General features: G+C 69.2%; 52 protein-coding genes (2 of these 52 only partly in view). 5 read left to right on the top strand and 47 right to left on the bottom strand.

Going from position 1 to position 57,523, the window contains the following annotated elements; genetic code table 11:
• The 27 genes from gltB to pyrR all read right to left on the bottom strand — a co-directional run.
• Nucleotides 1-4,412: the 5' portion of a glutamate synthase large subunit gene (gltB, locus tag E3T54_RS06975; RefSeq protein ID WP_134475105.1), read on the bottom strand. 166 nt of this gene lie to the left of the window's left edge; only the first 4,412 of its 4,578 coding nucleotides appear in the window; it begins with the start codon at nt 4,410-4,412; its stop codon lies off the left edge, out of view.
• Nucleotides 4,413-4,523: 111 nt separating this feature from the next.
• Entirely contained in the window at nt 4,524-5,498 is a 975-nt protein-coding gene (lgt, locus tag E3T54_RS06980; RefSeq protein WP_134475106.1) for a prolipoprotein diacylglyceryl transferase, read from the bottom strand.
• A 73-nt stretch (nt 5,499-5,571) separates the two neighbouring features.
• A complete protein-coding gene (gene trpA, locus E3T54_RS06985; RefSeq protein ID WP_134475107.1) occupies nt 5,572-6,435 on the bottom strand; it encodes a tryptophan synthase subunit alpha in 864 nt (287 codons plus the stop codon).
• Nucleotides 6,432-7,643, bottom strand: a complete 1,212-nt coding sequence (trpB, locus tag E3T54_RS06990; RefSeq protein WP_092322017.1) for a tryptophan synthase subunit beta — start codon at nt 7,641-7,643, stop codon at nt 6,432-6,434. Before trpB ends, trpA begins: the two co-directional genes overlap by 4 nt.
• Before the next feature lie 3 nt (nt 7,644-7,646).
• Entirely contained in the window at nt 7,647-8,417 is a 771-nt protein-coding gene (trpC, locus tag E3T54_RS06995; RefSeq protein WP_134475108.1) for an indole-3-glycerol phosphate synthase TrpC, read from the bottom strand.
• A gap of 4 nt (nt 8,418-8,421) precedes the next feature.
• On the bottom strand, nt 8,422-8,649 hold the full coding sequence (locus E3T54_RS07000) for a DUF6704 family protein (RefSeq protein ID WP_092322020.1): 228 nt from the start codon (nt 8,647-8,649) through the stop codon (nt 8,422-8,424).
• A gap of 89 nt (nt 8,650-8,738) precedes the next feature.
• Nucleotides 8,739-9,371 (bottom strand): Trp biosynthesis-associated membrane protein, encoded by a 633-nt coding sequence (locus E3T54_RS07005; RefSeq protein ID WP_134475109.1) that lies wholly within the window; start codon nt 9,369-9,371, stop codon nt 8,739-8,741.
• Nucleotides 9,371-10,897, bottom strand: coding sequence for an anthranilate synthase component I (locus E3T54_RS07010; RefSeq protein ID WP_092322023.1), 1,527 nt, complete (start codon nt 10,895-10,897; stop codon nt 9,371-9,373). Before E3T54_RS07010 ends, E3T54_RS07005 begins: the two co-directional genes overlap by 1 nt.
• Nucleotides 10,894-11,292: a phosphoribosyl-AMP cyclohydrolase gene (gene hisI / locus E3T54_RS07015; RefSeq protein ID WP_134475110.1), complete on the bottom strand. Its 399-nt coding sequence runs from the start codon at nt 11,290-11,292 to the stop codon at nt 10,894-10,896. The genes E3T54_RS07010 and hisI overlap by 4 nt, the downstream gene beginning before the upstream one ends.
• 11 nt (nt 11,293-11,303) lie before the next feature.
• Nucleotides 11,304-12,065, bottom strand: coding sequence for an imidazole glycerol phosphate synthase subunit HisF (hisF, locus tag E3T54_RS07020; protein ID WP_134475111.1), 762 nt, complete (start codon nt 12,063-12,065; stop codon nt 11,304-11,306).
• Between the two features lie 40 nt (nt 12,066-12,105).
• On the bottom strand, nt 12,106-12,945 hold the full coding sequence (hisG, locus tag E3T54_RS07025; protein WP_134475112.1) for an ATP phosphoribosyltransferase: 840 nt from the start codon (nt 12,943-12,945) through the stop codon (nt 12,106-12,108).
• A 253-nt stretch (nt 12,946-13,198) separates the two neighbouring features.
• Entirely contained in the window at nt 13,199-13,462 is a 264-nt protein-coding gene (locus E3T54_RS07030; RefSeq protein WP_092322027.1) for a phosphoribosyl-ATP diphosphatase, read from the bottom strand.
• 9 nt (nt 13,463-13,471) lie between these two features.
• A complete protein-coding gene (gene rpe, locus E3T54_RS07035) occupies nt 13,472-14,143 on the bottom strand; it encodes a ribulose-phosphate 3-epimerase (RefSeq protein WP_134475113.1) in 672 nt (223 codons plus the stop codon).
• Between the two features lie 132 nt (nt 14,144-14,275).
• Entirely contained in the window at nt 14,276-15,688 is a 1,413-nt protein-coding gene (locus E3T54_RS07040) for an RsmB/NOP family class I SAM-dependent RNA methyltransferase (protein ID WP_134475114.1), read from the bottom strand.
• Nucleotides 15,685-16,602, bottom strand: coding sequence for a methionyl-tRNA formyltransferase (fmt, locus tag E3T54_RS07045; RefSeq protein ID WP_134475115.1), 918 nt, complete (start codon nt 16,600-16,602; stop codon nt 15,685-15,687). Before fmt ends, E3T54_RS07040 begins: the two co-directional genes overlap by 4 nt.
• A complete protein-coding gene (locus E3T54_RS07050) occupies nt 16,603-18,717 on the bottom strand; it encodes a primosomal protein N' (RefSeq protein WP_134475116.1) in 2,115 nt (704 codons plus the stop codon). It lies immediately after the preceding gene.
• A 41-nt stretch (nt 18,718-18,758) separates the two neighbouring features.
• Nucleotides 18,759-19,952, bottom strand: coding sequence for a methionine adenosyltransferase (metK, locus tag E3T54_RS07055; protein ID WP_092322034.1), 1,194 nt, complete (start codon nt 19,950-19,952; stop codon nt 18,759-18,761).
• A gap of 36 nt (nt 19,953-19,988) precedes the next feature.
• Nucleotides 19,989-21,212: a bifunctional phosphopantothenoylcysteine decarboxylase/phosphopantothenate--cysteine ligase CoaBC gene (coaBC, locus tag E3T54_RS07060; RefSeq protein WP_134475117.1), complete on the bottom strand. Its 1,224-nt coding sequence runs from the start codon at nt 21,210-21,212 to the stop codon at nt 19,989-19,991.
• A 27-nt stretch (nt 21,213-21,239) separates the two neighbouring features.
• Complete coding sequence (gene rpoZ, locus E3T54_RS07065) at nt 21,240-21,497, bottom strand: DNA-directed RNA polymerase subunit omega (protein WP_092322037.1); 258 nt, start codon at nt 21,495-21,497, stop codon at nt 21,240-21,242.
• An 87-nt stretch (nt 21,498-21,584) separates the two neighbouring features.
• The gene (gene gmk / locus E3T54_RS07070; protein ID WP_092322038.1) at nt 21,585-22,505 is read right to left on the bottom strand and encodes a guanylate kinase; all 921 of its coding nucleotides are present in this window, start codon (nt 22,503-22,505) and stop codon (nt 21,585-21,587) included.
• Nucleotides 22,498-23,400 carry an orotidine-5'-phosphate decarboxylase gene (gene pyrF / locus E3T54_RS07075; RefSeq protein ID WP_241977100.1) on the bottom strand — a complete coding sequence of 301 codons (903 nt, stop codon included), beginning with the start codon at nt 23,398-23,400 and terminating at the stop codon, nt 22,498-22,500. Before pyrF ends, gmk begins: the two co-directional genes overlap by 8 nt.
• Nucleotides 23,397-26,696: a carbamoyl-phosphate synthase large subunit gene (carB, locus tag E3T54_RS07080; protein ID WP_092322039.1), complete on the bottom strand. Its 3,300-nt coding sequence runs from the start codon at nt 26,694-26,696 to the stop codon at nt 23,397-23,399. Before carB ends, pyrF begins: the two co-directional genes overlap by 4 nt.
• On the bottom strand, nt 26,696-27,832 hold the full coding sequence (gene carA / locus E3T54_RS07085) for a glutamine-hydrolyzing carbamoyl-phosphate synthase small subunit (protein ID WP_092322130.1): 1,137 nt from the start codon (nt 27,830-27,832) through the stop codon (nt 26,696-26,698). The genes carB and carA overlap by 1 nt, the downstream gene beginning before the upstream one ends.
• A 55-nt stretch (nt 27,833-27,887) precedes the next feature.
• Nucleotides 27,888-28,448: a hypothetical protein gene (locus E3T54_RS07090; RefSeq protein ID WP_092322040.1), complete on the bottom strand. Its 561-nt coding sequence runs from the start codon at nt 28,446-28,448 to the stop codon at nt 27,888-27,890.
• A complete protein-coding gene (locus E3T54_RS07095; RefSeq protein WP_134475118.1) occupies nt 28,441-29,808 on the bottom strand; it encodes a dihydroorotase in 1,368 nt (455 codons plus the stop codon). Before E3T54_RS07095 ends, E3T54_RS07090 begins: the two co-directional genes overlap by 8 nt.
• On the bottom strand, nt 29,809-30,759 hold the full coding sequence (locus E3T54_RS07100) for an aspartate carbamoyltransferase catalytic subunit (RefSeq protein ID WP_134475119.1): 951 nt from the start codon (nt 30,757-30,759) through the stop codon (nt 29,809-29,811).
• Nucleotides 30,756-31,301, bottom strand: a complete 546-nt coding sequence (gene pyrR / locus E3T54_RS07105) for a bifunctional pyr operon transcriptional regulator/uracil phosphoribosyltransferase PyrR (protein ID WP_092322044.1) — start codon at nt 31,299-31,301, stop codon at nt 30,756-30,758. The genes E3T54_RS07100 and pyrR overlap by 4 nt, the downstream gene beginning before the upstream one ends.
• A gap of 167 nt (nt 31,302-31,468) precedes the next feature.
• Here pyrR and E3T54_RS07110 point away from each other — a divergent pair, with 167 nt between their 5' ends.
• Nucleotides 31,469-32,365, top strand: coding sequence for a hypothetical protein (locus tag E3T54_RS07110; protein ID WP_134475120.1), 897 nt, complete (start codon nt 31,469-31,471; stop codon nt 32,363-32,365).
• A gap of 46 nt (nt 32,366-32,411) precedes the next feature.
• Here the strand turns inward: E3T54_RS07110 and nusB are convergent, their stop codons facing one another.
• From nusB to E3T54_RS07125, 3 genes are all read right to left on the bottom strand, one after another.
• Nucleotides 32,412-32,831 (bottom strand): transcription antitermination factor NusB, encoded by a 420-nt coding sequence (gene nusB / locus E3T54_RS07115; RefSeq protein ID WP_092322046.1) that lies wholly within the window; start codon nt 32,829-32,831, stop codon nt 32,412-32,414.
• Nucleotides 32,831-33,391 carry an elongation factor P gene (efp, locus tag E3T54_RS07120; protein ID WP_092322047.1) on the bottom strand — a complete coding sequence of 187 codons (561 nt, stop codon included), beginning with the start codon at nt 33,389-33,391 and terminating at the stop codon, nt 32,831-32,833. Before efp ends, nusB begins: the two co-directional genes overlap by 1 nt.
• A 190-nt stretch (nt 33,392-33,581) precedes the next feature.
• The gene (locus tag E3T54_RS07125) at nt 33,582-34,019 is read right to left on the bottom strand and encodes a type II 3-dehydroquinate dehydratase (RefSeq protein ID WP_092322049.1); all 438 of its coding nucleotides are present in this window, start codon (nt 34,017-34,019) and stop codon (nt 33,582-33,584) included.
• Nucleotides 34,020-34,120: 101 nt separating this feature from the next.
• Here E3T54_RS07125 and E3T54_RS07130 point away from each other — a divergent pair, with 101 nt between their 5' ends.
• The gene (locus E3T54_RS07130; protein ID WP_092322050.1) at nt 34,121-34,531 is read left to right on the top strand and encodes an Hsp20/alpha crystallin family protein; all 411 of its coding nucleotides are present in this window, start codon (nt 34,121-34,123) and stop codon (nt 34,529-34,531) included.
• Nucleotides 34,532-34,546: 15 nt separating this feature from the next.
• On the opposite strand, the gene E3T54_RS07135 is transcribed toward E3T54_RS07130, so the two are convergent.
• The 14 genes from E3T54_RS07135 to E3T54_RS07200 all read right to left on the bottom strand — a co-directional run bounded on the left by E3T54_RS07135 (nt 34,547) and on the right by E3T54_RS07200 (nt 49,596).
• Nucleotides 34,547-34,957, bottom strand: coding sequence for a DUF779 domain-containing protein (locus tag E3T54_RS07135; RefSeq protein ID WP_092322052.1), 411 nt, complete (start codon nt 34,955-34,957; stop codon nt 34,547-34,549).
• 80 nt (nt 34,958-35,037) lie between these two features.
• The gene (locus E3T54_RS07140; RefSeq protein WP_134475121.1) at nt 35,038-36,561 is read right to left on the bottom strand and encodes an aldehyde dehydrogenase family protein; all 1,524 of its coding nucleotides are present in this window, start codon (nt 36,559-36,561) and stop codon (nt 35,038-35,040) included.
• A 145-nt stretch (nt 36,562-36,706) separates the two neighbouring features.
• Nucleotides 36,707-38,035: a GAF domain-containing protein gene (locus tag E3T54_RS07145; protein ID WP_134475122.1), complete on the bottom strand. Its 1,329-nt coding sequence runs from the start codon at nt 38,033-38,035 to the stop codon at nt 36,707-36,709.
• 184 nt (nt 38,036-38,219) lie between these two features.
• Nucleotides 38,220-39,338, bottom strand: coding sequence for a 3-dehydroquinate synthase (gene aroB / locus E3T54_RS07150; RefSeq protein WP_134475123.1), 1,119 nt, complete (start codon nt 39,336-39,338; stop codon nt 38,220-38,222).
• Nucleotides 39,335-39,850, bottom strand: coding sequence for a shikimate kinase (locus E3T54_RS07155; protein ID WP_134475124.1), 516 nt, complete (start codon nt 39,848-39,850; stop codon nt 39,335-39,337). Before E3T54_RS07155 ends, aroB begins: the two co-directional genes overlap by 4 nt.
• A 2-nt stretch (nt 39,851-39,852) precedes the next feature.
• Nucleotides 39,853-41,061, bottom strand: coding sequence for a chorismate synthase (gene aroC / locus E3T54_RS07160; RefSeq protein ID WP_092322058.1), 1,209 nt, complete (start codon nt 41,059-41,061; stop codon nt 39,853-39,855).
• 5 nt (nt 41,062-41,066) lie between these two features.
• The gene (locus E3T54_RS07165; protein ID WP_134475125.1) at nt 41,067-41,948 is read right to left on the bottom strand and encodes a shikimate dehydrogenase; all 882 of its coding nucleotides are present in this window, start codon (nt 41,946-41,948) and stop codon (nt 41,067-41,069) included.
• Nucleotides 41,941-42,981: an endolytic transglycosylase MltG gene (gene mltG / locus E3T54_RS07170; protein ID WP_241977102.1), complete on the bottom strand. Its 1,041-nt coding sequence runs from the start codon at nt 42,979-42,981 to the stop codon at nt 41,941-41,943. The genes E3T54_RS07165 and mltG overlap by 8 nt, the downstream gene beginning before the upstream one ends.
• A 332-nt stretch (nt 42,982-43,313) precedes the next feature.
• Entirely contained in the window at nt 43,314-43,808 is a 495-nt protein-coding gene (gene ruvX, locus E3T54_RS07175; protein ID WP_174844399.1) for a Holliday junction resolvase RuvX, read from the bottom strand.
• Nucleotides 43,809-43,811: 3 nt separating this feature from the next.
• Nucleotides 43,812-46,466, bottom strand: coding sequence for an alanine--tRNA ligase (gene alaS / locus E3T54_RS07180; RefSeq protein ID WP_134475127.1), 2,655 nt, complete (start codon nt 46,464-46,466; stop codon nt 43,812-43,814).
• 48 nt (nt 46,467-46,514) lie between these two features.
• The gene (locus E3T54_RS07185) at nt 46,515-46,748 is read right to left on the bottom strand and encodes a hypothetical protein (RefSeq protein ID WP_092322064.1); all 234 of its coding nucleotides are present in this window, start codon (nt 46,746-46,748) and stop codon (nt 46,515-46,517) included.
• Between the two features lie 79 nt (nt 46,749-46,827).
• Complete coding sequence (locus tag E3T54_RS07190) at nt 46,828-47,202, bottom strand: DUF948 domain-containing protein (protein WP_134475128.1); 375 nt, start codon at nt 47,200-47,202, stop codon at nt 46,828-46,830.
• Between the two features lie 127 nt (nt 47,203-47,329).
• Complete coding sequence (rpsD, locus tag E3T54_RS07195) at nt 47,330-47,959, bottom strand: 30S ribosomal protein S4 (RefSeq protein WP_092322067.1); 630 nt, start codon at nt 47,957-47,959, stop codon at nt 47,330-47,332.
• Between the two features lie 191 nt (nt 47,960-48,150).
• The gene (locus E3T54_RS07200; protein ID WP_134475129.1) at nt 48,151-49,596 is read right to left on the bottom strand and encodes a replication-associated recombination protein A; all 1,446 of its coding nucleotides are present in this window, start codon (nt 49,594-49,596) and stop codon (nt 48,151-48,153) included.
• A 149-nt stretch (nt 49,597-49,745) separates the two neighbouring features.
• Here E3T54_RS07200 and E3T54_RS07205 point away from each other — a divergent pair, with 149 nt between their 5' ends.
• From E3T54_RS07205 to E3T54_RS07215, 3 genes are all read left to right on the top strand, one after another.
• Nucleotides 49,746-50,540, top strand: a complete 795-nt coding sequence (locus E3T54_RS07205; RefSeq protein WP_134475130.1) for a peptidylprolyl isomerase — start codon at nt 49,746-49,748, stop codon at nt 50,538-50,540.
• A 104-nt stretch (nt 50,541-50,644) separates the two neighbouring features.
• Nucleotides 50,645-51,877, top strand: coding sequence for a DUF349 domain-containing protein (locus E3T54_RS07210; protein WP_134475131.1), 1,233 nt, complete (start codon nt 50,645-50,647; stop codon nt 51,875-51,877).
• A gap of 84 nt (nt 51,878-51,961) precedes the next feature.
• Nucleotides 51,962-52,621 (top strand): hypothetical protein, encoded by a 660-nt coding sequence (locus E3T54_RS07215; protein WP_134475132.1) that lies wholly within the window; start codon nt 51,962-51,964, stop codon nt 52,619-52,621.
• Between the two features lie 94 nt (nt 52,622-52,715).
• On the opposite strand, the gene E3T54_RS07220 is transcribed toward E3T54_RS07215, so the two are convergent.
• From E3T54_RS07220 to secD, 3 genes are all read right to left on the bottom strand, one after another.
• Complete coding sequence (locus tag E3T54_RS07220; RefSeq protein ID WP_092322074.1) at nt 52,716-54,968, bottom strand: bifunctional (p)ppGpp synthetase/guanosine-3',5'-bis(diphosphate) 3'-pyrophosphohydrolase; 2,253 nt, start codon at nt 54,966-54,968, stop codon at nt 52,716-52,718.
• Between the two features lie 154 nt (nt 54,969-55,122).
• Nucleotides 55,123-56,139: a protein translocase subunit SecF gene (gene secF / locus E3T54_RS07225; RefSeq protein ID WP_134475133.1), complete on the bottom strand. Its 1,017-nt coding sequence runs from the start codon at nt 56,137-56,139 to the stop codon at nt 55,123-55,125.
• On the bottom strand, nt 56,139-57,523 hold the 3' portion of the coding sequence (gene secD / locus E3T54_RS07230; RefSeq protein WP_134475134.1) for a protein translocase subunit SecD. The gene runs 343 nt beyond the window's last position; 1,385 of the gene's 1,728 nt are visible here — the last part of the coding sequence; its start codon lies beyond the right edge, outside the window; it ends in the stop codon at nt 56,139-56,141. Before secD ends, secF begins: the two co-directional genes overlap by 1 nt.

Genomic DNA, 57,523 nt, shown 5'->3' on the forward strand with positions numbered 1-57,523 from the left:
GCCAGCTCGGAGTCGGTCTGGTCGCGGTGCTGCTCGAGCAGGTCCCGGACGATTTCCCGGTCGGCGCCGCCGAGCGGGGTCAGCACGAGTTCGCCCGACTCAAGGGCCTCGCGGTTGACCAGTTCGGTGCGCAGACCGTGCACATACGCGGTCCCACCGGACATTCCCGCCCCGAGGTTGCGCCCGGTGCCGCCGAGGATGACGGCCAGGCCGCCGGTCATGTACTCGAGTGCGTGGTCGCCCACGCCCTCGACGACCGCGATGGCCCCGGAGTTGCGCACCAGGAACCGCTCCCCCACGATCCCGCGGATGAACATGCTGCCCTGGGTGGCGCCGTAACCGATGACGTTTCCGGCGATCACATTCTCCTCGGCCGGGAACGAGCTGGCCCGGTCGGGGCGCACGACGATCTGGCCTCCGGAGAGCCCCTTGCCGACGTAGTCGTTCGAGTCGCCCTCGAGCCGGAGTGTGATGCCGCTGGGCAGGAAGGCGCCGAAGGACTGGCCGGCCGATCCGGTCAGGGTGACTTCGATGGATCCGGCCGGGAGCCCGTTCTCGCCATGGCGGAGGGTGACCTCGTGGCCGAGCATGGTTCCGACGGCGCGTTCGGTGTTGCGGATGGGGAGTGCGATCTGCACGTTCCCGCCGTGCTCGAGCACGCTCGCGCTGCGGCGGATCAGCTCGTTGTCGAAGTGCAGGTCCAGCTCGTGTTCCTGGGGCCGGCCGTACTGGCGCGGCTCGGAGTCGGGGAAGTCCGGACCGACCAGGATCGGCGCCAGGTCGAGCCCCGACGCCTTCCAGTGCCGCACCGCGCCGTTCATGTCGAGCAGCTCGCGGCGGCCGACGGCCTCCTCGAGGCTGCGGAAGCCGAGCTCGGCCAGGTACTCCCGCACCTCCTGCGCGATGAACTCGAAGAAGTTCACGACGTGGTCGGCCTTGCCGGTGAAACGCGCCCGTAGTTCGGGGTTCTGGGTTGCGACGCCCACCGGGCAGGTGTCGAGGTGGCAGACCCGCATCATGATGCACCCCTCGACCACGAGGGGCGCGGTGGCGAACCCGAACTCCTCGGCGCCGAGCAGCGCGCCGATGATGACATCCCGGCCGGTCTTCAGCTGGCCGTCAACCTGCAGCACGACCCGGTCGCGCATGCCGTTGAGCATGAGCGTCTGCTGGGTCTCGGCCAGGCCCAGTTCCCAGGGCGTCCCGGCGTGTTTGAGCGAGTTGAGCGGGCTGGCCCCTGTCCCCCCGTCGTGGCCCGACACGAGGATGACGTCGGAGAGCGCCTTGGCGACCCCGGCCGCGACCGCGCCGATACCGGACTGGCTGACCAGCTTGGTGTGGATCCGGGCCTTCGGGTTGGCTCGTTTGAGGTCGAAGATGAGCTGTTTGAGGTCTTCGATGGAGTAGATGTCGTGGTGCGGCGGAGGCGAGATCAGGCCGACCCCGGCCGTGGCGTGCCGGGTGCGGGCGATCCACGGGTACACCTTGGTCGGCGGCAGCTGGCCGCCCTCGCCGGGCTTGGCTCCCTGCGCGAGCTTGATCTGGATGTCGTCGGCGTGGGTCAGGTACATGCTCGTGACGCCGAACCGGCCGGAGGCCACCTGCTTCACGGCGCTGCGGCGCTCGGGGTCGAGCAGGCGGTCGAGGTCTTCGCCGCCCTCACCGGTGTTGGACTTGCCGCCCAGCCGGTTCATCGCGATCGCGAGGGTCTCGTGGGCTTCCTGGGAAATGGAGCCGTAGCTCATGGCGCCGGTGGAGAACCGTTTCACGATCGACTCGACCGACTCGACCTCGTCGAGCGGCACGGCCTGGCGCTGCCCGGTGTTCAGCGCGAACATCCCGCGCAGCGTCATCAGGCTCTCCGCCTGGTCGTCGACGAGTTTCGTGTACTGGCGGAAGACGTCGTAGCGGCGCGTGCGGGTGGAATGCTGCAGGCGGAAGATCGTCTCCGGGTTGAAGAGGTGCGGCGACCCGTCCCTGCGCCACTGGTATTCGCCGCCGGTCGACAAGCGCTCGTGCGCCGTCACGGCGGCGTCCGCCGGGTACGCCATGCCGTGCCGGCGGTCGTTCTCGGCCGCGATCACGTCGATGCCGACGCCGCCGAGCTTGCTCGTCGTGCCGGTGAAGTACTGGTCGACGAACGCCTGGCTCAGCCCGACCGCTTCGAAGGCCTGCGCGCCGGCGTAGGAGGAGACGGTGGAGATGCCCATCTTGGACATGATTTTGAGCACGCCCTTGCCCAGCGCGGTGATCACGTTGCGCACGGCCTTCTCGGGCGTGACGGTCGTGATGAATCCGCTGCGAACGAGGTCTTCGCAGGTTTCCATGGCCAGGTAGGGATTGACCGCCGAGGCGCCGTAGCCGATCAACAGCGCGACGTGGTGCACCTCGCGCACGTCGCCCGCTTCAACGACGATGCCGACCTTCATCCGGTTCTGCGCGCGGATCAGGTGGTGGTGCACACCGGCGATCATCAGCAGCGAGGGAATCGGGGCGAGATCCTTGGTTGAATCGCGGTCGGAGAGAACGATGAAGTGGGCGCCGTCCTCGATGGCCTCGTCGACCTCGTCGCACATCTCGGCAATTCGCGCGGACAGCGCGTCGGGGCCGTCGTCGAAGCGGTACAGCCCGCGGATGGTCGTCGTGGTCCGGCTCCCGGGCGAGGTGGCGATGTGCTGGATCTTGGCCAGCTCGTCGTTGTCGATCACCGGGAAATCGAGCACAACCTGCCGGGCGTGCTCCGGTCCGGCGGACAGGAGGTTGCGCTCCGGACCCAGTCCCAGCTTCAGGGAGGTGACGACGGCCTCGCGGATGGAGTCGAGCGGGGGGTTGGTCACCTGCGCGAACTGCTGGGTGAAGTAGTCGAAGAGCAGGCGCGGGCGTTCGCTCAGCACCGCGATGGGGGTGTCGGAGCCCATCGCGCCGAGTGGTTCGGCGCCGGTGCGGGCCATCGGTGCGAGCAGGATCCGCACCTCTTCCTCGGTGTAGCCGAACGTGCGCTGCCGCCGTACGACGGATGCCGGCGGGTGCACGATGTGCTCCCGGTCGGGCAGGTCCTTGAGGTTGATCCGGCCGGCATCCAGCCACTGGCCCCAGGGTTCGCTGGCGGCGAGTTCGGACTTGATCTCGTCGTCCTCGATCAGCCGGCCGGCCTCGGTGTCGACGAGGAACATCTTGCCCGGGCGCAGGCGCCCCTTGCGCACGATCCGGGCCGGATCGATGTCGAGCACGCCGATTTCGCTGGCGAGCACCACGAGGCCGTCATCCGTGATCAGGTACCGGCCGGGGCGCAGCCCGTTGCGGTCGAGGGTGGCGCCGACGAGGGAGCCGTCGGTGAACACGATCGCGGCGGGGCCGTCCCACGGTTCCATCGACATCGAGTGGTATTCGTAGAACGCGCGGCGTTCCTCGTCCAGGTCGGTCTGGTTCTCCCACGCCTCGGGCACCATCATCATCACGGCGTGCGGCAGCGAGCGGCCGGACAGGCTGAGCAGCTCGACGACCTCGTCGAAGGAGGCGGAGTCGCTGCCGCCCGGCGTGACGATCGGCAGCAGCGGTGCGAGGTCACCCAGCAGCTCGGATTGGAGCTGCGACTGGCGCGCACTCATCCAGTTGCGGTTGCCCTGCACGGTGTTGATCTCGCCGTTGTGGGCGATCATCCGGAACGGCTGGGCCAGCGGCCACGACGGGAAGGTGTTGGTGGAGTAGCGGGAGTGCACGAGCGCGAGCTTCGAGACGAAGCGCGGGTCGGAGAGGTCCGGGTAGAAGGGCTCGAGCTGCAGCGTCGTGACCATCCCCTTGTAGACGAGCGTGCGGCAGGACAGGGAGGCGAAGTAGATCTCGAGTTCGCGTTCGGCGCGCTTCCGCAGTCGCACGGCCTGGCGGTCCAGGTCGATGCCGCCGAGCGTTTCGCCGGACTCGGTCGTGCGGGCGCTCTGCACGTACAACTGCTGGATTGCGGGCATCGCGGCGCGGGCCAGGGAGCCCACCTCGTTCGGGCGCACGGGGACCTCACGCCAGCCGAGGATGGTGAGGTTCTCCTCCTGGGCGATGCGGGCGATCTGGCGCTTGATGCTGCTGCGGAGCGTCGGGTCGGTGGGCAGGAAGACGTTGCCCACCGCGTAGCGGCCGGCCGGGGGCAGGGCGAAATCGGCGACCTCGCGCAGGAAGGCATCCGGGATCTGGGTGATGATGCCGGCTCCGTCACCGGTGCCGGCATCCGAGCCCACCGCTCCGCGGTGCTCGAGATTGCGGAGCGCGTCCAGCGCGAGGGTGATGATGTCGTGCCCGGCCGTGCCGCGCAACGTTGCGACCATGGCGAGGCCGCAGGCGTCACGCTCCTCGGCGGGGTTGTACAGGCCCTGCGGCTCGGGCGGGCTGCCGAAGCGGGAAAAGGGTGATGTCTGGGCCATGGGACCGTCCTCACGAAGTAACTGGCAAGTAGGGACGACTTTGGCCCGTGGGAGGGTGAGACTTGCACGCCGGCCCGTCATACCGGGACCGGCCGTGGACCGCGTGGGTGGTTACCGGTCCTGGGGAGGCGAGTCGCGGGTGCTTGTGGCGGCGACGTCACCCGATTCGATGGGTTCGCCGGCTTCGTCGCCGTGATCCTCTGATTCAAAATCGTTGTCCTCAGATTCTACCTCAGCGTCCGGACGCTTCCATTCGCGCCCCGGAACATAGACCGAGATCGGAACGCCGGTGTGACGGTGCCGCTGCACGAGGATGATGACAATGCCGAGCACGACGGCGGCGATCGAGGCCCACACGTTCGTGCGGAGGCCGAGGATGATCTCGCTGGGGTCGACGCGGATGCTCTCGAACACGCTGCGGCCGGCGCCGTACCAGATGAGGTACACGCCGAAGGCCTTGCCCCAGCGCAGGTTGATCCGGCGCTCGAGCAGGATGATGACGGCCACGCCGACCAGGTTCCAGATGATCTCGTAGAGGAAGGTGGGGTGGAACAGCGTCCCGGGCGGCAGGCCGAGCGGGTAGGCGGCGTTGGTCGACTCGATCTCCAGCCCCCACGGCAACGTGGTCGGCAGCCCGAACAACTCGTGGTTGAACCAGTTGCCGAGGCGCCCCATCGCCTGCGCGAGCAGCATGCCGGGCGCCACGGCGTCGAGGAACGACCAGAAGCGGATTCCGGACAGCCGGCAGCCGATGTACGCACCGACGGCGCCGCCGATCAACGACCCGAAGATCGCGTTGCCGCCCTTCCAGATGGCGAACACGTCCCACAGGTTGGCGCCCTCGTAAAAGTAGTCGCCGGGGTGGGTGAGGACGTGGTAAATCCTGGCCCCGATAATGCCCAGCGGGACGGCCCAGAGGATGATGTCGAGCACGACGCCCGGCTCGCCGCCGCGCCTGGTCAGGCGCCGCGAGGTCAGTATGGTTGCGGCGATGATGCCGGCGAGGATGCACAGCGCGTAAGCGTGAATGCGGAACGGGCCGAGGTCGAAGAAGCTCCACTCGGGGCTCGGGATGCTCAGGGGCATAAACACTGGTGTACAGCCTTTCATCGTGGTGCATGCGTCACTCGGCGGCGGATTCGCGTCCGACTCGATCAATTCAGCCTAGTTGGCGGGCCGGATGTCCTGTGTTGCGGATGTCCTGTGTTCCGGCGGCGAGTCGCTTCGCGAGTGCGGCGACGGCGTCGACTCCCCCATCGGACAGCGCCTTCACCAGGGCGGAACCCACGATTGCGCCGTCGGCGTAGCCGAGGATCTCGCGCACCTGTTCCGGCGTGGAGATGCCGACTCCGACGCAGATGCTGGTCGAACCGGCCGCGTGCAGCCGGTCGACGAGGATGCGTGCGGCAGCGTCGACATCGGCCCTGGCGCCGGTGATCCCCATGGTGGAGACGGCGTAGACGAACCCGCGGCTCGCGGCGACGGCCTGGGCGAGCCGGGCGTCGGAGGACGACGGTGCGGCCAGGAAGACCCGGTCGAGGCCGTTTCGTTCGCTGGCGGCCATCCACTCGGCTGCTTCGTCGGGGATGAGGTCCGGGGTGATCAGGCCGGCGCCGCCGGCGGCGAGCAGGTCGTCCGCGAACCGGTCGACGCCGTACTGCAGCACGGGGTTCCAGTAGGTCATCACGAGCACGGGCGCGTCGACCTGCGCGGTGATGGCCTTGACGGCCTCGAAACCGTGGCGCAGCCGGAATCCGCCCGCCAGCGCCTGCTGGGTTGCGGCCTGGATGACCGGGCCGTCCATGACCGGGTCGGAGTAGGGCAGTCCGAGTTCGAGGATGTCGACGCCGTTATTGACGATCGCGACGGCGGCGTCGATGCTCTCGCGCAGGGTCGGGAATCCGACCGGCAGGTACCCGATCAGGGCGCCGCTGCCGGCCTCGCGGCGGAGGGCAATGGTCTTCTCGACCGCGCTGGTGATGGCGCCTGTGCCAGAGCCTGTGCCTGTGCCTGTGCCGCTCATGACTGTGCCGCCTCTGCGTCGAGCAGGTCGAAGTAGCGGCCGGCGGTCTCCATGTCCTTGTCGCCGCGGCCGCTGAGGTTGACGAGAATGGTCGCGTCCGGGCCGAGTTCACGGCCGAGCTCGAGCGTGCCGGCGAGGGCGTGGGCCGATTCGATCGCGGGGATGATTCCCTCCGTGCGGCTGAGCAGGCGGAGCGCGTCCATGGCCTGGGCGTCGGTGACGGGCAGGTACGAGGCACGGCCGATGGACGCCAGCCAGGCGTGCTCCGGCCCGACGCCCGGGTAGTCGAGGCCGGCGGAGATGGAGTGCGACTCGATGGTCTGGCCGTCCGCGTCCTGCAGCATGAGGCTGCGTGCCCCGTGCAGCACACCCGGGCTGCCCTTGGTGATGGTGGCGGCGTGACGGGGCGTGTCGACGCCCTCCCCGGCCGCCTCATAGCCGTAGAGGGCCACCTCGGTGTCGTCGAGGAAGGCGTGGAAGATGCCCATCGCGTTCGACCCGCCGCCGACGCACGCGGTGACGGCGTCGGGCAGGCGGCCGGTGAGGTCGAGGACCTGCTGGCGCGCCTCCTCGCCGATGATCTTCTGGAAATCCCGCACCATGGCCGGGAACGGGTGCGGCCCCGCGACGGTGCCGAAGATGTAGTTGGTGTTGCCGACGTTGGTCACCCAGTCGCGCATGGCGTCGTTGATGGCGTCCTTGAGGGTGCGGGAGCCGGACTTCACGGCGACGACCTCGGCGCCGAGGAGACGCATCCGGGCCACGTTCAGGGCCTGGCGCTGGGTGTCGACCTCGCCCATGTACACGACGCAGTCCAGGCCGAACAGGGCGGCGGCGGTCGCCGTGGCCACGCCGTGCTGGCCGGCGCCGGTTTCGGCGATCACCCGGGTCTTGCCGATCCGCTTGGTGAGCAGCGCCTGGCCGAGCACGTTGTTGATCTTGTGCGAGCCGGTGTGGTTGAGGTCCTCCCGCTTGAGGATGACGCGGGCGCCGCCGGCGTGGGCGGCGAAACGCGGCACCTCCGTGATGATCGAGGGCCGGCCCGTGTAGGTGCGGTGCAGTTCCATCAGCTCCGCGGCGAAGGCGGGATCCTCGCGGGCGAGGGCGTATTCGGCGCTGAGTTCGTCGAGGGCGGCCATGAGCGATTCGGGCACCCAGCGGCCGCCGAAGTCGCCGAAGTAGGGGCCGGATTCTGTGCGTAGAGACATGTATTAAACCGCCAGGAACTCGGTGAGGGTACGGATGGGATCGTTCGTGACGAGGGCCTCGCCGACGAGCACGACGTCGGCGCCGGCCGCGCGGTAATGGGCGACGTCGGCCGCCGTCTTGACCGCGGATTCAGCGACGCGCACGACGCCGGACGGGATGCGGTCGGCGAGCGTTCCGAACAGGTTCTGGTCGAGCTCGAACGTCGACAGGTCTCGGGCGTTCACCCCGACGAGGCTGGCGCCGATGTCGAGAGCCCGGTGCACCTCGTCGGCGCTGTGCGTTTCGACCAGCGCGGTCATGCCCAGTTCGCGCACGAGGTCGTGCAGGGACTGGAGGGTTCCCTGGTCCAGCGCGGCGACGATGAGGAGCACGAGGTCGGCTCCGGCGGCCCTGGCCTCGAAGACCTGGTACGGGTCACCGATGAAGTCCTTGCGCAGCACGGGGATGCTCACGGCGGCCCGCACCTGCTCCAGGTCGTTCAGCGACCCCTTGAACCGTCGGCCTTCGGTGAGCACGCTGATGGCGCTGGCCCCGCCGAACTCGTAGGACACGGCGAGGGCGGCCGGGTCGGGGATCTCGGCGAGCCGGCCCCTGGAGGGGCTGGCGCGCTTCACCTCGGCGATGATCTTGACGCGTTCGGCCGGCGCGAGGGCGGACAGGGCGTCTAGCGCCGGGGCGCGGACGAGGGCCGCCGCCTCGACCTCGGCGTACGGCCGGACGGCCCGGCGCGCTTCGGCGTCGGCCACGGCACCGGCAAGGAGCTCGCTCAGCACTCGGTCAATGACTCTCTGGCGCGAACCGGGAACCGCCGACGCCGTAGCCGACCTTCGCCATGACCCACCCGACGATGGCGCCGACGAGCAGGAGGCCGGCGGAGGCCCAGACGAGCCACGCCAGGTCGAAGAAGAACGCGACGGTTCCGATGGTGAAAGCGAGAAGCATAATCGTGACGGCGGTCCACGCCGCCGTCGAATGGCCGTGACCGGGGTCCGACTCGAAGCTCATGGTTCTCCTCTTATGCGTTGATATTGGGGTAATGATTTTGGTGCCCTGACGGGCGAAACAAGTCTAGCGGCCCAGCGCTTGCCGGGCGGTCAGCGGGACCGACCGGTGGTCGGGTCGTCGCCGCGGCTCAATTCGTCCCAGTCGTCGACGGCGTCGCGGGGCGGCGCCTCCGCGGTGTCGTCGGCGCCGGTCGGACGCGCGGGCTCGAGCCGGACGCTCTGGTAGCGGGTCGTCGGGCCCGGCCAGCGGCGGGCCGTGACGACGATGCCGACACCGACCAGGGCCATGAAGACCCCCGAGGCCAGGGCAACGAACGGCCAGGCGGACACGGTCGGATCGACCAGTGCGACGACGATCGATTCCTTGCCGGAGATGCCCGTGGCATCCGTGACCGCCGCGGCGCTCGCCCCCGCGGGGTCGCGCAGTGCCAGGAAGCCGACGAGGAAGACGGAGGCCCCGAGGAGCACCTCGAGCAGGCCGAGAACCACGCGGATGATCGGCCCGGCGATGGTGAGGGCGGCGCCCAGGGCGAGGCCGGCCAGGGCCAGCGCGGTCAGCGCCGGTGAGGCCGTCGTCCCGGTCACCTCGAGGTGTTCCTGGGCCGAGCCGCTCGTCGCGACGCCCGCCACAATCCAGACCTGGGTCCAGGAGAGGAGGGCGAGCCCGCTGGCGGCGAGCACGCCGAGGATGAGCCCGAGTTTCAGGCGCCGGCCGCCGGGCATCAGGACACCCGTTTCATCGCGTTGGCCACGGCGACCGCCCGGAGGGGCGCAGCGGCCTTGTTCTGTGATTCCTGGTACTCCGACGCCGGGTCGGAGTCGGCGACGAGGCCTCCGCCGGCCTGCACCCGGGCCACCCCGTCCATGATCAGGGCGGTGCGGATGGCGATGGCCAGGTCCGCGTCGCCGGCGAACCCGAAGTAGCCGACCACTCCCCCGTAGACGCCGCGCTGGGCGGGCTCGAGCGAGTCGATGATCTCCAGCGCGCGCGGCTTCGGAGCGCCGGACAGCGTGCCGGCCGGGAACGTCGCCCGGAAGACATCCAGGGCCGTCTTCGTCGGCAGCAGGTTGCCCTCCACCGACGACACGAGGTGCATGATGTGGCTGAAGCGCTCGACCCGCATGAACTCGGTCACCTCGACCGATCCGGGGGCGCAGACCTTGAGCAGGTCGTTCCGGGCGAGGTCGACGAGCATGAGGTGCTCGGCACCCTCCTTCTCGTCGGCCGCGAGTTCGGCCTCGAGGTCGGCATCCTCCTCCGGCGTCGCCCCGCGAGGCTTGGAGCCCGCGATGGGGTGCGTGAAGACGCGGTCGTTCTGCACCTTCACCAGCGCCTCCGGGGAGGAGCCGACGATCCAGTAGGGCTCGCCGGCGGGCGAGAGCATGCTGAGCAGGTACATGTACGGGCTCGGGTTGAGGCTGCGGAGCACCCGGTACACGTCGATCGGATGCGCGGTGCAGTCCTGGTCGAACCGCTGCGAAATGACGACCTGGAACACGTCTCCGTCACGGATGTGCTGCTTCGCCGTGTCGACGGAGGCGAGGAAATCGGCTCGTTCGGTGCGGTTCGTCGGGTTCGGCAGGGTGGTCAGGTCCACCTCGGCGAGCCAGGCCTCGTTCGGCCGGGCCAGCCGGGCCTGCAGCGCGTCGAGGCGGGCCTGGGCGCCGGCCCACAGTGAGGCTTCGGTCTCGTGGCCGTCGTTGAGCACGTTGGCGATCAGCTGGACCGTGCCGAACTTGTGGTCGATCACGACGAGGTCGGCCACGAAGCTGAAGGCCTGGCCGGGAACGTCATAGTCGGCCGGGGGCTGGTCCGGCAGCCGTTCGATCTGGCGGATGGCCTCCCAGCCGATGAAGCCCACCAGGCCGCCGGTGAGCGGCGGGTGGCCCAGCAGCCGCGGGGTCTGCCACCGTTCGTACAGGTGGGCGAGGGCGGCCAGCGGGCCGAGACCGGCTGCGTCGCCGAGGGCGCGCTCCTCCGACAGTCCGTAGTCGAGCCAGTGCGACTCGTCGCCCTGCTGGGTGAGGACGCCGAACGAGGACACTCCGACGAAGGAGAACCGCGACCAGATGCCGCCCTGCTCGGCCGATTCGAGCAGGAAGCTGCCCGGTTTTCCGTCGGCCAGCTTGCGGAAGATGCCCACGGGCGTCTCGCCGTCGGCGAACAGCTCGCGCATGACCGGGATCACCCGGTGATCGGCCGTGAGCTCGGCGAATTCGGCGGGGGTGGTGGTGCCGGTGGGGCTCACTCCGCGGCCCCCGACGGTGCTCCCGGCGACGGTGCTCCCGGCGACTGCGGGTCACCGACGAGCACCTCGAGGCCGCGACCGTCGAAGCAGGTGCGGGTGCCGGTGTGGCAGGCCACGCCGATCTGGTCGACCGTGACGAGGAGGGTGTCCGCATCGCAGTCGAGTGCGGCCGAGCGCACATACTGCGCGTGCCCGGACGTGTCACCCTTGCGCCAGTACTCCTGGCGGCTGCGGGACCAGAACGTGACCCGGCCCTCGGTGAGCGTGCGCCGCAGCGCCTCCCGGTCCATCCACCCGAGCATGAGCACCTCCAGCGTGTCCCACTGCTGGATCACGGCCGGCAGCAGGCCGTCGGAAGTGAAGGCGGCCTTCTCCAGTCCGTCCTCGATGCTCATCAGGGGGCTCATCAGCGCACCAGCATTCCGGCGTTCGCGAGCTCGCGCTTCACGTCGCCTATCGTGAGTTCACCGCTGTGGAACACGGATGCCGCGAGCACGGCGTCTGCGCCGGCGGTGATGGCGGGCGGGAAGTGTTCGAGCCGGCCGGCCCCGCCGGAGGCGATGAGCGGCACCGTGCTCAGCTCACGCATCAGCGTGATCAGTTCCAGGTCGAAGCCCTGCCGGGTGCCGTCGGCGTCCATCGAGTTCACCAGCAGCTCGCCGGCACCCAGGCCGATGGCGGTGCGGGCCCAGGTGAGGGCATCCAGGTCGGTTTCGGTGCGGCCGCCGTGGGTGGTGACGACGAAGCCGGATTCGGTGCGCTCGCTCCGTTTCACGTCCAGCGAAAGCACGAGCACCTGGGAACCGAACCGGTCGGCGATCTCGGCGATCAGCGCCGGACGGGCGATCGCGGCGCTGTTGATCCCGACCTTGTCGGCCCCGTTCGCCTGCAAACGGGACACGTCCTCGACGCTGCGTATGCCGCCCCCGACAGTCAGCGGGATGAACACCTGCTCCGCCGTGGCGCGCACCACGTCGTAGGTGGTCGAGCGGTTGTCCACGGTCGCGGTCACGTCGAGGAAGGTGAGCTCGTCGGCGCCCTGCTCGTAGTACCGGCGGGCAAGCTCGACCGGGTCACCGGCATCCCGGAGGTTCTGGAAGTTGACGCCCTTGACGACGCGTCCGTTGGCCACGTCGAGGCACGGGATCACACGCACCGACAGGGTCATGTTCTGCGCTCCACAGTCATATTCTCCACCGGAACCCGCGTTACAGGCGTGCGTTGTGGATCGTGCTGACGAGGATGGCCCGGGCGCCGAGCTCGTACAGCGCGTCCATCACGTGGTTGGTGTCGACCCGCGGGATCATCACGCGCACGGCGACCCAGTCCGGGTCGCGCAGCGACGAGACCGTGGGCGACTCGATGCCGCTGGCCAGCCGGCAGGCCGCATCCAGCATGTCGAGGGGAACGTCATAGTCCACGAGCACATACTGGCGGGCAACGAGCACGCCCTGCAGCCGGCGGAGCAGGGTCGCGACGCCCGGATTCTCGTTCTCTGAGCTGATCAGCACGGCGGTGGACTCGAGGATGACCGGGCCGAAGATTTCCAGGCCGGCCTTGCGCAGGGTCGAGCCGGTGGAGACGACGTCGGCGACGGCATCCGCGACACCGAGCTGCACGGCGGATTCGACGGCGCCGTCGAGGGTGACCAGGTCGACGCTGACGCCGTGGCCGGCCAGGAACTTCTCGACCAGGCCGGGGTAGCTCGTGGCGACGCGGAGCCCGGCCATGTCGGAGAGCGTGGTGAACCGGCCGGCGGGTCCGGCGAAGCGGAAGGTGGAGTCGCCGAAGTCGAGGCTGGCGATCTCCCGCGCCGGGGAGTGCGAGTCGAGCAGGAGGTCGCGGCCGGTGATTCCGACGTCCAGGGCACCGGAGCCGACATAGGTGGCGATGTCGCGCGGGCGGAGGTAGAAGAACTCGACCCCGTTGCGCGGGTCGGCGACCACGAGGTCGCGGGGGTCCCGGCGGCCGGTGTAGCCGGCCTCGAGGAGCATCTGGGCGGCGGTTTCGGACAACGAGCCCTTGTTGGGCACGGCAATTCTCAGCATGTCAGTACTCTCTGTGCGCGCTTCCGCGCCGCGGCCTTCTGCGGCGGGGGTGGTGGTCGACGTCGTCATCGTGGGTGGCGGGATCCGGTCACAGGCGTCGGTGTCACAGGCGTCGGTGTCACAGGCGTCGGTGTCACAGGCGTCGGTGTCACAGGCGTCGGTGTCACAGGTGTCGGTGTCACAGGTGTCGGTGTCACAGGTGTCGGTGTCACAGGTGTCGGTGTCACAGGTGTCGGTGTCACAGGTGTCCGTGTCACAGATGTCGGTAGACGTCGGCCGGGGACAGACCCTTGGCCAGCATGAGAACCTGCAGGTGGTACAGAAGCTGCGAAATTTCTTCCGCGGTTTCATCGTCGCTCTGGTATTCGGCCGCCATCCAGACCTCGGCGGCTTCCTCGACGATCTTCTTGCCAATGGCATGGACGCCGGCATCCAGCTCGCGCACCGTCCCGGAGCCCTCTGGCCTGGTCAGTGCCTTGTCGCTGAGCTCAGCGAAGAGGTCGTCGAAAGTCTTCACCCTTACAGGTTACTCGTGCGCGTGGGTGTGTTCGTCCGCCGCGGCGCGCAGGCGGGCGATCTGCTCGGCCGGATCCGCGGCGTTGAAGACGCTGGAGCCGGCCACGAACGTATTGGCGCCGGCCTCGGCTGCGATCACGATGGTCTCCTCTGTGATGCCGCCGTCGACCTGCAGCCAGACGTCCAGGCCGCTGGAGCGCACGGCATCCGCGAGCCGGCTGAGCTTGGGCATCGTCGACGCCAAGAACCTCTGGCCGCCGAAGCCCGGCTCGACGGTCATCACGAGCACCTGGTCGAATTCGGGCAGCAGCTCGAGATAGGGCTCCACGTCCGTTCCCGGCTTCAGGGCGATCCCGGCGCGCGCGCCGATCGAGCGCAGCCGCCGGGCGAGGGCGACCGGATCGGGGCTCGCTTCGGCGTGGAAGGTCACGGAGAAGGCGCCGGCCTCCGCGTAGCCCGGAGCCCAGCGCTCGGGGTTCTCGATCATCAGGTGCACATCGAAGGGCAGCGGCGACACCTGCAGCAGACGTTCGACCACGGGCGGGCCGAAGGTCAGGTTCGGCACGAAATGGTTGTCCATGATGTCCACGTGCACGAGGTCGGCGGACGCGATGCGCCCGAGCTCCCGCTCGAGGTTGGCGAAGTCGGCGGCGAGGATGCTCGGATTGATCCGTGTCGGCATGCCTCAACCCTATCCACCCGTTCCCCCGCCCCCATCCCCCGCGCTCCCCCCTCGCCGAACTGTGAGTTTGGCACCTTCGTCGGGCGTGGGAAGGTGCCAAACTCACAGTTCGGCGGGGGGATGGCGGGTGGTTCAGGCGGTGCGCTCCAGCAGGGTGATGAACATGGCGTCAGTGCCGTGCCGGTGCGGCCAGAGCTGCACGCTCGTTTCGGGCCCGGCGAGGTCGAGCGGCGAGCGACTCAGGCCCTGCACCACGGCGGCGGTGTCGAGGGCGGTCACCCTGCCGGCCCACTTCTTGAGCGCGGTCGCCACGATCCCCCGGGTCTCGGCGGTGTGCGGCGAGCAGGTGACGTAGGCGAGGATGCCGCCGGGCTTCAGCGCCCCGAGCGCCGCCTCGATCAGGCCCGACTGCAGATCGGAGAGCTCGGCGACATCCCTGGGCTGTTTACGCCAGCGCGCCTCCGGGCGACGGCGGAGCGCGCCGAGTCCGGTGCACGGCGCGTCGAGGAGGATGCGGTCGAAGGAATCCGGGTGCGTGTCGGCGAACGCGGTGCCGTCCTGCTCCCACACGGGCACAGCGGCCGGGACGGCCTGCAGCGCCTTCCGCACGAGGGTGGCCCGGGCCGGGACGAGTTCGTTGGCGACGAGCTCGGCGCCTGCGGCGATGGCCTCGGCGGCCAGCAGGGCCGCCTTGCCGCCGGGGCCCGCGCAGAGGTCGAGCCAGCGTTCGCCCGCCTGCACGGGCCGCGCGCGGCTGAGGGCGAGGGCGGCCAGTTGGGAGCCCTCGTCCTGCACCCGGATGCGTCCCTCGTGGTCGTTCATGATGTGCACGGGGTCTCCCCCGGCCAGCACGAATCCGGTGGGCGAGAAGGCGTCCGGAACGCCCAGCCCCGCGGTGTCCTCCGCGGTGGTGAGACCGGGCAGCGCGACCATGTTCACCCGCGGCGGAGCGTTGTCGGCGGCCAGCAGCTCCTCGAGCTCGCTCTCGCGGCCCTCGGCCTTGAGCGATTGCCGGAAGGCACGGACCACCCAGGCCGGGTGGGAGTACTCGGCGGCGAGGCGATCATCCGCGCTCGTCGCCTGGGCGAGGATGCGTTGACGCCATTCCTCGGCGCTGGTGCGCGAGATCGTGCGCAGCACGCCGTTGCAGAAGCCGGTCGCGGCGCGGGACCCCACCTGGCGGGCCTGCTCGACGGACTCGTTGACGGCAGCGTGGGTGGCGACCCGGGTGGCGAGGAGCTGGTGGGCGCCGAGGCGGAGCACGTCCAGGATGGCGGGGTCGATGGCGCTGACCGGCCGGCCGGCGGCCTCGGCGATCACCCGGTCGTAGAACCCCTGCATGCGCAGGGTGCCGTAGGTGAGCTCGGTGGCCAGCGCCGCATCCGCCGTGTTCAGCGCGGCCCGTTTGATCCGCGTGGGCAGCAGCAGGTTGGCGTAGGCGTCGGATTCGCGCACGGCGGCGATGACCTCGTAGGCCACCCGCCTGGCCGGCTGCACGAAGTTCGACTGGGCCCGGGGCCGCTCGGGGCGATCTGCGCCGCTCATGAGGCGACCACCTCCGTCGCCGCTACGCCACGCCACCAGTCGATTGCCTTCATTGCCGTCTTTCCCGCCGGTTGCACGGTGACGAGCTCGAGCGGCTCGGTCCCCGTTCCCACCAGCACGTGCTTGTCGATCTCGCGGATCACGCCGGCCACCTGCGGCTCGGCGCCGTAGCTGGGCGCGACCGCGAGGAGTTTCAGCCGGGCGCCGTGCACGATCGTGAACGCGCCGGGTTCCGGCGTCACCCCACGCACGCGGTTGTACACCGAGGCGGCCGGAGCCGACCAGTCGATCTGCGCGTCCTCGAGGGTCAGTTTGGGGGCGAGGGTGACCTCGCCGTGCTGCTCGGCCGCCCGCGCCGTGCCGGCGGCGAGCTCGTTCACGACCGTGCGCAGGAGCCGGGCCCCGCTGAAGCTCAGGGACTCGAGCAGGTCCCCGGCGGTCGTGTGCCGGCCGATCGGCTCGGCGAGCGTGCGGAAGACGGGTCCGGCGTCGAGTTCGCGGACGAGCCGGAAGACGGCGGCGCCGGTCTCGTCGTCGCCGGCCATCACGGCGCGTTGCACGGGGGCGGCTCCGCGCCAGCGCGGCAGCAGGGAGAAGTGCAGGTTGATCCAGCCCAGACGGGGCACCGAGAGCAGCGGTTCCCGCACCAGGCCGCCGTAGGCCACGATCACGCCGAGGTCGGGCCGCAGGGCTGCGATCTCGGTCGTGGCCGCGTCGCCCAGCCGGTTGGCCTTGATCAGCGGGATGCCGAGCGCGGCAGCGGCGGCGGCCGTCGGCGAGGGGGTGAGCACGCGCTTCCGCCCGAGCGGGGCATCCTCCCGGGTGATCACCGCGGCGATCTCGTGCCCGGAGTCGGCCAGGGCGGTCAGGCTGGGGACGGCGACCTGCGGGGTGCCCGCGAAGACGAGTTTCATTTAGAGCAGCTCCGGGTCGTCGAATCGTACTTTGAGTGTAGGCGCCGCGCGGAAGGCGGCGCCCTTCGGACGGCGGCGCCTGGCGGCGTTGCGCACCACCTGGGCCTTGAGCGCACCGGCCACGTCGTCACCGCTGGAGTAGGCGAAGCGCACGATCGCGCGCACCAGGGGCGGGTCCGTGCCGACCGGTCCGAGCACGTCAACGCCCGGGATCTCGGCCAGTTCGGCCAGCGCCGCGTCCACATCGGCGGCGGCGCCGGTGACGGATGCCGCGCGCACCGCCGGCGGGAACCTCAGTTGCCGCCGGTCGGCCAGCTCGGAGGCCGCGAAGCCCTCCGGCTGCCAGGTGCTCATCGCCCGGGCGAGTGCCCCGCCCACCTCGGCGAGCATCACGGCGGCGCCGGGCGCGGCGAGGGCCGCGGCGTTGGACCACCAGCGCAGAGCGTCTTCACCCACCCGCAGGGACTCCCGGGCCAGCATCCGTTGCCCGTCGAGGAGCAGCACGGCCCGGTAGCCGCCTGCGGGGATCGGTTCGGCGCCCCTGGTCGCGATCACCAGGGCCGGTTCGGCGCCGAGGTGCTGGATGGGGTGGTCGCCGTCGGCGATGATGATGCGCACGCCGGGGAAGGCCCGGCCGAGCTCCTCCGCGGTCCTCCCCGCGCCGATCGTGGCGATGCGGAAGATGCGGCCCGCGCAGTGCACGCAGGTCCAGTCGGCGGCGAGTGCGCCGCACAGGCGGCAGGACGGGGTCGCGCCGGCCGAGGCCAGGCCGAGCGGGCCCTGGCACCGGGTGCACCGGGCCGCTTTCTGGCAGCCCTGGCAGGCGAGCATGGGCGCGTAGCCCGGGCTGGCCACCTGCACGAGCACGGGGCCCTGCTTCAGCGCCTGACGGGCCGTGTGCCAGGCGGCGGACGGGATGCGGGCGGCCCGGGCGTACTGGTCGTCGGCGGCCTGGAATTCGGTCGGGATGACGTGGGGGTGCCGGCCCTTCGCCGGATGGACCTCGGCCAGCCAGCCCAGCTCGACGAGGCGCTGGGCCTCGACGCTGCGCGAGTGGCCGAGCAGCACCAGAGCGCAGCCGGACTGCTCCTGGCGCACGAGGGCCGCATCGCGGGAGTGCGCGTACGGGCTGAGCGGCTCGGAGTGCAGCGGGTCGCCGTCGTCCCAGAGCGCGATCAGCCCCAGGTCGGCGGCTGGCGCGTAGACGGCGGAGCGGTTGCCGAGGATGATCCGCGGCGCGGCGCCGAGGCAGGCCAGGAAGGCGCGGTACCGGTCGGGATTCGGCTGGCGGGCATCCACCCGGCTGACCGAGCCGGCCGGGGCGAGCAGGTCGAGCGCCGACTGCACCTGGTCCTGGTCGCGGTAGTCCGGCAGGACCAGGATGGCGGTTCGGCCGGTCTCGAGGGTGGCGACGGCCAGTTCCGCCAGGGTCTGCGCCCAGTGCCCGATCGACGGGCCCGCCGGCAGGGCGACCAGGCTCGGCACCGCGGCGACAGCGAGGCGGCGGCGCTCTGCGATGGCCTCCTCCAGCACGCCGGCCCCGTACTCGGAGAAGCGCGCGTCGGCCGGACGCGACGGGACGTCCGACGGCCCGGCCGGCTCGGGCCGTTCCGGCCCGGGACGTTCCGGCCCGGGACGTTCCGGCCCGGGACGTGCAGCCTCGGGGCGTGCCGGCTCGGGGTTCGCCGGCCCGGGGTTCGCCTCGGCGGCCGCCGCCTGCGCGGCCAGCCACGCCTTCTCCACCCGCACCTGCCGGGGCGGGCAGGCCAGTCGGATGACGTCGCTCGCGTTCCCGGCGGAGCGGTCGGCGATCCGCCGGGCGAGCTTCCAGACCTCGGGCGTGAGCACCGGCACCGACGAGACGACGGCCTCGATGGGGCTGAGCTTGCCGTGGAAGTCCGCGTCGGAGCCGCCCGTGTCGGGCGCCGCCGCGTCGATGACCTCGATCAGGTACCCGTCGGCCACCCGGCCGGATGAGCGAAACGGCACCTTGACCCGCACGCCGGCCACCGCATCCGCGGCGAGCTCGGCCGGGATGCTGTAGTCGAAGAGGTGGTCAAGTTGCGGGAGTGGAGAGTCGATCAGCACCCGCGCCACGAGGCCGGTGCGTGTCACCGAATGCCCTGCGCTGCCCTGTCCGCCCTGCCCCTGACCAGTCAGAGCCGTGCTGCGCTTCTCAGGTCGTCGACGCGGTCGAGCCGCTCCCAGGTGAAGTCGGGCAGCTCCCGGCCGAAGTGGCCGTAGGTCGCCGTCTGGGCGTAGATCGGCCGGAGCAGGTCGAGCGAGGCGATGATGGCGCCGGGGCGCAGGTCGAAAACCTCACGGATGGCGGCGGTGATGTCTTTGTCGGGCAAGGCGCCGGTACCGAACGTTTCCACGTACAGTCCCACCGGCGAGGCCTTGCCGATCGCGTAGGCGACCTGGATTTCCAGGCGCTCGGCCAGGCCGGCCGCGACGGCGTTCTTCGCTACCCAGCGCATGGCGTAGGCCGCCGAACGATCCACCTTGGACGGGTCCTTGCCGCTGAAGGCTCCCCCGCCGTGCCGGCTCGAGCCACCGTAGGTGTCGATGATGATCTTGCGCCCGGTCAGCCCGGCGTCGCCCTGGGGGCCGCCGATTTCGAACCGTCCGGTCGGGTTGATCAGGGTGGTGAGATCGGAGGAGTCGAGCTCGACGCGGGCCAGCACGGGCCGGATGACGAGTTCCTCGACCTCGGCGCGGAGCACCTCCGTCGACACGGACGGGGAGTGCTGGGTGGAGAGCACCACGGTCTCCACCGTGCGCGGGATGATGCCGTCGTAGCCGATGGTGACCTGGGTCTTGCCGTCGGGACGCAGGTATTCGAGCTCACCGGACTTGCGCACGGCCGCCAGCTGTTCGGCGAGGCGGTGGGCGATCCAGATCGGGATGGGCATCAGCTCGGGGGTTTCCCGGGTGGCATAGCCGAACATGATGCCCTGGTCACCGGCGCCCTGGCGGTCGTAGTCGTCGAGGCTGGACTGCTCACGGCGTTCGAAGGCCTCGTCGACGCCCTGGGCAATGTCCGGAGACTGTCCTCCGATGGAAATCTCCACACCGCAGGACCGACCGTCGAACCAGACGTCCGACGAGTCGTAGCCGATATCGGTGATGCATTTGCGCACGATCGACGGGATCTCGACGTAGGCCTCGGTCGTCACCTCGCCGGCAACGTGCACGAGTCCCGTCGTGACCAGGGTTTCGACGGCGACGCGGCTGTGCGGGTCTTCGGTGAGGAGCGCATCGAGGATGCTGTCGGAGATCTGGTCGCAGATCTTGTCCGGGTGGCCCTCGGTGACCGACTCGGAGGTGAAGAGGCGAAGATCGCTCATCGGGCCCGTCTCTGTTTCAGGAGAGCCGTGCTCTCGTCAATCGGAAGAATGGTGATCCGGCGTGCCTGCCCGGACGATCACGTCAAGAATGGAATTGGCCACCGACAATTTCGTGCCTGAAGCCTCATTCACTATATCTCCGCGCCGATCGAGCACGACGATGTCGTTACTCTCCGTGGCGATCCCCTGCGACCAGCCGACCCTGTTGAGGACAAGGTAGTCGCAGCCCTTCCGGGCGATCTTCTGCCGTCCCAGCGCGAGCAGCGCTGCCGGGTCGGCCTCAGTTTCGGCGGCGAATCCGACGATGACGGCCGGCCTCGGCGTTGCCGCGGAGAGGCCGGCGAGGATGTCGGGGTTCTTGACCAGGTCGAGCCGCAGCGTGTCGCCGGTCTCGTCCTTCTTGATCTTGTCGGTTCGGAGCTCGGCCGGCCGGTAATCGGCGACGGCGGCCGCCATGATCACAACGTCGGCCGTCCCTGCGGCGTCCAGAACTGCAGCCTGGAGCTCGAGCGCAGTGCTGACCGAGCGCAGGTCGACGCCGGCGGGCGGCGGAACCTCGAGGTGGGCCGCGACGAGAGTCACGGATGCCCCGCGGGCCCAGGCAGCCTCCGCGAGGGCGACGCCCTGGCGGCCACTGGATCGGTTGCCGAGGAAACGCACCGGGTCGAGGGGTTCCCGGGTGCCGCCGGCGCTGATCACGATGCGCCGGCCGGCGAGGTCCCCGGGGCCGAGCAGGGCCAGGCCCGCCCGAACGATGGCGTCCGGCTCGTCCATCCGCCCGGCACCGGTATCGGTGCCGGTGAGCCGGCCCACGCCGGGCCCGACGATCACGACACCGCGCTCACGCAGGGTCTTCACATTGGCGACCGTGGCGGGGTTGTTCCACATCTCCGTGTGCATGGCCGGCGCGATCACGAGCGGCGCCGTGCTGGCCAGGATGGTGTTGCCCAGGAGGTCGTCGGCCAGGCCGGCGGCGAGCTTCGCGATGGTGTTCGCGGTGGCCGGCGCGACGACGATCAGGTCGGCCGACTGGCCGATGGCAACGTGCCGCACCTCGGCGACGCCCTCGTAGAGGTCGGTGTGCACGGGGTTGCGGGAGATGGCCTCGAGCGTCGGCTTCCCGACGAATCGGAGGGCGGCCTCGGACGCGACCACGTGCACGGAGTGCCCGGCCAACACGAAAGCGCGCACGACGTTGACGGCTTTATACGCAGCGATGCCGCCGGTTATACCGACGACGATCGTGCGAGCTGACGACATCCTGCGCGCTCGAGCGTGGCGGAGCGGTTATTCGACGATCGGACGGGAGGTGAGCTTGTCCTCGTTGATTTCGCGCAGGGCGACGGAGAGCGGCTTGTCGTCGACGGTCGAGTCGACGAGCGGTCCGACGTTGTCGAACAGGCTGCCTTCGTGCAGGTCCGCGTAGTAGTCGTTGATCTGGCGGGCACGCTTGGACGCGAAGATCACGAGGGCGTACTTGGAGTCGACCTTGGTGAGGAGGTCGTCGATGGGCGGGTCAATGATGCCTGTTAGCTTGGTGGCCATTGGGTCACACTCCTTTAGAGCTTTTCGTGCAGCGAAATGACTGCGTGCGCATCAGTTCTGACGCGAGGAAACGACGTGAGACGGGCGCTAAGAAACCGACTGCGCCCTGCGAGTCTGCATCAAGTCTACGACCTCGCGGGCCGCTTCGGCCACGTCGGTGTTCACAACGCTGTAATCGAACTCCCCCTGGGCGGCCAGTTCGAGCTTCGCGGTCTCCAGCCTGCGGGCCTGTTCGGCGGAATCCTCGGTGTCGCGCCCGATCAGCCGACGCACCAGTTCCTCCCAGGTTGGCGGGAGCAGGAAGACCAGGCGGGCCTCCGGCATGGCGCGGCGCACGGACCGGGCACCCTGGAGGTCGATCTCCAGGAGCACGCTGCGGCCGACCGCGATGGCCTCGTCGACGGGCCCGCGCGGCGTGCCGTACCGGTAAGCGTTGTGCACCTTCGCCCATTCGAGAAGGTCGCCCTCCTCCACCATCCGGTCGAATTCGGCGTCGTCGACGAAGTAGTAGCTGACGCCCTCGACTTCGCCCGGGCGCGGCTTGCGGGTCGTCGCCGACACGGACAGCAGCACCTCGGGGTAGTGCTCCCGGATGTAACCGGCCACCGTGCCCTTACCGACCGCGGTGGGACCGGCGAGCACGACGAGCCGCGAATCGGCGGCGCCGCGACGTCCGGTCGGTTTCGTGGAGAGGAAGTCCCGCAGGCGCTCGCGCTGGTGCGTGCCGAGGCCGCCGAGGCGCTTCGACGGCGAAATCTCGAGCCTGTCCATCAGGCGGCGCATCTTGGTGACTCCGATCGACGGGATGCTGACCAGCAGCTCCGTGACGCGCAGTCGGCCTTCGACTCCGGTCGGGTCCTTCACCGCGGCGGCGAGCACCTCGAGGGCGGTGCGTTCACCGGCCGCGACCTGGGACTTGACGGCCGCTCGGGCACGACGGGCCGCGACGGCGGCGCGGGATGCCGCCACTCGGTCGACTTCGGGTGGGATGGGGCGATTCTCAGCCACGGGCCGCTCCTGTTTCAGCTACTCGGCGCACGATCGCCTCGACGAGCCGGTCGGGACCGGCTCCGAGCACGCTGCGCGATTCACTCACGATAACGCCTTGAGCGTACCCGCCATACAGCGCGTTGATATTGGCGACGTCGGCGCCCTGGTGGCCGAAGCCCGGCGCGAGCACCGGGGTGAGCGCCACCAGCGGGGCGGCCGCCACGTCGATGCCGAATCCGGCGAGGTCCAGGGTCGCGCCGAGGACGACGCCGATCGAGCCGAGCGGGCCCTTCGTGGCGGCGATATTGCGCTCCTCCACCTCGTCCAGGATCGCCCGGGCGACGCTCCGGCCTGCCCGCGGCCCGTCGGCGACGATGGCACGCTGGATCAGCGCGGCCTCGGGATTTGACGTGGCCGAGAGCACGAACATGCCCTTGCCGCCCTCGGCCGCCCGGTCGATGGCGGCGTCCAGGGAGCCGACTCCCATGTAGGCGCTGACCGTGATGGCGTCGACTTCGAGTGGGGACCCGACGGCCAGCCAGGCCTGGGCGTACGCTTCGACGCTGGTGCCGAGGTCCCCCCGCTTGACGTCTGCGATGACGAGCAGGCCGGCCGCACGGGCATCCGCGAGGATGCGCTCGAGTGCCGCGAACCCCGCGGAACCGAAGCGCTCGAAGAACGCGACCTGCGGTTTGATGATCCCGACGCGGCCGGCGGCGGCCTCGACGACCGTGCGACCGAACGCCTCCACCCCGGCGGCGGAGTCGGGCAGGTCCCAGTCGGAGAGCAGCCAGGAGTGCGGGTCGATGCCCACGCAGAGCTGCCCGTGCGCGTCGAAGGCACGCCGTAGACGGTCACCGAACGGGACCACCCCGTCGGTCACCGGCGTCGGGCTCGCCGGGGCTGGGATCACAGCGCCGCCGCCTGCAGAGCCGCCGCGCGGGTGCCGGCGTAGTCCTGCAGCGAGGTCACCTCGAAGCCGTCCCGGATCGCGTCGATCGAGCCGACCGCCGCGCTGAGTTCGGCGATCGTGGTGAACAGGGGCAGGTCGCCGGCCACGGCGGCGGCCCGGATCTCGTAGCCGTCGGCGCGGGCGGAGCGTCCGCTCGGGGTGTTGATGACGATGTCCACCTCTTCGCGCTGGATCAGCTCCACGATCGAGACGTCGTCTTCGCCCTTTTCGCTGACCTTGGACACGACGCGGGCCCGGATGCCGTTGCGCTGGAGCACCTCGGCGGTTCCCTCGGTAGCCATGATCTCGAAGCCGAGCTGCTGGAACCGCAGCATGGGCAGGATGATGGCGCGCTTGTCCCGGTCGGAGACCGACACGAACACGGTCCCGCTGAGCGGGATCCCGCCGTACGCCGCCAGCTGGCTCTTGGCGAAGGCGCGGGGGAAGTCGCGGTCGATGCCCATGACCTCGCCGGTCGAGCGCATCTCCGGGCCGAGCACGGAGTCGACGACGGTCCCGTCGTGGGTGCGGAACCGGTTGAACGGCAGCACGGCTTCCTTCACCGCGACCGGCGAGTCCATCGGCACCCGGGAACCATCGATCAGCGGCAGCTTGCCCTCGGCCTTGAGCTCGGCAATGGTCCTGCCGACCATGATCAGGGCGGCGGCCTTGGCCAGGGTGATGCCGAGCGCCTTGGCCACGAACGGCACGGTGCGGGAGGCGCGGGGGTTCGCCTCGAGCACGTAGAGCACGCCGGCTCCGATCGCGAACTGCACGTTGAGCAGGCCGCGAACGCCGATGCCCTCGGCGATGGCGAGGGTGGCCACGCGCACGCGGTCGATTTCGGCCCGGCCGAGCGTCACCGGCGGAAGGGTGCAGCTCGAGTCGCCGGAGTGGATCCCGGCCTCCTCGATGTGCTCCATCACGCCGCCGATGTACAGCTCGTGGCCGTCGTAGATGGCGTCGACGTCGATTTCGATCGCGTCGTCGAGGAACCGGTCGACGAGCAGCGGATGCGACGGGCCGATGATGCCCTGCCCCTCCATCCGGGTGAAGTAGTCGGCCAGCGAGAGGCTGTCGTAGACGATCTCCATGCCGCGTCCGCCGAGCACGTAACTCGGGCGCACGAGCACCGGGTAACCGATCTCCTCGGCGACCACGACGGCCCCGGCGTAGTCGATCGCCGTGCCGTTGCGGGGGGCGAGCAGGTTCGCGGCGGCGAGGATCCCGGAGAACAGGCCCCGCTCTTCCGCGAGGTCGATGGCATCCGGAGTGGTGCCGAGGATCGGGATGCCCTCCGCCTGGAGGCCCTTGGCCAGGCCCAGCGCGGTCTGGCCGCCGAGCTGCACGACGACCCCGACCAGTTCGCCGCTCTGGCTTTCGGCGTGGATGATCTCGAGCACATCTTCGAGCGTCAGCGGCTCGAAGTACAGGCGGTCGGAGGTGTCGTAGTCGGTGGACACGGTCTCCGGGTTGCAGTTGATCATGATGGTCTCGTAGCCAGCCTCGGACAGCGCGAAGGAGGCGTGCACGCAGGAGTAGTCGAACTCGACTCCCTGGCCGATCCGGTTCGGCCCGGAGCCGAGGATGACGACCTTCTTGCGGTCGCTGGGCACGACCTCGGTCTCCTCGTCGTAGCTGGAGTAGTGGTACGGGGTGAGCGCGGGGAACTCGCCGGCGCAGGTGTCGACGGTCTTGAATACCGGGCGCACGCCGAGGATGTGACGCACCTTACGCACGTCGGCCTCGCCGAAGCCGCGGAGTTCGCCGATCTGGGCGTCGGAGAAGCCGTGGTCCTTGGCGGTGCGCAGGATGTCTGTGTCGAGCCGGTCTGCGGCGGCGACCTCGTCGGCGACCTCGTTGATCAGCACGATCTGGTCGATGAACCAGGGGTCGATCTTGGTGGCCTCGAAGACCTGCTCCATGCTGGCGCCCTTGCGGAGCGCCTGCTGCACCGTGACGATGCGCCCGTCGGTGGGAATCTCCGCGGCGACGAGCAGTTCCTCGAGCGTGCGGGGCTCGGGGCCCCAGTGGAACGAGGATCCCCGCTTCTCCAGCGAGCGGAGCGCCTTCTGCAGGGCGCTGGCGTAGTTGCGGCCGATGGCCATGGCCTCGCCGACCGATTTCATGGTGGTGGTCAGGCGCTGGTCGGCGGCGGGGAACTTCTCGAACGCGAAGCGCGGAACCTTGACCACGACGTAGTCGAGCGTCGGTTCGAAACTGGCCGGGGTGACCTTCGTGATGTCGTTCGGAATCTCGTCGAGACGGTAGCCGAGGGCGAGCTTGGCCGCGATCTTCGCGATCGGGAAACCGGTCGCCTTGCTGGCCAGGGCCGAGGACCGTGACACCCGCGGGTTCATCTCGATCACGATCACGCGGCCGGTGGCCGGGTCGACCGCGAACTGGATGTTGCAGCCGCCGGTGTCGACGCCGACGGCGCGGATGATGTCGATGCTGATGTCGCGCAGGTGCTGGTACTCGCGGTCGGTCAGGGTGAGCGCCGGCGCGACGGTGATCGAGTCGCCGGTGTGCACTCCGACCGGGTCGACGTTCTCGATCGAGCAGACGACGACGGTGTTGTCGGCCGTGTCGCGCATCATTTCGAGTTCGTATTCCTTCCAGCCGAGGATGGACTCCTCCAGGAGCACCTCGCTGGTGGGGCTGTGGTGCAGGCCGTCGCCGACGTACCGGCGCAGTTCCACCTCGTCGTAGGCGAAGCCGGAGCCGAGGCCGCCCATGGTGAACGAGGGGCGAACGACGAGCGGGTAACCGAGGTCGGCGGCGAAGCCGACGGCCTCCTCGATCGTGTGGGCGATGTGTGAGCGGGCGACGTCCGCGCCGGCGTCGAGCACGAGCTGCTTGAAGACCTGGCGGTCCTCGCCCTTCTGGATCGCCTCGAAGCTCGCGCCGATCAGTTCGACGTTGTACTTCTCCAGGATGCCGCGTTCGTGCAGCTGGATGGCGGCGTTGAGGGCCGTTTGCCCGCCGAGGGTCGGGAGGATGGCATCCGGACGCTCCTTGGCGATGATCGTCTCGAGGATCTCCGGGGTGATCGGCTCGATGTAGGTGGCGTCGGCGAAGTCGGGGTCGGTCATGATCGTGGCCGGGTTGGAGTTGACCAGGATCACCCGCACGCCCTCCTCGCGGAGCACGCGGCAGGCCTGGGTGCCGGAGTAGTCGAACTCGCAGGCCTGGCCGATCACGATCGGGCCGGAGCCGATGACAAGGACGCTGTTGATGTCGTCGCGCTTGGGCATTATTTGGTTTCTCCTGCTCCGGCGGCCTTGTGGTGGGCAAGCACCACATCCCTGAACCGATCGAAAAGGTAGTTTGCATCGTGCGGGCCAGAGGCGGCCTCCGGGTGGTACTGCACCGAGAACGCGGGGATGTCCAGGCAACGGATGCCTTCGACCACGTTGTCGTTGAGGCTGTAGTGGCTCACTTCCACCCGGCCGAAGCCGGTGCGGGACTCGTGCACACCCTCGGTGGGCATGTCGACGGCGAAGCCGTGGTTCTGCGAGGTGATCTCGACCCGCCGGGTGGTTTTGTCGAGCACGGGCTGGTTGATCCCGCGGTGGCCGAAGGGCAGCTTGTAGGTTCCGAAGCCGAGGGCGCGGCCGAGCAGCTGGTTGCCGAAGCAGATACCGAAGTACGGGACGCCGGCCCGGAGCACCTCCTGCAGCAGCCGCACGTGCGCGTCCGAGGCGGCGGGGTCGCCGGGTCCGTTCGAGAAGAACAGGGCGGAGGGCTTGAGCGAGAGCACGTGCTCCGAGGTGACCGACTGCGGCAGCACGAGCACCTCGAAGCCGCGTTCGGCCAGGAAGGTGAGGGTGGAGGTCTTCACGCCGAGGTCGAGCACCGCGACCGACCCGATCCGCTCCCCCACGGCCGGGATCGAGTAGGGCTCGACCGTGGACACCTCGTCGGAGAGGTTGCGGCCGCGCATCGAGGGTGCCTGGCGCACCAGGTCGAGCTGTTCGCCGTCGGAGAGCGAGAAGTCCTCGCCGGAGAAGATGCCTGAGCGCATCGCGCCCTCAGAGCGGATGTGCCGGGTGATCGCACGCGTGTCGATGCCGCTGATGCCGACCACGCCGCCGGACTCGAGGTCGTCGTCGAGGCTCCGCTGGGAGCGGAAGTTCGAGCTGACCCGGGAGGGCTCCCGCACGATGAAGCCCGACACCCAGATCTTCCGGGACTCCATGTCTTCGTCGTTGGCGCCGGTGTTGCCGATGTGCGGCGCCGTCATCAATACGATCTGACCGGCGTAGGACGGGTCGGTCAGGGTCTCCTGGTACCCCGTCATCCCGGTGGCGAACACGACCTCACCGAGGGTCCGGCCCCGGCTGCCGTAGGCGCGGCCGACGTAGCGCCGGCCGTCTTCGAGCACGAGCACCGCGGGCGCCTTCGCGGCGCGCGCCCGGTCGGCTGTTTCTGCTGGGTTGGCCACGTCAGGCCTCACTTTCGTCGCGTGCAGCCGGGCCGGCGGCGCCGGCTGCGATGGATCGGATCGCATCAGTGATGCGGTCTCGATCGATGGGGTCGGGGATGCGGAAGTAGCTGTCGACGGAGACGACCTCGTCGGCCTCCGGCGCGGGCGCGGTCTCGGGCCGGTGCAGGCGCCAGCCCAGCAGGAGCAGGCCGTCGGTCTCGACCACGCGGTCGATGGTCAGGGTGGCAGGGGTGAGCAGGTCGATGGCAGCGGCCGGGATGAACACCGGCTCCTCGCCGGCCAGGCTGAGGTCCACGCCGGCGGCGGTGACCGTGAGGCGGGCCCGGGCCCGGAAGCCGAGTCCCCGGATCGCGAGCCGTTCGAGCGGGCGGGAGCGCGGCGTGGTCGCCACGTACAGCACCGGCGCCGCGGCGAGCTCGGCCTCGTCGGCGCCGGTGCCCGGGTGGCCGGCCGCCAGTGCGGCATCCCGCCGGGTGCGCGTGCGCCAGCTTCGCCACATCAGCGTGACCAGGCCGAGCAGCACGGCCACGATGATGACGGTGGGGACGAGCCTATCCATGGCGGCGCTCCCACTGAGTCTGTGCGAGTCGAGCGGCCGCAATCTCCGCCGCCGGGCGCAGGGCGCCGTCCAGTACCGTCGGGTGGCCGTGGTGGAACGTGGCCTGCACGCGGCCGGGCAGGGTCATCGACAGGTAGGGCGAGTTCACGCCCTTGCCGGACAGGTCTGCGGTACCGAAGACGCGGCTGGCCGCCGGGTCGTAGAGCGTGAGTTCGGCCGGGACGCCCACCTCGGTGCGCCTGCCCTGGCCGGCGAGACGGCCGATCCGGGCGGGGGTGTGCGAGAGCACCCTGGCCACGTCGGCCCAGTCGAGGTGGCCGCCCGCCACCACGGAGGCGTGCACCACGGAGAGGGCGGACTCGAGGCCGACCATGCCGTTGGCCGCCGCGTCCCATTCGCAGTCCTTCGCCTCGACCGGGTGCGGCGCGTGGTCGGTGGCGACGATGTCGATGGTGCCGTCGGCGAGGCCGGCGCGCAGCGCCTCCACGTCTTCCCGGCGCCGCAGCGGCGGGTTGACCTTGAAGCGGGCGTCGTAGCCGACGACGAGCTCCTCGGTGAGCAGGAGGTGGTGCGGGGTGACTTCGGCGGTCACGTCGATGCCGCGGGCCTTCGCCCAGCGGATGACGTCGACGGATCCGGCGGTCGAGACGTGGCAGACGTGCAGGCGCGACCCGACGTGTTCGGCGAGGAGCACATCGCGGGCGATGATCGACTCCTCCGCGACGGCGGGCCAGCCGGTGAGTCCGAGTTCGGCCGACAGGGCCCCCTCGTTCATTTGCGCCTTCTCGGTGAGGCGAGGTTCCTGGGCGTGCTGGGCGATCACGCCGTCGAACGCCTTCACGTATTCGAGGGCGCGGCGCATGATCAGCGGATCGGCCACGCAGAATCCGTCATCGGAGAAGACCCGCACCCGGGCGCGGCTGGCTGCCATGGCGCCGAGCTCGGCCAGTCGTTCGCCGGCCAGTCCCACGGTGACCGCCCCGATCGGTTGGACGCTGACGTAGCCGGCCTGCTCGCCGAGGGCGAGCACCTGCTCGACGACCCCGGCCGTGTCCTGCACCGGGGAGGTGTTTGCCATCGCGAACACGCTGGTGAAACCGCCGCGGGCGGCGGCCTGGCTGCCCGTGAGCACGGTTTCACTCTGCTCGGAGCCGGGCTCGCGCAGGTGCGTGTGCAGGTCGACGAGGCCCGGCAGGGCGATCAGCCCGTCGGCGTCGACCGTCGCCGCCCCCGCCCGGGACAGGCCGGACCCGAGTTCGGCGATGCGGCCGCCGGCCAGCACGATGTCGGTGCGGGAACCGTCCGGCAGGGTCGCCCCTCGGATCAGGTATTCCTGCCTGGCCGCGTTTTCCTTCGGCATCTACGAATCCTCCCGGTCGCCGGACAAAAGCAGGTACAGCGCGGCCATCCGCACTGACACGCCGTTGGCGACCTGTTCGAGCACGGTCGACCGGGCCGAATCGGCCGCGGCAGACGATATTTCCAGGCCGCGATTCATCGGGCCGGGGTGCATGACAATGCTATCCGCCCGGAGCCGGGCGAACCTCTCGTCGTTGAGCCCCCAGCCGCGGGCGTACTCCCGAGGGCTGGGGAAGAAGGACGCGCTCATCCGTTCGGCCTGGATGCGCAGCATCATGACCACATCCGGACCGGCATCGATCGCGGCGTCGAGGTCGAAGCCGAAGGTCGCCGGCCAGGCGGACGTGTCCGCCGGCAGGAGCGTCGGCGGAGCGACGAAACTGACCCGGGCCCCGAGGGTGGTCAGCAGCCACAGGTTCGAGCGGGCGACGCGGGAATGCAGGATGTCCCCGACGATGGTCACGGTGACGCCGTCGAGGTCCTTGCCGCGCGAAGCGGTCCCGTGCAGGCGACGGCGGATGGTGAACGCGTCCAGCAGCGCCTGGGTGGGATGTTCGTGGGTGCCGTCGCCGGCGTTGATGATGCCGGCGTCGATCCAGCCGCTCTGGGCCAGCACCAGCGGCGCCCCGGAGGCGTGGTGGCGGATGACGACGGCGTCGGCGCCCATCGCGGAGAGGGTCTGCGCGGTGTCTTTCAGGCTCTCGCCCTTCGACACGCTCGATCCTTTGGCACTGAAGTTGATCACATCGGCGCTGAGCCTCTTCGCGGCCGCCTCGAACGAGATCCGGGTGCGGGTCGAGTCCTCGAAGAAGAGGTTGACGACCGTCTTGCCGCGCAGGGTCGGGAGCTTCTTGACTTCGCGGCCTGCGACATCCGCCATGTCTTCGGCGATGTCGAGGAGCGCGATCGCCTCGTCCCGGGTGATCGTCTTCGTCGACAGGAGGTGCCTCATGCTTCGTCGCCCCCTTCGATGCTCACGAACTCGTCGCCGTCGGTTTCGGCCAGGTGCAGGTTGATCCGCTCCTCGGTCGAGCTGGGCAGGTTCTTGCCCACGAAGTCGGCCCTGATCGGCAGCTCCCGGTGGCCCCGGTCGACGAGCACGGCCAGGCGAACGATGCTGGGCCGCCCGTGGTCGCCGAGCGCGTCGAGCGCGGCGCGGATGGTGCGGCCCGAGTAGAGCACGTCGTCGACGAGCACCACGGTCCTGCCGTCGATGCTGCCGGGAACCTGGGTCGGCGCCGGGGTGCGCGTGCGAGTGCGGGTGAGGTCGTCGCGGTACAGGGTGACGTCGAGCGAGCCGACGCGGACATCCTTAGCACTGGGTTCGATCCGCTGGATTGTCTCGAAGATGCGGCGGGCGAGCACGACCCCGCGGGTGGGGATGCCGAGGATGACGAGATTGTCAGGCCCACGATTGGACTCCAGGATCTCGTGTGAGATCCGAGTCAACGCTCGGGTGATGTCAGCCTGGGTGAGCACGGTGCGTGCCATCAAACCGACCTCCTTCCCCGTCTCACAGGACGGCTGTTAAAGGATGTCTCTTTCCGCCCATGAGCCTAGCACCTCGCCGCCTCGCCCTAGCCGGTGCGGCGGCCCGAGGTTAAGCTGCCGGCATCGACGTGCACACCCTTTGCGGTTGAGGTGCAGGAAGCAGGCGCATTATGTCGACATCGGATCACGAAGACCGGGGGCCGTCACCGGTCGCCTCTGAGGTGGGCGCCCCGGCCGGCCCGATCAGCTTCGTCAGGCGGCGCGAGATCGATGAGGTCCACCGCGAGCTCGAGCTCCCGGGCCCCGATTCCCTGCCGACGCCGGAGGCCATCGCGAAATACAGGGACGCGATCTTCCATCAGTTCTTCCGGGAGCGGCCGGAGTTCACCCTGGCCTGGCCGGACAGTCTCTACATCCCGTCGGAGGCCAACTACAAGAACTACTGGATCGCCGCCCCGCCGGCCAGCCACCGCTATCGGTACCACTGGGTGAACTCGATTGATGACCGGCCCGCCGGCAGTGCGGCGTCGGAGGCGACCGGCCACCTGTTCAGCTGGGTCAACGTCTCCGGCCTGAACCCGAGCTATATCGGCTTCGCGGGGACGGGCGTCAGCCTCGTGCCCCAGGCGACCCTGTCCTACGTGAAAGTGAGCGCGGACATCGACGCCGTGACCGAAAGCCGCTGGTGGTTCATGCCCGGCACGACCGCCGGTTTCGCCAATTTCAGCTATCGGGGCACGGCGTACGTGGCGGGCTGGGAGGTCGACCCGGTGTCGGGGCAGTGGACGTTGCAGAAGCCCTTCGGCGCGCGCACGCTCTTCACGGCGGACGAGAGCGGGCAGGGCGGGTCGGCGATCAGCTCCCAGGTGCACGCCTTCACCGACCTGTCGGTCACGCTGCAACTGCAGGGCGGGCACAGTTATGCGATCGGGGTGGCGTTCGAGGTCGAGATCACCTTCGACTGCCGCGACCGGATCGGCCGACCGTACAAGAAACAGCCCGGAGACGACATCAAGCTGTGGGCGTCGATCGCCGGCAACGTCGCCAGCATCACCGTGTCGACCTGAGACGCCGCGAGTGTTGGCCCGCGGCTCGTCCTATGCGGGGCTCGTCCTACGCGGAGGGTGCGGTCTGCGCGATCCGGCCGAGGAGTCCGTTGACGAACCCGGCGGAGTCATCCGTCGACAGCACCTTCGCGGCTTCGACGGCCTCGTCGATGGCCACCGCGTGCGGCACGGCGTCGTTGTAGAGGATTTCCCAGATGCCGATCCGCAGGATGGCCCGGTCGATGATCGGCATGCGCGACAGGGTCCAGCCCTGCGAGTAGGTCTCGATCAGTTCGTCGATCTCTTCGCGGTGGTCGACGATGCCGTCGACGATCTCCCGGGCGTAGAGCCAGGAAGCCTGCCGTGCCGGCTCACTGACCGCGCGCTCCGCCTCGGCCGCGAGGGATTCCGCGATGGAGATCTGACGCACATCGGCGACGTAGAGGATGTCGATGGCGCGCTTGCGCGCTTTGGTGCGAGCGCTCACTAGTTGACGCGACCGAGGTAGTCACCCGTGCGGGTGTCGACCTTGACCTTGGTGCCCTGCTCGAGGAACAACGGAACCTGGATCTGGTAGCCGGTCTCGACGGTGGCGTTCTTGGTGCCGCCGGTCGACCGGTCGCCCTGGAGGCCGGGCTCGGTGTAGGTGATTTCCAGCACGACGGATGCCGGCAGCTCGACGTAGAGCGGGTTGCCGTTGTGCAGGGCGATCGTGACGTTCTGGTTCTCGAGCATGAAGTTGACGGCGTCGCCGACGACCGCGGCCGGAACGTGGATCTGGTCGTAGTCGGAGACGTCCATGAAGACGTAGGAGTCGCCGTCGGCGTACAGGTACTGGAAGTCCTGGCGGTCGACGTTCTCGGTCTCGATCTTGGCGCCGGCGTTGAAGGTACGGTCCACGGTCTTGCCGCTGACGACGTTCTTCATCTTGGTGCGAACGAATGCACCACCCTTGCCCGGCTTGACGTGCTGGAACTCGATGACGGCCCAGAGCTGACCATCGATGTTGAGGACGACGCCATTCTTGATGTCGGCGGTAGATGCCATGGGGAGGGTAATCCGTTCAATTGGGAAGGTGCGCGGCCGATTCGACCTCAAACGAGCATAGTTGCCCATCCTGAAAGCGCCAAAGGCGCCCCCGCGTTCCCCGCCCCGACTCCCGCGAAACCGCAGTTGTGCGCGCTAAAACACCCTCATGACGCGCACGAGTGCGGTTTCGCGGGTGGTCGGCGAGGGGTCAGCGAGGGGTGGTGAGGTAGTTGAGGGCGAGGCGGTAGGAGTCGAAGCCGAGGCCGGCGATCACTCCGGTGGCGACGGCGCTGACGACGCTCGTGTGCCGGAATGTCTCCCGGGCGTGCGGGTTGGAAATGTGCACCTCGATCAGCGGAACGCCGGCCTTTGTCACCAGGGCGGCGGCATCCCTCAGCGCGTAGCTGTAATGGGTGAAAGCCGCCGGGTTCAGGATGACGGGCGTGCCGGCGTCGACGGCCTCGTACAGCCAGTGGATGAGCTCGGCCTCGTCGTCGGTCTGGCGCAGGTCGACCGTGACGCCGGCGGGGGCGGATGCGCGGAGCAGCGCTCGCAGTTCGTCAAGGTCAGCCGACCCGTAGACATCGGGTTCACGGCTGCCGAGGCGCCCGAGGTTCGGGCCGTTCAGAACGAGGACTGTGCTCATTCCCACAGCCTAGAGCAGCACGCGGCGGGGCAGCACGGCGGGGCGCTGCGGCAGGACGGCGCCGGGGGTACTGTGTGTTCCACCAAACGAAGGAGACCACCATGGCCGGACTTGCACGCCGAGAAAAATTTGACCTGCCGGAGCCCTTCCGGCGTTTCCTTGAGGGCGACTGGGACACCACGTCGATGAAGGTGGAGGAGTTCCGGGACGGCAACACGCTCGTGGTCAGGGCGGAGGTTCCCGGCATCGACCCGGAGAAGAACGTCGACATCTCGGTGAGTGACGGGGTGCTTCACATCCAGGCCGAGCGCGAGGAGAAGAGCGAGCAGAAGCTCAAGGACGGCTACCGTACGGAGTTCCGTTACGGGTCCTTCACCCGGGACATCCCCCTGCCCGTTGGCTGCAAGGAGGAGGATGTGAAGGCGACCTACCGTGACGGGGTGCTCGAGGTCCGGATTCCCGTTCCGGAGAAGAGCACGACGTCGTCGAAGATCCCGATCTCCAGGGCCTGAGCGACCCCGGCCGGCTCAGTCGAACGAACTCATCAACCGGGACCGGATCAGGAAACGCACCCCGCGCGGGGCCTCGGCGGAGAATCCGCTCCCCCGGCCGGCGACGACGTCGACGGTGAGGAAGGTGTGGCTCCAGTACTCGAACTGCTCGGCCGACATCCAGAAGTCGATCGACTGTGACTCGCTTCCCGGCGGGGCGATGTCGAGCCGGCCGAGCAGCACGTCCCGGTCGGAGGTGATGAACTCACCGGCCGGGAAGCACATCGGCGAACTGCCGTCGCAGCATCCGCCCGACTGGTGGAACATCAGCGGCCCGTGCTCATCCCACAGGCTGCGCAGCAGCAGGGCGGTGGCGGGCGTGAACTCGACCCGTGGGCGGGTCTCGCCGGTGATGGTGACGGATGCCGTGACGACGGGCTGGGACATGTGCGTGACCCTCCTCGGATCGACCGGCCGGCTGCCGGCGACGAGCGTCGCCGGCAGCCAGCCGGGGTGTGGCCAGGGGCCTAGAAGAAGCCCAGGGCGTTCTCGGAATACGACACCAGCAGGTTCTTCGTCTGCTGGTAGTGGCCCAGGGCGAGTTTGTTGTTCTCGCGCCCGATCCCCGAACTCTTGTAGCCGCCGAAGGCCGCCCCGGCCGGGTAGGCGTGGTAGTTGTTGACCCACACCCGGCCCGCCTGGATGTCCCGCCCGGCCCGATAGGCGATGTTGCCGTTGCGCGACCACACGCCGGCGCCGAGGCCGTACAGGGTGTCGTTGGCGATCGAGATGGCGTCGTCGTAGTCCGTGAAGCTGGTCACCGCGAGCACCGGGCCGAAGATCTCCTCCTGGAACAGGCGCATCTTGTTGTGCCCCTCGAAGATGGTCGGCTGCACGTAGTAGCCGCCGCTGAGGTCGCCGCCGAGGTCGACCCGCTCGCCGCCGAGCGCCAGCTTCGCGCCCTCCTGCTTGCCGATGTCGATGTAGGAGAGGATCTTCTCGAGCTGGTCGTTGCTCGACTGCGCGCCGACCTGGGTGTCGGTGTCGAGCGGGTTGCCCTGGACCGCCTTGCGGGTGCGCTCGACCGCATCGGCGAGGAAGCTGTCGTAGATGGGCTTCTGCAGCAGCGCACGGCTGGGCGCCGTGCAGACCTCACCCTGATTGAACGCGAAGAGCACGAATCCTTCCTGCGCCTTGTCGTAGAACGCGTCCTGCTCCTGGGCGACGTCGCTGAAGAAGATGTTGGGGCTCTTGCCGCCGAGCTCGAGGGTCGAGGGGATGATGTTGGCGCTGGCGTACTGCATGATCAGGCGACCGGTCGAGGTCTCCCCCGTGAAGGCGATCTTGCGGATCCGGTTCGACGAGGCGAGCGGCTTGCCCGCCTCGATGCCGAACCCGTTGACCACGTTGACGACCCCGGCGGGCAGCACGTCACCGATCAGTTCGAGCAGCACGAGAATCGACACCGGCGTCTGCTCGGCGGGCTTGAGTACGACGGTGTTGCCGGCGGCCAGCGCGGGGGCCAGTTTCCAGACGGCCATCAGGATCGGGAAGTTCCACGGGATGATCTGCCCGACGACGCCGAGTGGCTCGTGGAACTGGTACGAGACCATGTCGCCGTCCAGTTCGGCGTGGTCGCCGTCCTGGGCCCGGATCGCGGAGGCAAAGTAGCGGAAGTGGTCGGAGGCGAGCGGGATGTCCGCGTTCAGCGTCTCGCGCACGGGCTTGCCGTTGTCCCAGGTCTCGGCGACGGCGAGCAGCTCGAGGTTGGCGTCGATGATGTCGGCGATCTTGTTGAGCACCGCGGCGCGGGTCGTGGCCGAGGTCTTTCCCCAGGCCGGCGCGGCCTTGTGGGCGGCATCCAGGGCCAGTTCGATGTCCTCGGCGGTGCCACGGGCGACCTCGGCGAAGGCCTTGCCGGTGACCGGCGAGATGTCTTCGAAGTATTGTCCCTTGACCGGCTTGACCCATTCACCGCCGATCCAATTCTCGTAGCGGGGCTTGAAGGTGACCTTCGAGTCGGGTGTTCCGGGGGCTGAATAGACGGTCATGGCGCTCCTTTGTCGACGACGGTGTCGATGCACGCAGCATCAGCTGCGGCTCTCCTCGGAGCCTAGGGAGGGCAACGTTGCCACAGGGTTGCGAAAAGTTGCGGGGTTGCGAATGATGGTTGCCCGGTTGCGAAAGGTCGCGCGCCTACCCGAGCTCAGCGTCGATCCGCTTGAGCCGGGCGACGACGGTGGCCCGCTTGGGCGACCGGGCCGGCAACAGTTCGAGGCAGGCACGCCAGACCTCGGTGTCGTAGGTGGCCTCCTCGGTGCGCGCGTACTCGAGCAGCAGCTCCGCGGAGGCGTCGCTGAGCATGGCCTCGCGGAGCCGCGCGCTGACCTCGGCCCGGATCGCGGCCACGCCCGGCGCCGTGGAACTGGGCAGCACCGGCCCGCGGTAGGCCCCGAGTGCCACCCGGTGGGCGCCGCGCTCGAGGAAGGCGAGCACGCGCTGGGCATCCAGTTCGATCGATGCATCGAGCCGGTAGGGCCGGGAGCTGATGGTGAATGCCCGGCCGAGCGGATCGAGCGCCTTCCGCAGCCGCACCATTTCGGCGCGGAGGGTGTCTACGCCGCCGGCCTGGTCGCTGAGCAGGAGCGCCAGGCGCTCGGCGGAGAGGCCCTCCCGGTGCCAGGCGAGCAGGGTCAGCATCTCGGCGTGCCGGGGGCTGACCTCGAGGTTGGCGCCGCCGACCTCCAGCTGGCCGTGGTCCCGGCCGAGCACCTGCAGTCCCGCTGGAGCGGCCTTTCGGGGCGGGGGCGGCGTCAGGGCCACCTGGAAGCGCGCGGTGGCGCCGCCGTCCGGCGGAAGTCCGAGGCGCTGGATCCGCAGCTCGGCCTCGACCGCGGCCACGGCGGCCTCGACGAGGGGCAGGGTCTGCGGGGCGACCGCGTCGTCGCCGCCGGTGATGTCGATGACCCCGAGAAGGGCACCCGAATCCGGGTCGTGGATCGGCACGGCCGTGCAGCTCCACGGATGCGCCAGCTGGTTGAAGTGCTCGGCCCGCTGGATCTGGATCCCATGGTTGAGTGCCAGCGCGGTCCCCGGGGCGCTGGTCCCGACCCGGCGTTCGGACCAGTCGGCGCCCTCGACGAAGAGCATCGACTCGGCCTTCTGCCTCAGCACGTGGTCGCCGTCAATCCACAGCAGGCGCCCCGATTCGTCGCCGACGGCCACGATCAGGCCGGCCTCGAAGGCATGCCGGATGAGCAGGTTGTGCACGACGGGAAGAACCGACGCCAGCGGATGCCGGCGGCGAAGATCCCGAAGCTGCTCAGCGGTCAGTTCCGGCTCGGCGCCGGCCAGCGACGGGTCGACCCGGTGGGAGAGCGAACGCTGCCAGGACTCCTGCACGAGTTTCCGCACCCCGGTGAGGGTGGCACGGTCCGAGACGGCGGCCTCGTGCGCCCGCGCCAGCAGCGCGAAGGACTCCCGTTCGGACTCGCCGGGGGCGCGGACCGTCCATGGACTGGTCATCACCCTCCGATCCACGCTGGTCGTCGGCGAGGAGGGCTGCGGCCATCGCTCGGGATCCCCATCGTATGTCACGAATCCGGCCGCGCAGATTCGCCGAACTGTGAGTTTGGCACCTTCCCGAGCACAACGAAGGTGCCAAACTCACAGTTCGGCGAAGGGAAGGAGGGAGGGAAGAGGGCGGGGGTTAGGAGCCGATTTCCTGGTAGGCCGCGAAGAGCAGCGACGCGTCGGGGGCCTCGAGCACCGTCGGCTTGCCGATGTCGTCGAGCACGATGAAGCGCAACATGCCGCTGCGGGTCTTCTTGTCCCGCTGCATGGTCGCCAGGAGCGTGCTCCACCGACCGACCGGGTAGCTGACGGGGAGGGTGAGGGATTCGAGGATGCGCCGGTGCCGATCGGCGGCCTCGTCCGAGAGACGCCCGCTCAGCCGGGCGAGTTCCGCGGCGAACATCATGCCGACGGCTACGGCCGCCCCGTGCCGCCAGCCGTACCGTTCGGCGTGTTCGACGGCGTGGCCGAGGGTGTGGCCGTAGTTGAGGATCTCGCGCCGGCCCGACTCCCGGAAGTCCTCCCCCGTGATCCGCGCCTTCATCTCGATGGCGAGTTCGACCACCCGGCGGAACTGCGGGGTGTGCGGGTCGGTCACGGCTGCGACATCGTCTTCGATGATGTCGAGGATCTCGGGAACCTGGATGAACCCGGCCTTCACGATTTCGGCGAACCCGGCGAGGATCTCGTTCCGCGGCAGGTCGTCGAGCACGTCGAGGTCGCAGAGAACGGCCGCGGGCGCGTAGAAGGTCCCGACCAGGTTCTTTCCCTCGGCCGTGTTGATGCCGTTCTTGCCGCCGATGGCCGCGTCGACCATGCCGAGCACGCTGGTGGGCACCTGCACCAGGCGCACTCCCCGTAGCCAGGTCGCGGCGACGAAGCCGGCCAGGTCGGTCACGGCGCCGCCGCCGAAGCCGATCACGGCATCCGTGCGGCTGAAGTCGGCCTGCCCCATCACCTGCCAGCAGAAGGCGGCCACCTCGACCCGCTTAGCGGCCTCGGCATCGGGCACCTCGGCGATCAGCACCTCGTAGCGATCGAGGAGGCTTTCGCGCAGCGCGACGGCACGCGCTCCGAGTGTGGAGGTGTAGACGATGAGCACCTTACGCACCTCGGCGCCGAGCTGGTCGGCGACGCCGGCGACGAGCCCGCGCCCGATCAGCACGGGGTACGGGTCCGCGCCGGCGACGGTGATCACGGTGGTGTCGGAGTCTGCCGCGGGGACGGTTGGTTCTGGAGTTGTTGTGTCGGTCACGATTTCTCTCTGGTCCAGGTCACGATGTCATCGGCGATGGCGCCGACCGAACGGGTCGATGTGTCGAAGTGGATGTCGGCCAGCGACTCGTACACCGGGCGGCGCTCGTCGAAGATGCGCTGCCAGTCCTCGATGCCGTTGGCAATGAGCGGGCGCTTGCGTCCGCGGATCCGCTTCGCCGCCGCGGCCGCGTCAACGCTGAGGTACACGACACTGCACCGGGCCAGGTCGGCCCGGGACTCGGCGTCGAGCACTGCTCCCCCGCCGAGGGAGACGACGGCCTCTTCGGCCAGGGCCTCGGCGACGACCTCACGTTCGATCACCCGGAAGTACTCTTCACCCTCGCGCGCGAAGATCTCGGCGATCGGACCGTACCGGTCGACGATGCGCTGGTCGGTGTCGATGAACGGCACAGTCAGGGCGCGGGCGACGCGGCGCGCGATCTTCGTCTTGCCCGCGGCCATCGGGCCGATGAAGGCAAGCGGGAACAGCTGCCCGACGGATGCGCCCATGGCTAGAGCGACGCGTCGCTGGACGCGCCGGTCTTCAAGTTGGCCGGGATGTTCGCGAGGTAGCCGTCGAGGTTGCGCCTGGTCTCGCCGATGGAGTCTCCGCCGAATTTCTCGAGCACGGAGTTGGCCAGCACCAGGGCGACCATAGCCTCGGCGACCACGCCCGCCGCGGGAACCGCGCACACGTCGGAACGCTGGTGGTGCGCGGGGGCGGCCTCGCTGGTGGCGACGTCGACGGTGCGGAGGGCCCGGGGAATGGTGGAGATCGGCTTCATGCCGGCGCGAACCCGCAGCACGGTGCCCGTGCTCATGCCTCCCTCGGTGCCGCCGGCCTTGTCGCCGGCCCGCTGGATGACGCCGTCGGCCTGGACGAGCTCGTCGTGGGCGGTGGACCCGCGGCGCGTGGTGGTGAGGAAGCCGTCGCCGACCTCGACGGCCTTGATCGCCTGGATGCCCATCAGCGCCGCGGCGAGCTGGGAATCGAGCCGACGGTCCCAGTGCACGAAGGAACCAAGGCCGGGAGGGAGGTTGTAGGCGAGCACCTCGACGATGCCGCCCAGAGTGTCACCGTCCTTGTGCGCCGCGTCGACCTCGGCCACCATCAGCGCGGATGTCTCCGGGTGGAAGCAGCGCAGCGGGTCCGCGTCGAGGGCGTCGACGTCGCCGGGGTGCGGCAGCGGGGCATCCTCGGGGACCCGGACCGGCCCGATCGAGAGGGTGTGGCTGACCAGGGTGATCCCCAGCTCGGCGAGGAAGGCCCGGGCGACCGCGCCCAGGGCGACCCGGGCGGCGGTTTCGCGGGCGCTGGCCCGCTCGAGCACGGGACGGGCCTCGTCGAAGTCGTACTTCTGCATGCCGACGAGGTCGGCATGGCCGGGCCTCGGCCGGGTGAGGGGCGATCCGCGGCCGCGGGTCAGGGTGGCGGGGTCGACCGGTTCCGGGCTCATCACCTCTGACCATTTGGGCCACTCGGTGTTGCCGATGCGCAGCGCGACCGGGCCCCCCATGGTGAGCCCGTGGCGCACCCCGCCGGACAGGGTGAGCTCGTCCTGCTCGAATTTCATCCGGGCGCCCCGGCCGTAGCCGAGTTTGCGGCGTGCGAGGTCGAGGCGGATATCGGTGAGGGAGACCGGGATCCCAGCGGGCAAACCCTCGACAATGGCGATGAGTTCGGGGCCGTGGGACTCTCCGGCTGTGAGCCAACGAAGCATGACTCCTATCCTCCCACAGGCTCCTCAGCCAAAGCGCCGCGCATCGCCTGCAAAACCTCGTCTTCCCGGGGCAGCGGATCGAACGGATCGCCGCTGACGAAGATGCGCACCTGGATGAGTGCCTGGTGCAACAGCATCCCGAGGCCCGAGCACACGGTGCCCCCCGCGGCCTGCCAGGACCGGGCCAGCGAGCTCGGCCACGGGGAGTAGCTCACGTCGAACAAGACGGCCCGGCTCCGAAGTTCCGCCGGGAACTCGGCCGCCAGCACCGGCCCGCCCGGCAGGGTGCTGATCACGAGGTCGCTCTGCCGCTCCGGGCTGCCGAGGCTGGTCAGGTTCGCCACCGTGACAGCCACGCCGACGCCGTGGCCCAGCTCGATGAGGGGACCGGCCTTGGACGGGGTGCGCACGACGACGTCGACGGATTCCGCGCCGAGCTCTGCGGCGGCCACGAGCGCAGAGGCCGCGGTCGCCCCCGCCCCCAGCAGGGTGACGTGGGTCGCGCGGGTGACGCCGGCGTCGGCCAGGGCTCGGACCAGCCCCGTGACATCCGTGTTGAACCCGGTCAGGCTGGGGCCGGCGTCCGAGCGGCCGAGGAGAACCGTGTTCGCCGCCCCGGTGAGGGTCGCCATCCGATCGAGGCCGGTCAGGAGCGGCATGACCTCCTGCTTGAGCGGCATGGTCAGGGACAGGCCGTGCCACTCCGCGCCGAGGCCGGCGAGGAAGTCATCGAGCTCCCCGGCGCGCACTTCGATGGCGTCATACTGCCAGTCGAGGCCCAGGGTGGCGTAGGCGGCCCGGTGGAGCGCCGGGGACTGGGAGTGCGCGATCGGAGATCCCAGCACGGCGAGGCGCTGCACGGGCCGGTTCGGCAGTTCGTTAGCCATACTCGGGGTGGTCCTTCATCCAGGCCAGCCATTTGGCGACGGCGACTTCGTGATCCTTGAGCGTGGACGAGAAGATCGTCTCGCCCGTGTCGAGGTTCCAGGACACGAAGTATAGCCAGGGCCCGTCGGCGGGGTGCAGGGCCGCGTCGATGGCCAGGTCCCCGGGGTTCGAGATCGGCCCGGCCGGGAGGCCCGGGTGCACATAGGTGTTGTACGGGTTGCTCGCGTCGGCGCGCTCGGCGTCCGTCGTGGTCGCCACGTCGGTGTTTCCCGTTCGGTACGTCACGGTCGCGTCTGACTGGAGCAGCCCGCTCGGCCACAGCTGGGGGTTGAGCCGGTTGTAGAAGACCCGCGAGACCTTGAAGTAGTCCTCGCGGAGCCCCGCCTCGCGCTGGATCAAAGCGGCCATGGTGATGGTCGTCCATCGCTTGTCCTCGGTCACCCCGGCATCGTCGAGAGCCTTGAACTGGCGGTCGACGAGGGTCTTGATGGCATCATGGGCGGTCACGCCGGGCGTGAAGTTGTAGGTCGCCGGGAAGAGGAATCCTTCCAGGCTGGTCGCCTCGGCGGGAAGTCCGAAGGAGGCGACACTCTTCGCCGCAGCCTCGATGTCGGCCAACGGAATTTCCGTGCCCTCGGAGAGCGATTGCAGGGCGACGGCAGCGGTGGTGCCCTCCGGGATGACGACGGTCTGCTCGAGCTTGTTCTTCTTGTCGAGCAGGGCGTCGAGCGCCGAGCGGGCGCTCATCTTCGCGGCCAGCTGGTACGCGCCCGGCTGGAATACGGGTGCGGGTGATTCGGCGAGCAGCAACTTGTAGAAGGCCTCGTAGCTCTTGACGACTCCGGCTTCCGCGAGGGTGCCGGCGACATCTCCCCCGGTGTCTCCATCGTGGATCATCACGACGAGCTTCTTCCCCCCGGAGCCCTCGTAGTCGGGCGGCCCCTGGGTCGCGGCGTACAGCTGGGACAGCGGTCCCTGCAGGGCGAACGCCCCGGCCGCCAGAAGCAGGACGAACACGAGCAGCACGCTCACGCAGCCCCAGGCTCCCCGGCGGCTCCTGATGCCCGGTCGCGGCCCGTTAGAGGGATCGGCCCGCCCCTCGGATCGCGGGACGCGACCGCGCGACGCCCGGGCGGCCCGGCGCGAACCGCCCGTTTCCCCGCCCGTTTCCCCGGCTGCCGCCCCGGATGCCGTACCGGGCGTCGAGCCCGCTGCCGAGCCGGCCTCGCCGCCCTGGTGCGTCTCCGTCGCACCGGTCAGGAGCTCTTCCCAGCCACCGGCCGGATCATCGCGCGGCGAACCATCGCCCGGCGTACCCTCGCTCGGCGTACGATCGGACTCCGGTGGGGTGTTCGACACGGTTTTTACGGCCTTTCGGGAGGGTCGGCGGTCGGCTCTCTCGGTGGATCCACGAGCGTGCCGGGGGGCCTGCCCGAGGCTCGCTCGGTGTCCAGAGCGTGTTGCAGAATTATAGTAGCGGCCACCTGATCGATCACCGGGCGGTGGGTTTTCGCCTTGCGCCCGGATGCGCGCAGCACCGTCTGGGCGGCGACGGTGGACAGCCGCTCGTCAACGAGCCGCACGGGCACCGGGAGCGCCCGCTCGAGGGCCTCCGCGAAGCCGACCGCGTCGCCCGTCGAAGCCGTCGTCCTCCCCGAAAGCGCCAGCGGGAGGCCGACAATGACCTCCACCGCCTCGAGTTCCGCGACAATCCCGCGAATCCGGGCGATATCGACGACGCCGGCGCTGTCGCGGTTCACCGTTTCGACGGGCGTCGCGAGCATGCCGTGGGCGTCGCTACGGGCGACTCCGATCCGGGCCGTTCCGACGTCGACACCGACCCGCACGCCGTGGCGCACGTCTTAGCGGGCCACAGCCGTGCGAACGGCGTCGAGTGCGCTGGGAACGGCGGAGACGTCCGTGCCGCCGCCCTGCGCGAGGTCGTCCTTGCCGCCGCCGCCGCCGCCGAGGATTCCGGCGACCTGCTTGGCCAGGGCACCGGCCTTGTGGCCGGCGTCGCGGGCGGCCTGGTTGGTCGCGACGATCACGACCGGCTTCTCACCGACCGTTGCGGCCAGCGCCACGACGGCCGGCTCGCTGCCGAGCCGCTCACGGGTGGCGGTGACGAGCATCCGCACGTCGTCGGCGGATGCCAGGGTGCCCAGGTTCTCGGCAACGAGCATGACCGACCCGGCCCGGGACGCCGTCGCCAGGAGGGCCGGAACGCGATCGGAGAGGGCGCGCGCCTCGTAGGCGGCGATCTTCTTCTCCGCCGCCTTGAGGTTCTGGAGCAGGTCGTTGATGCGCTCCGGGAGCGCCTCCTTGGGCGTTTTGAGGTTCGCGGTGAGCTGCGACACGATCGCGCGCTCTGCCGCCAGGTCGCGGAACGCTTCCAGGCCGACAAGCGACTCGACGCGCCGGTTCGTCGAACCGACGGAGGCCTCGCTGACCAGGTTGATCATGCCGATTTCCGCGCTCGTCGACACGTGGGTTCCGGCGCAGAGTTCGCGCGACCAGGGCCCGCCGATATCGACGACACGCACGCGGTCGCCGTACTTCTCGCTGAACAGGGCCATGGCGCCCAGGGCCTTGGCCTCGGTGAGATTCATTTCCCGGGTGACGACCTCGAGGTTGTCCCGGATGGCGTTGTTGGCGATCTCCTCGATCTCGCTGCGCGTCGCCGGCGAGAGCGCCTGGTTCCAGGAGAAGTCGAAGCGGAGGAACCCGGCCTTGTTGTACGAGCCGGACTGGTGCGCGTTCGGGCCGAGCACCTGGCGGAGGGCCGCATGGAGGATGTGCGTCCCGGAATGGGCCTGGCGTGCCCCGCGGCGCCAGTCGGCGTCGACCACGCTGGTCGCGCTGTCGCCCACCCCGACCTCGCCGCTTCGCACCTGCACCTTGTGGCTGATCAGTCCCGCCACCGGCTTCTGCACGTCGAGCACTTCGAGTTCGTAACCGGGGCCGACGATGAGGCCGGCGTCGGCCTCCTGGCCGCCGGATTCCGCGTAGAGCGAGGTCTCCGAGAGGATGACCTCGGCGATCTCCCCGGCGACGGCGTTCGTCACCGAGGCGCCCTCGACGATGAGGCCGAGGATGGACGACTCGGTCTGCAGGGTGTCGTAGCCGGTGAAGACCGTCGCGCCCTGGGCGCGGAACGCGCTGTAGACGGACAGGTCGGCCAGGGTGGTCTTCTTCGCTTTCGCGTCGGCCTTGGCCATGGCGCGCTGCTTGGACATCAGGGCGTCGAAGGCCTCGCGGTTGACGCTGAGCCCGGCTTCCTCCGCCATCTCGAGGGTCAGTTCGATCGGGAAGCCGTAGGTGTCGTGAAGCAGGAACGCGGTGTCCCCCGGCAGTTCGGCCCCGGCCGCCTTCTTCGTTTTGGCCACGGCGACATCCAGCACGGCGCTGCCGCTGGTCAGCGTGCGGAGGAACGTCTCCTCCTCGGCGTACGCGGCCTGGCTGATCCGGTCGTAGTCGGACTTGACCTCCGGGTAGGCGTCGCTCATCGCGTCGCGCGACGCGGGGAACAGCTCGGGGAAGGTCGCGCCCTCGACACCGAGGAGGCGCATCGCACGCACGGTGCGGCGCATCAGGCGGCGCAGGATGTACCCACGGCCTTCGTTGGACGGCATGACGCCGTCGCTCATCAGCATCAGCGAGGAGCGCACGTGGTCGGCCACGATGCGCATCCGCACGTCGTCCTCATGGTCGGCGCCGTAGGCACGCCGGGAGACCGCTGCGGCGCGGTCGAGGACCGGGCGGACCTGGTCGATCTCGTACATGTTCTCGACGCCCTGTTTGAGGAAGGCGACGCGCTCCAGGCCCATGCCGGTGTCGATGTTCTTCTTCGGCAGGTCGCCGAGGATTTCAAAGTCGTCCTTGCCTGAACCCTCCCCGCGCAGGTACTGCATGAAGACGAGGTTCCAGATCTCGACATACCGGTCGTCGTCGGTGGCCGGGCCGCCGCCGGCGCCGTAGGCGGGGCCGCGGTCGAAGAAAATCTCCGAACACGGACCGGCGGGCCCTGACTGGCCGGTCGACCAGTAGTTGGATTCCTTGCCGAGACGCTGGATGCGGTCGGCGGGCACGCCGATCGCCCGCCAGTAGCCGAAAGCCTCATCGTCGTCGAGGTAGATCGTGACCCAGAGGTCCTTCTCGAGGAAGCCGTAGCCGCCTGCCGACTCCGGCGTGGTGAGGAGCTCCCAGGCGTACTGGATCGCCTGCTCCTTGAAGTAGTCGCCGAACGAGAAGTTTCCGGCCATCTGGAAGAAGGTGCCGTGGCGAGGAGTCTTGCCGACCTCTTCGATGTCGTTGGTACGGATGCACTTCTGCACGCTGGTGGCCCGCGGGTAGGGCGGCGGCACCAGGCCGGTCAGGTACGGCACGAACGGGACCATGCCGGCCACGGTGAAGAGGAGGGTGGGGTCGTCGCTGACGAGGGACGCCGACGGCACGACCGTGTGTCCACGATCGGCGAAGAAGGCGAGCCAGCGCCCGCGAATTTCAGCAGTCTGCATGGGTTCCGTAGCTTGAAGAGAGGGCGAAAAGAGTGGAGGGGGTGCTGCCTACGGCTTCGTCACGCCGTCGAGGGCCTTGTCGACGGCCGTGTCGACGTCGCCGAGGGCGGCGCGCAGTTCGGCCTCCCGCTCGCGGTAGCCATCCGAAATGGCTTCACCGAACTCGCGGGCCTTCGCGTCGAGGTCGTTGAAGAACTGCTTGCCCTGCTGGGTCTTGTTCGCCTCGTGCGCGAGGACGAAACCGACTGCTACGCCAACGGCCAGCCAGATGACATTCTTCATTTCGGTACTCCCTGATGTGTGTTGCGACTGTTCGGCGACTCGCGGCGGAGACGCAACGATCTGAATCCAGCGTAGCGGTCTAGGCGCGCCGGCGGCGGGCGCCGCCGGGGCGGCCGGCCCGGAACGCCGCACGCACACCGGCCGAGAAGCCGGCCAGCTTGATCAGCGGGCCACCCACCGTTGACGCGAACAGGGCGACGAGGGCGGAGGCGTTGCCGGTGGCATCCGCGATATTGCTGGTGATGGTGTCGACCCTGGCAAGCTGCTGGTTCGTTTCCCGGATGGTCGTCGTGCCTTCCTGGAACAGGGGCGCGACCTCGCGGCTCAGCTCGCGGATGGCCAGGGTGGTCTCGTCGAAAACGCGCCCGAGCTTGACCAGCGGCAGGGCGAGGACGCCCACCAGGACCGCGAAAACTCCTGCGGCGATCAATCCGGCGATATCTCCACCTGACATTGACAACACCTTCCATTCCGGAATCGGCATGCATTGGTCGCGAAATACGCGAAGGGCGGGCCACCCACTGGGTGACCCGCCCTCAAGCGTAGTTCAGACGCGGCACCCCAGGGGGGTGCCCGGTGAGCTAGCGCGCTGCGTAGTACTCGACGACGAGCTGGACTTCACACGTCACGGGGATTTCGATGCGCTTGGGGCGACGCACGAGGCGGGCCTGCAGCTTGTCCAGTTCGACCTCGAGGTAGACCGGGAGCTTGGGGAGCAGGTCGACGTGGCCGCCGGCGGCTGCAACCTGGAACGGCTCCATGCCCTCGCTCTTGGGCTTGACGTGCATGAGCTGACCCGGCTTCACGCGGAAAGACGGACGGTCGACCAGCTGGCCGTCGACGAGGATGTGACGGTGCACGATCATCTGACGGGCCTGGGCGGTCGTGCGGGCGATGGCCGAGCGCACGAGGAGAGCGTCGAGACGGGTCTCGAGGATCTCGACCAGGTTCTCACCGGTCAGGCCCTGGGCGCGACGCGCTTCCTGGAAGGCGATCTTGAGCTGAGCCTCGCGGATGCCGTACTGGGCACGCAAGCGCTGCTTTTCGCGCAGGCGCACGGCGTAGTCCGAGTCGGTCTTGCGCTTGGTACGGCCGTGCTCGCCCGGAGCGTACGGACGCTTCTCGAGGTACTTGGCCGCCTTCGGGGTCAGGGCGATGCCCAGTGCACGAGAGAGGCGGGTCTTGCTGCGGGTACGTGACTTGGTAGACACGGGTTCCTTTCGATGGAGACTCAAACACAGGGAAGCCAGGGCGCACGCGCTACAAACACACGGGCGTCATGGGAGATCAGAGGGGTGGTGCCACGGGCCGCTCGGCTACAGAGCGAATCCCATCCAAACCGGAGTTGGGCGCAGCCGCACGCCAAAACCAGTTGTAGGCAGCCTTCAGACTAACACAGCGTCTACCCGCCGCGGATGATCCGGCGCAGCTTCGCGAGGCGCGACGAGACCTCGCGCTCATGGCCGTGTTCGGTGGGTTCGTAATAACGCACGGTCTTGAGCTCGTTCGGCGGATACTGCTGGGCGAGCACGCCGAGCGCGTCGTCGTGCGGGTACTTGTAGCCCTTGCCGTGGCCGAGTCGCTTGGCGCCCGGGTAGTGCCCGTCGCGCAGGTGCTTGGGCACCCGGCCGGTCTTGCCCGCCCGCACGTCGGCGATGGCGGCATCCAGCGCCAGGTAGGCGGCGTTGGACTTGGGGGCCGTCGCGAGGTGCACCACGGCCTGGGCGAGCGGAATCCTGCCCTCGGGCATGCCGATGTACTGCACGGCGTCCGCGGCGGCGATGGCGATCACGAGCGACTGCGGGTCCGCCATCCCGATGTCTTCCGAGGCGAGAACGATGATGCGCCGGCAGATGAAGCGCGGGTCTTCCCCGGCCTCGATCATGCGGGCCAGGTAGTGCAGCGACGCGTCGACGTCGGAGCCGCGCACCGACTTGATGAACGCGCTGATCACGTCGTAGTGCTCGTCGCCGTTGCGGTCGTAGCGGAGCAGCGCGCGGTCGACGGCGAGCGAGACGATCTCCGTGGTGATCACGGGCCTGGTGTCGGTGCCCTCATCGGTGGTCGTGGCTGCACTGGCCGTGGCTGCACTGGCCGTGGCTGCACTGGCCGTGGCGGCACTGGTCGTGGCGGCACTGGTTGTGGCGGCACTGGTTGTGGCGGCACTGGTTGTGGCGGCACTGACGGAAGCCGCCTCGAGCGCGGTGAGCGCGCGCCGGGCGTCTCCGGACGCGAGCCGGATGATCGCCGCGCGCGCCTCGCCGTCAAGCACGAACTTGTCGGCGAGACCCCGGGGATCCACGACGGCGCGGTCGACCACGATGGCGAGGTCGTCGTCGCTGAGCGTTTCGAGGGTCAGCAGGAGCGACCGGGACAGCAGCGGCGAGATGACCGAGAAGGAGGGATTCTCGGTGGTCGCCGCCACGAGGATGATCACCCCGTTCTCCACGCCCGGAAGCAGGGCATCCTGCTGGGCCTTGCTGAAACGGTGGATCTCGTCGAGGAAGAGCACCGTCGACAGCCCGTAAAGGTCGCGGCTGGTGCGTGCCTCCTCCATCACCTGGCGGACATCGCGCACACCGGCGGAAACGGCCGAGAGTTCGACGAAGCGGCGGCCGGAGCTGTGGGCGATGGCCTGGGCCAGGGTCGTCTTGCCCGTCCCGGGCGGGCCCCAGAGGATGACCGAAACCGAGCCCCGCTCCCCCGTCTTGTCACTGGCCAGGCTGACCAGCGGCGAGCCGGGGGTCAGCAGGTGCCGCTGACCGGCGACCTCGTCGAGGCTTTTCGGGCGCATCCGCACGGCGAGGGGGGTTGCGCCACTGCGCAGTCCCGGTTGGGCATCCGACATGACTCCAGCGTAGTTTGTGCCGCCGACCGCGGCTGCCCGGTCCCCGCGCGGCACTCTGCCCGCTTCCGCCGGGTTGCGTAGAATTCAAGCGGCGGCACCGCTGCCCCCTTTTTGCCTACCCGCCCGGTGGCGGCCCCTGGAGGATTGACGTGGTTCCGAGCACCAGGCAAGACCGTGTGTCCCGCGAGGCCAGGGCCAGGGCGCGCGCCTACCAGGCGCGGCAGGCCGTGCACGAACACCAGCAGAAGCGCCGGAAGCGCGACAACGTGCTCGCCTGGAGCGCGCTCGGCCTGGTGCTGATCCTCGCCGTGGGCGCGCAGCTGCTCTTCTTCACCGGCGGGCCGGGCACCCCGGCCCCGAGCGCGGGCGCGACGCCCACGCCCAGCTCGTCGGCCCCGGCGGGGGCGAACTCGGGCGACGTCCCGCCCAGCAGCCTGGCCGAGGGCCGCATCTGGACGGGCTCACTCACCCTCAACGACTCGGCTCTCGGTTTCGAACTCGACGGCAAACTGGCCCCGCAGGCCGTGTCGTCAACGGTCGACCTGGTCAGGACCGGCTTCTACGACGACGTTTCCTGCCACCGGCTCACCACCGGCGGCTTTTTCGTGCTGCAGTGCGGCGACCCCGACGGCACGGGCTCGGGCGGCCCCGGCTACAGCTACGGTCCGGTTGAGAATGCCCCGGCGGACGACGTGTACCCGGCGGGCACGATCGCCATGGCCCGCCAGGGCGGCAACGCGTACAGCATGGGCAGCCAGTTCTTCATCGTCTACGAGGACACGACCATCCCGGCCGACGCGGCCGGCGGATACACCGTGCTGGGCAAGATCACGAGCGGCCTCGATGAGTTGAAAGCAAAAATCACGGATGCCGGGACCAAGGACGGCAAAACGGACGGCGCGCCGAAGGTCCCGACCACGATCACGGCGATAACAGTTCAGTAGTTTCAGGCGAGCGACGCGCGGGCTTGCAATAGGCTGGGTGCAGTATTGCCCCGTTCGGGGCCACGCAACTACTCAGCACGCAACTATTCAGCAAGGTGAGGCTCTTGACTCCGACAGATCAGCAACCATGGGGTCGCGTAGACGAAACCGGCACGGTCTACGTGCGCGAAGCGGCGGGCGAACGCGCAGTCGGCCAGTACCCGGACGCAACCCCCGAAGAGGCCCTGGCCTACTTCGAACGCAAATACGTTGAACTGAACGGGCAGGTCACCCTGCTCGAACAGCGCGCCAAGGGTGGCGCGCCGGCCGCGGACATCGCCAAGACCGTCGCCAACCTGACCGCGACGGTGGCCACCGCCAACGCCGTCGGCAACCTCGCCGCCCTCGCCGAGCGGCTCGCCGCCCTCGGCGGCGCCGTGACCGAGCTCACCGAGCAGCAGAGCGCCGAGGCGAAGGCCGCGGCCGGAGCCGCGATCGCCGAACGCGCCGCGATCGTCGAAGAGGCCGAACGCCTCGCCGCCGAAGACCCGGCCAAGACGCAGTGGAAGCAGGCCAGCGCGGCGCTGGACGAGCTGTTCACCAAGTGGCAGGCCCACCAGCACGACGCGCCCCGCATCCCCAAGGGCGAGGCCAACGAACTGTGGAAGCGATTCCGCGCGGCCCGCACCACCATCGAGCAGAACCGCAAGGCGTTCTTCGCCGACCTCGACAGCGCCCACAAGGACGTCCGCAACCGCAAGCAGCAGCTGATCGAGAAGGCCGAGGCGCTCGCGCCCAAGGGCGCCGACGGCATCCCGGCCTACCGGGGCCTGCTGGAGGACTGGAAGAACGCGGGCCGCTCCGGCAAGAAGCAGGACGACGCCATGTGGGCCAAGTTCAAGGCGGCCGGTGACGTGCTGTACGGCGCCAAGGGCGAAATCGACGCCCAGGACAATGAGGAATTCGCCGGCAACCTCACCACGAAGCTCGAACTCCTGACCGAGGCCGAGGCGCTCCTGACCGAAACCGACCGCACCAGGGCGCGCGAGACGCTCACGTCGATCCAGCGTCGCTGGGACGCCATCGGCAAGGTTCCCCGCGACCAGGTCAAGGTCGTCGACGAGCGCCTGCGCAAGGTGGAAGCCGCCGTGCGCAAGCTCGACGACGAGCACTGGAAGCGCAACAACCCCGAGACGAAGGCACGCGCCGAAGGCCTCGCCGGCCAGTTGAACGACGCCATCGCGAAGCTCGAAGCCGAGCTCGCCACGGCGCAGGAGAGCAAGGACGCCCAGGCGATCGCCGAGGCCACGGAGGCGCTCGAAACCCGCAAGGCGTGGCTGAAGGCCATCGGCCAGTAGTATCCACGCTGTCGAGTCCGGTGATCTGTCCACAGATCACCGGAACCGTCGGTTAACGGCACCGCCGGCCCGCACTCTGGTCGGATGACCGGCATCCTTGCCCCGGTGCTCACGCCCGATGACCTTCCCCTCGCCGAACTGTGCGGCGCCCGTCTCGACGGCGAGGTCTACGCCCTCGGCGATTCCTGGTGCCCGGTCGACGAAGCGGACGGGCCCGTCGTCCGCGCCCTCGCCGCCGGCCTGCTCGTCCCCGGCCGGGCGATCGCCGAGCGGATGACCGCCGCCTGGGTCTATGGCCTCGCGCCCGAGCCGCACCGGCACCACTTCTGCGTCGATCTCGGCGCCCGCACCCACGTGCCGCCGTCACCGCGCCTTCAGCTGCGAGAGGTGCGCTGCCGGCCGGAAGAGACCCTGGTGATCGCCGGGCTGCGGGTGACGACTCCCCTGCGCACGGTCATCGACCTGGCCCGGTCGCCCGGCCCCGACGTGTCGCGTCGCGACTGGTCCGACCCCGACGCCACCGGCCCAGTCTCGTCCGGCACCGACTCGGAACGGGCGCTCGTCGCGCTGCTGGCGGCACTCCTCCGGCTCGGCGGTTTCGCCGACGCCCACGCCGCGGAGCAGCTTTGCCGGCGCCAGAACCTGCCGCATAAGGTGATCGCGCTGGCGAGGCTGGAACGCGCCTCACAGCTGCTCGCCGCCGCGGCCGGCGAACGCGGCCCTCGAGTCTCGGCCCTGAGTTGACCCGTTGCGGTCGAGTTTGACTGGCACACCAGCCAACCTCGACCGGAACCGTCAAGGTCGGCGCGGGGCGAACGGGCAGAGGGGAACGGACGGACTAGCCGTCACTGACGCGGTACACGTCGTACACGGTGTCGATCCGGCGCACCGCGTTCAGCACCCGGTCCAGGTGGGTCACATCGCCCATCTCGAAGACGAACCGGCTGAGGGCCAGCCGGTCGCTCGAGGTGTTGACCGTGGCGGAGAGGATGTTGACGTGGTGCTCGGACAGCACCCGCGTCACGTCCGAGAGGAGGCCGGACCGGTCGAGTGCTTCGATCTGGATGTGCACGAGGAAGAGGCTCTTGGAGGTGGGCGCCCATTCCACGTCGATCATGCGCTCGGGCTCCTTGAGCAGCGAGTGCACGTTGTGGCACGCGGCCTGGTGCACCGACACCCCGGACCCGCGGGTGATGAAGCCGACGATCTTGTCACCCGGAACCGGGGTGCAGCAGCGGGCGAGCTTGACGAGGATGTCCGGGGCGCCCCGAACGAGCACCCCGGAGTCGCTGTTGCGCAGGGTCTGCGTGCGGCCGCGAGGGGCGACGGGGAGGTCGGTGCTGTCGCTTTCTTCGACGCTTTGCAGCGAAGCCACGACCTTCTCGAGCACCGACTGGGTCGAGACATGGCCCTCGCCGACGGCGGCATACAGCGCAGAGACGTCCTCGTACTTCATCATCGCCGCGACTTCGGCGAAGGAATCCTGGTTCATCAGCTTCTGCAGCGGCAGGTTCTGCTTGCGCATCGCCCGGGCGATCGAGTCGCGACCCTGTTCGATGGCCTCATCGCGGCGTTCCTTGGTGAACCACTGCCGGATCTTGTTCCGCGCCCGGGGGCTCTTGACGAAGTTCAGCCAGTCCTTGCTGGGGCCGGAGTCGGGGTTCTTCGACGTGAACACCTCGACCACGTCGCCGGTCTCGAGGGTGCTCTCCAGCGGCACGAGCCGACCGTTGACCTTGGAACCCATGGTGCGGTGACCGACCTCGGTGTGCACGGCATAGGCGAAGTCGACCGGGGTCGCGCCGGCCGGCAGGCCGATGACGCGACCCTTCGGCGTGAACACGTACACCTCTTTGGCGCCGATCTCGAACCGGAGGGAGTCCAGGAACTCGCCGGGGTCTGCGGTCTCGGCCTGCCAGTCGGAGATGTGCGCCAGCCAGGCCATGTCGGTGTCGCTCTGCGGGCCGGGCCCGGTGCTCTTGCCGGTGGTCTGGTCCTTGTACTTCCAGTGCGCCGCGACGCCGAATTCGGCGCGCTGGTGCATCTCCTGGGTGCGGATCTGGATCTCGACCGGGCGACCGTTCGGCCCCAGGACCGTCGTGTGCAGCGACTGGTAGAGGTTGAACTTGGGCGTGGCTATGTAGTCCTTGAAGCGGCCGGGCAGCGGCGTCCACCTCGCGTGGATCGCACCCAGCACGGCGTAGCAGTCGCGCACCGAGTTAACGAGCACACGGATGCCCACCAGATCGTAGATCTCGTCGAACTCGCGGCCGCGCACGACCATTTTCTGGTAGATCGAGTAGTACTGCTTCGGGCGCCCGGCGACCTTGCCGCGGATCCGCGCCGCCTTGAGGTCGTCGTTGATCGACTCGATGATTTGCTGGACGAATTCCTCACGCTGCGGCGTGCGCTGTTTGACCAGGCTCTCGATCTCCGCGTAGAGCTTGGGGTAGAGCACGGCGAAGGAGAGGTCTTCGAGCTCCCACTTGATCGTCTGGATGCCCAGGCGGTGAGCCAGCGGCGCGTAGATCTCGAGCGTCTCCGTCGCCTTCCGCGTGGCGGATTCGGCCGGCACGAAGCCCCAGGTGCGCGCGTTGTGCAGGCGGTCGGCGAGTTTGATGATCAGCACGCGGATGTCCTTGGACATCGCGACGATCATCTTGCGCACCGTCTCGGCCTGCGTACTGTCGCCGTACTTGACCTTGTCGAGCTTGGTGACGCCGTCGACAAGCATCGCGATCTCGTCGCCGAAGTCGACCCTCAGGGCATCGAGCGTGTAGGCGGTGTCCTCGACGGTGTCGTGCAGCACCGCGGCGGCAATCGTCTTCGGCCCGATGCCGAGGTCGGCCAGGATCTGGGCGACGGCCACCGGGTGGGTGATGTACGGTTCCCCACTCCGGCGAACCTGGCCCTCGTGGGCACGTTCGGCAGCGGTGTACGCACGCTCGATCACACCGAGATCGGCCTTGGGATGATGCATCCGCACGGTCTTCAGCAGGGTGTCGACGGCCCCGACCGGCTGGGCGCGGGAAAAGATGCGCGGCACCAGGCGGCGCAGTGAAGCGGTGGATGGCGTTGTTGTCTCCGTCATCGCTTCACCTCACTCTCCTCGGCCTATTATCGCTGATCCAGCCGACAACATCGCCCGGGGTGCCCTCCGGCCATGAACGGCGACCGGACGAGGCGGTTGGCCTCCGGCTCGCCCGGCGAGGAATGCACCTCGGCCTACGCGTCCGGAGACCCGATCATACGGTCAGGTTCTCCTGCTTCGGCGCGGCGACGCCCGCCTTGGCGCGGAGAGCGAGCGCCTTCTTGTCGCGCTTGCGAACCTCCGGCTCCGCGGTACGGAGCTGGGCGTAGAGCGGAGCGGCAACGAAGATCGTCGAGTACGTGCCGACGAAGATGCCGATCAGGAGCGCCAGGGCGATGTCGCGCAGGGTTCCGGCCCCGAGGACGAAGGCGCCGATGAACAGGATGGACGCAACCGGGAGCATGGCCACGACCGAGGTGTTGATCGAGCGCACCAGGGTCTGGTTCACGGCCAGGTTGACCGACTCCGCGAAAGTGCGGCGGGATTCGGGTCCGTCCTCCGAGGTGTTCTCCCTGATCTTGTCGAAGACCACCACGGTGTCGTACAGCGAGTAACCCAGGATCGTGAGGAAGCCGATGACGGCCGCCGGCGTGATCTCGAAGCCGGTCAGGCCGTAGAAGCCGGCCGTGAGGATGAGGTCGTGCAGCAGGGCGACCATGGCGGCCAGGGACATCTTCCAGGTTCGGAAGTACAGCGCCATGACGACGGAAGCGAGCACGAGGAACACCAGCAGGCCGCGGAGCGCCTGGCCGGTGATGTCCGCGCCCCACGACGGGCCGATGAAGGACGATGTCACCTGGGTCTCCGGGACCCCGTAGGCCTCGGCCAGCGCAGCGCGCACCTCGCGGGACGCCCCAGGCTCCAGCTGATCCGTCTGCACCCGGACGCCCGAGTTGCTGACCGAAGAGATCTTCGGCACGGCCGCCGGGTCCACGCTGGCGACGGCTTCGGCTGCCGGGGCCTGGTCCTGCGTCGTGGCGTCGGACACGACGAACTCGGAACCGCCCGTGAACTCGATGCCGAAGACGAAGCCGCCGCGCAGCAGCGGTCCGACGACAGCGATGAGAATCATCACCGCGGCGATCAGGTACCAGAGCTTGCGGCGGCCGACGATGTCGAAGGAACGCTTGCCGGTGTAGAGGTCGTTGCCGAACTGGGCAAAGCTGGCCATTAGGAATCCTTCCCGTCGGTCGACCGATTCGTGCTGGAACCGACCTTTTCTGTCGCCTTGCGTTCGGCGATGGTCTGGCGTTTCGCGGCCTCACGGCTCGACGCGGCCGACTTCGAGGAGGCAACCTGCGGGGCGGGCAAGAACTTGGCCCGGCCCCGATAGACGGCACCCAGGGCCCGCGGGTCGAGCCCGCTGAACCGGTGGCCCTCGGCGAAGAATCTCGTCCGTGCGAGGAGCTGCAGCATCGGGTGCGTGAACAGCATGACCACGATGAGGTCGACGATGGTGGTGAGGCCGAGGGTGAACGCGAATCCGCGCACGTTGCCGACGGCGAGGATGAACAGGACCGCCGCGGCGAGGAAGTTGACCGCGTCTGAGGCGATGATCGTGCGGATGGCCCGCCTCCAGCCGGTCTCGACCGCGGATTCGAGTCCACGACCGTCCCGCAGCTCGTCCCGAACACGTTCGAAGTACACGATGAACGAGTCGGCGGTGATACCGATTGCCACGATCAACCCCGCGACACCGGCGAGCGACAATCGGTAGCCTTCCCGCCAGGACAGGATCGTGATCAGAAGGTAGGTGATCACCGCGGCGACGACGAGTGACGCGACGGTGACGAGCCCGAGCAGCCGGTATTGCGCGATCGAGTACAGCACGACCAGGACGAGCCCGATCAGGCCGGCGATCAGACCGCTGGTCAGCTGGGCCGTTCCGAGAGTCGCGGAAATCGTGTCCTGGCTCTGCACGGCGAAGCTCAGCGGCAGCGCGCCGAATTTGAGCTGGTCGGCCAGTGACTTGGACGTCACCTGGGTGAAGTTTCCGGTGATCTGCGGCTTGCCGTCGGTGATCACCGCGAGCGTGCGCGGCGCGGAGATGACCGAGCCGTCGAGCACGATCGCGAACTGGTTCTGCACACCCTGCAGCCCGCTCAGGCGGGTCGTGACGGTCGCGAAGTCCTTGGTGCCTGCGGCGTCGAAGACCATGTTCACGGCCCACTCGCCGGTGGTGGCTCCGGACTGTGTGGTCACCTGGCCGTTGGTCGCGTCCGCAATGTTGGAACCGCTGACTTCGACCGGGCCGAGCACGTACTTGACGGAGCCATCGGCCTCACAGGTGACGAGCGGCTTGTCGGCCGGGGCGACGACGGCGTTGTCGATCTTGCTGCAGTCGAAAGCGTCGTACTGCGCCTTGAGCGCCGGGGTGACGTAGTTGAGGTCGCTGGCGTTGGTGGGCTTGACGCTGGGCGTGCTCGGGAGGCTGCCCGGGTCGACGCTGGGCGTCGGAGTGGCAGTCGCCGCAGCGCCGTCCCCGCCGACGCTGTCTCCGGAGGGAGCCCCGGCCAGGAGCACCGGCCTGAACTCGAGCTTGGCCGAGGATTCGA

It is taken from the genome of Cryobacterium sp. Sr8, assembly GCF_004403225.1.
Taxonomy (GTDB): Bacteria; Actinomycetota; Actinomycetes; order Actinomycetales; family Microbacteriaceae; genus Cryobacterium; species Cryobacterium psychrotolerans.

Excerpts from the sequence above, each read along its gene's own strand:
- E3T54_RS07000 (WP_092322020.1), bottom strand. The coding sequence starts at position 8,649 with ATGAGCTTCGAGTCGGACCCCGGTCACGGCCATTCGACGGCGGCGTGG.
- E3T54_RS07185 (WP_092322064.1), bottom strand. The coding sequence starts at position 46,748 with ATGAAGAATGTCATCTGGCTGGCCGTTGGCGTAGCAGTCGGTTTCGTC.
- carB (WP_092322039.1), bottom strand. The coding sequence starts at position 26,696 with ATGCCCAAGCGCGACGACATCAACAGCGTCCTTGTCATCGGCTCCGGC.
- fmt (WP_134475115.1), bottom strand. The coding sequence starts at position 16,602 with ATGAAACTCGTCTTCGCGGGCACCCCGCAGGTCGCCGTCCCCAGCCTG.
- E3T54_RS07005 (WP_134475109.1), bottom strand. The coding sequence starts at position 9,371 with ATGCCCGGCGGCCGGCGCCTGAAACTCGGGCTCATCCTCGGCGTGCTC.
- E3T54_RS07130 (WP_092322050.1), top strand. The coding sequence starts at position 34,121 with ATGGCCGGACTTGCACGCCGAGAAAAATTTGACCTGCCGGAGCCCTTC.
- hisG (WP_134475112.1), bottom strand. The coding sequence starts at position 12,945 with ATGCTGAGAATTGCCGTGCCCAACAAGGGCTCGTTGTCCGAAACCGCC.
- trpB (WP_092322017.1), bottom strand. The coding sequence starts at position 7,643 with ATGTCTCTACGCACAGAATCCGGCCCCTACTTCGGCGACTTCGGCGGC.
- E3T54_RS07215 (WP_134475132.1), top strand. The coding sequence starts at position 51,962 with ATGACCGGCATCCTTGCCCCGGTGCTCACGCCCGATGACCTTCCCCTC.
- hisI (WP_134475110.1), bottom strand. The coding sequence starts at position 11,292 with ATGAGCATCGAGGACGGACTGGAGAAGGCCGCCTTCACTTCCGACGGC.
- E3T54_RS07135 (WP_092322052.1), bottom strand. The coding sequence starts at position 34,957 with ATGTCCCAGCCCGTCGTCACGGCATCCGTCACCATCACCGGCGAGACC.
- secF (WP_134475133.1), bottom strand. The coding sequence starts at position 56,139 with ATGGCCAGCTTTGCCCAGTTCGGCAACGACCTCTACACCGGCAAGCGT.
- E3T54_RS07110 (WP_134475120.1), top strand. The coding sequence starts at position 31,469 with ATGTCGACATCGGATCACGAAGACCGGGGGCCGTCACCGGTCGCCTCT.
- E3T54_RS07140 (WP_134475121.1), bottom strand. The coding sequence starts at position 36,561 with ATGACCGTCTATTCAGCCCCCGGAACACCCGACTCGAAGGTCACCTTC.
- efp (WP_092322047.1), bottom strand. The coding sequence starts at position 33,391 with ATGGCATCTACCGCCGACATCAAGAATGGCGTCGTCCTCAACATCGAT.
- E3T54_RS07190 (WP_134475128.1), bottom strand. The coding sequence starts at position 47,202 with ATGTCAGGTGGAGATATCGCCGGATTGATCGCCGCAGGAGTTTTCGCG.
- E3T54_RS07155 (WP_134475124.1), bottom strand. The coding sequence starts at position 39,850 with ATGGGCGCATCCGTCGGGCAGCTGTTCCCGCTTGCCTTCATCGGCCCG.
- aroC (WP_092322058.1), bottom strand. The coding sequence starts at position 41,061 with ATGCTTCGTTGGCTCACAGCCGGAGAGTCCCACGGCCCCGAACTCATC.
- E3T54_RS07165 (WP_134475125.1), bottom strand. The coding sequence starts at position 41,948 with ATGGCTAACGAACTGCCGAACCGGCCCGTGCAGCGCCTCGCCGTGCTG.
- trpA (WP_134475107.1), bottom strand. The coding sequence starts at position 6,435 with ATGAGCGGCACAGGCACAGGCACAGGCTCTGGCACAGGCGCCATCACC.
- coaBC (WP_134475117.1), bottom strand. The coding sequence starts at position 21,212 with ATGTCGTCAGCTCGCACGATCGTCGTCGGTATAACCGGCGGCATCGCT.
- E3T54_RS07200 (WP_134475129.1), bottom strand. The coding sequence starts at position 49,596 with ATGTCGGATGCCCAACCGGGACTGCGCAGTGGCGCAACCCCCCTCGCC.
- rpe (WP_134475113.1), bottom strand. The coding sequence starts at position 14,143 with ATGCCGACACGGATCAATCCGAGCATCCTCGCCGCCGACTTCGCCAAC.
- rpoZ (WP_092322037.1), bottom strand. The coding sequence starts at position 21,497 with ATGGCCACCAAGCTAACAGGCATCATTGACCCGCCCATCGACGACCTC.
- hisF (WP_134475111.1), bottom strand. The coding sequence starts at position 12,065 with ATGACCCTGTCGGTGCGTGTGATCCCGTGCCTCGACGTGGCCAACGGA.
- E3T54_RS07145 (WP_134475122.1), bottom strand. The coding sequence starts at position 38,035 with ATGACCAGTCCATGGACGGTCCGCGCCCCCGGCGAGTCCGAACGGGAG.
- E3T54_RS07100 (WP_134475119.1), bottom strand. The coding sequence starts at position 30,759 with ATGAGGCACCTCCTGTCGACGAAGACGATCACCCGGGACGAGGCGATC.
- E3T54_RS07095 (WP_134475118.1), bottom strand. The coding sequence starts at position 29,808 with ATGCCGAAGGAAAACGCGGCCAGGCAGGAATACCTGATCCGAGGGGCG.
- alaS (WP_134475127.1), bottom strand. The coding sequence starts at position 46,466 with ATGCAGACTGCTGAAATTCGCGGGCGCTGGCTCGCCTTCTTCGCCGAT.
- metK (WP_092322034.1), bottom strand. The coding sequence starts at position 19,952 with ATGAGCGATCTTCGCCTCTTCACCTCCGAGTCGGTCACCGAGGGCCAC.
- lgt (WP_134475106.1), bottom strand. The coding sequence starts at position 5,498 with ATGCCCCTGAGCATCCCGAGCCCCGAGTGGAGCTTCTTCGACCTCGGC.
- E3T54_RS07220 (WP_092322074.1), bottom strand. The coding sequence starts at position 54,968 with ATGACGGAGACAACAACGCCATCCACCGCTTCACTGCGCCGCCTGGTG.
- E3T54_RS07090 (WP_092322040.1), bottom strand. The coding sequence starts at position 28,448 with ATGGATAGGCTCGTCCCCACCGTCATCATCGTGGCCGTGCTGCTCGGC.
- E3T54_RS07040 (WP_134475114.1), bottom strand. The coding sequence starts at position 15,688 with ATGAGCGGCGCAGATCGCCCCGAGCGGCCCCGGGCCCAGTCGAACTTC.
- E3T54_RS07125 (WP_092322049.1), bottom strand. The coding sequence starts at position 34,019 with ATGAGCACAGTCCTCGTTCTGAACGGCCCGAACCTCGGGCGCCTCGGC.